Source organism: Cytophagia bacterium CHB2 (assembly GCA_030263535.1).
GTDB lineage: Bacteria > Zhuqueibacterota > Zhuqueibacteria > Zhuqueibacterales > Zhuqueibacteraceae > Coneutiohabitans.
This window is the reverse complement of the sequence record SZPB01000003.1, coordinates 1-57,671: the sequence shown is the minus strand read 5'-3', so window position 1 is coordinate 57,671 and position 57,671 is coordinate 1. Positions and strand designations below refer to the sequence as shown.

Annotated in this window: 52 protein-coding genes (1 of these 52 running past the window's edge); 33 read left to right on the top strand and 19 right to left on the bottom strand. The window is 53.1% G+C overall.

Features of this window, described 5'->3' with window-relative positions; translation table 11 throughout:
* The 4 genes in view from FBQ85_00985 to FBQ85_00970 are tightly spaced (at most 20 nt apart) and all read left to right on the top strand, a layout consistent with a single transcriptional unit that may run on beyond the window.
* On the top strand, positions 1-316 hold the final stretch of the coding sequence (locus FBQ85_00985) for a site-2 protease family protein (GenBank protein MDL1873739.1). 575 nt of this gene lie to the left of the window's left edge; the window shows 316 of its 891 coding nt (coding positions 576-891); its start codon lies beyond the left edge, outside the window; it ends in the stop codon at positions 314-316.
* A 20-nt stretch (positions 317-336) separates the two neighbouring features.
* Positions 337-1,269, top strand: a complete 933-nt coding sequence (locus FBQ85_00980) for a carbohydrate kinase (GenBank protein ID MDL1873738.1) — start codon at positions 337-339, stop codon at positions 1,267-1,269.
* An 8-nt stretch (positions 1,270-1,277) separates the two neighbouring features.
* The gene (locus FBQ85_00975; GenBank protein MDL1873737.1) at positions 1,278-1,964 is read left to right on the top strand and encodes a hypothetical protein; all 687 of its coding nucleotides are present in this window, start codon (positions 1,278-1,280) and stop codon (positions 1,962-1,964) included.
* Between the two features lie 19 nt (positions 1,965-1,983).
* On the top strand, positions 1,984-2,970 hold the full coding sequence (locus FBQ85_00970; protein ID MDL1873736.1) for a D-cysteine desulfhydrase family protein: 987 nt from the start codon (positions 1,984-1,986) through the stop codon (positions 2,968-2,970).
* A gap of 78 nt (positions 2,971-3,048) precedes the next feature.
* On the opposite strand, the gene FBQ85_00965 is transcribed toward FBQ85_00970, so the two are convergent.
* The 5 genes from FBQ85_00965 to FBQ85_00945 form a co-directional block, all read right to left on the bottom strand.
* Positions 3,049-3,507, bottom strand: a complete 459-nt coding sequence (locus tag FBQ85_00965) for a CBS domain-containing protein (GenBank protein ID MDL1873735.1) — start codon at positions 3,505-3,507, stop codon at positions 3,049-3,051.
* A gap of 68 nt (positions 3,508-3,575) precedes the next feature.
* On the bottom strand, positions 3,576-5,846 hold the full coding sequence (locus tag FBQ85_00960; GenBank protein MDL1873734.1) for an aconitate hydratase: 2,271 nt from the start codon (positions 5,844-5,846) through the stop codon (positions 3,576-3,578).
* A 21-nt stretch (positions 5,847-5,867) separates the two neighbouring features.
* The gene (locus FBQ85_00955) at positions 5,868-6,323 is read right to left on the bottom strand and encodes a hypothetical protein (protein ID MDL1873733.1); all 456 of its coding nucleotides are present in this window, start codon (positions 6,321-6,323) and stop codon (positions 5,868-5,870) included.
* The gene (locus tag FBQ85_00950) at positions 6,320-6,631 is read right to left on the bottom strand and encodes a nucleotidyltransferase domain-containing protein (GenBank protein MDL1873732.1); all 312 of its coding nucleotides are present in this window, start codon (positions 6,629-6,631) and stop codon (positions 6,320-6,322) included. Before FBQ85_00950 ends, FBQ85_00955 begins: the two co-directional genes overlap by 4 nt.
* Before the next feature lie 33 nt (positions 6,632-6,664).
* Positions 6,665-6,982: an MTH1187 family thiamine-binding protein gene (locus FBQ85_00945; GenBank protein ID MDL1873731.1), complete on the bottom strand. Its 318-nt coding sequence runs from the start codon at positions 6,980-6,982 to the stop codon at positions 6,665-6,667.
* A 250-nt stretch (positions 6,983-7,232) separates the two neighbouring features.
* On the opposite strand from FBQ85_00945, the gene FBQ85_00940 reads away from it, so the two are divergent.
* Positions 7,233-8,909: a phosphodiester glycosidase family protein gene (locus FBQ85_00940; GenBank protein ID MDL1873730.1), complete on the top strand. Its 1,677-nt coding sequence runs from the start codon at positions 7,233-7,235 to the stop codon at positions 8,907-8,909.
* A 17-nt stretch (positions 8,910-8,926) separates the two neighbouring features.
* Here FBQ85_00940 and FBQ85_00935 read toward each other — a convergent pair whose 3' ends face one another.
* A complete protein-coding gene (locus FBQ85_00935) occupies positions 8,927-9,943 on the bottom strand; it encodes an NAD-dependent isocitrate dehydrogenase (GenBank protein MDL1873729.1) in 1,017 nt (338 codons plus the stop codon).
* Between the two features lie 446 nt (positions 9,944-10,389).
* Between FBQ85_00935 and FBQ85_00930 the strand changes: the two genes are divergently transcribed.
* The 3 genes from FBQ85_00930 to FBQ85_00920 all read left to right on the top strand — a co-directional run bounded on the left by FBQ85_00930 (position 10,390) and on the right by FBQ85_00920 (position 14,274).
* Entirely contained in the window at positions 10,390-11,595 is a 1,206-nt protein-coding gene (locus tag FBQ85_00930) for an ATPase (GenBank protein ID MDL1873728.1), read from the top strand.
* 416 nt (positions 11,596-12,011) lie between these two features.
* A complete protein-coding gene (gene mgtE / locus FBQ85_00925; GenBank protein MDL1873727.1) occupies positions 12,012-13,391 on the top strand; it encodes a magnesium transporter in 1,380 nt (459 codons plus the stop codon).
* 1 nt (position 13,392) lies between these two features.
* Positions 13,393-14,274 (top strand): DMT family transporter, encoded by an 882-nt coding sequence (locus FBQ85_00920; GenBank protein MDL1873726.1) that lies wholly within the window; start codon positions 13,393-13,395, stop codon positions 14,272-14,274.
* 119 nt (positions 14,275-14,393) lie between these two features.
* Here FBQ85_00920 and FBQ85_00915 read toward each other — a convergent pair whose 3' ends face one another.
* The gene (locus FBQ85_00915) at positions 14,394-17,012 is read right to left on the bottom strand and encodes an alpha/beta fold hydrolase (GenBank protein MDL1873725.1); all 2,619 of its coding nucleotides are present in this window, start codon (positions 17,010-17,012) and stop codon (positions 14,394-14,396) included.
* A 144-nt stretch (positions 17,013-17,156) separates the two neighbouring features.
* Here FBQ85_00915 and FBQ85_00910 point away from each other — a divergent pair, with 144 nt between their 5' ends.
* Together FBQ85_00910 and FBQ85_00905 are read left to right on the top strand one after the other, a co-directional pair.
* A complete protein-coding gene (locus tag FBQ85_00910) occupies positions 17,157-17,945 on the top strand; it encodes a DUF4382 domain-containing protein (protein MDL1873724.1) in 789 nt (262 codons plus the stop codon).
* A 338-nt stretch (positions 17,946-18,283) separates the two neighbouring features.
* On the top strand, positions 18,284-18,826 hold the full coding sequence (locus FBQ85_00905) for a hypothetical protein (protein ID MDL1873723.1): 543 nt from the start codon (positions 18,284-18,286) through the stop codon (positions 18,824-18,826).
* 104 nt (positions 18,827-18,930) lie between these two features.
* On the opposite strand, the gene FBQ85_00900 is transcribed toward FBQ85_00905, so the two are convergent.
* The 3 genes from FBQ85_00900 to FBQ85_00890 all read right to left on the bottom strand — a co-directional run bounded on the left by FBQ85_00900 (position 18,931) and on the right by FBQ85_00890 (position 22,959).
* Positions 18,931-20,214 carry an NAD(P)/FAD-dependent oxidoreductase gene (locus tag FBQ85_00900; protein ID MDL1873722.1) on the bottom strand — a complete coding sequence of 428 codons (1,284 nt, stop codon included), beginning with the start codon at positions 20,212-20,214 and terminating at the stop codon, positions 18,931-18,933.
* 127 nt (positions 20,215-20,341) lie between these two features.
* Complete coding sequence (locus FBQ85_00895; protein ID MDL1873721.1) at positions 20,342-20,671, bottom strand: DUF1992 domain-containing protein; 330 nt, start codon at positions 20,669-20,671, stop codon at positions 20,342-20,344.
* A complete protein-coding gene (locus tag FBQ85_00890) occupies positions 20,671-22,959 on the bottom strand; it encodes a GAF domain-containing protein (protein ID MDL1873720.1) in 2,289 nt (762 codons plus the stop codon). The genes FBQ85_00895 and FBQ85_00890 overlap by 1 nt, the downstream gene beginning before the upstream one ends.
* Before the next feature lie 43 nt (positions 22,960-23,002).
* Between FBQ85_00890 and FBQ85_00885 the strand changes: the two genes are divergently transcribed.
* The 3 genes from FBQ85_00885 to FBQ85_00875 all read left to right on the top strand — a co-directional run bounded on the left by FBQ85_00885 (position 23,003) and on the right by FBQ85_00875 (position 26,308).
* The gene (locus FBQ85_00885; GenBank protein ID MDL1873719.1) at positions 23,003-23,599 is read left to right on the top strand and encodes a bifunctional (p)ppGpp synthetase/guanosine-3',5'-bis(diphosphate) 3'-pyrophosphohydrolase; all 597 of its coding nucleotides are present in this window, start codon (positions 23,003-23,005) and stop codon (positions 23,597-23,599) included.
* A gap of 87 nt (positions 23,600-23,686) precedes the next feature.
* Positions 23,687-24,133, top strand: coding sequence for a dUTP diphosphatase (locus FBQ85_00880; GenBank protein MDL1873718.1), 447 nt, complete (start codon positions 23,687-23,689; stop codon positions 24,131-24,133).
* Between the two features lie 30 nt (positions 24,134-24,163).
* Positions 24,164-26,308: a CoA-binding protein gene (locus tag FBQ85_00875; protein ID MDL1873717.1), complete on the top strand. Its 2,145-nt coding sequence runs from the start codon at positions 24,164-24,166 to the stop codon at positions 26,306-26,308.
* 368 nt (positions 26,309-26,676) lie between these two features.
* Here the strand turns inward: FBQ85_00875 and FBQ85_00870 are convergent, their stop codons facing one another.
* From FBQ85_00870 to FBQ85_00860, 3 genes are all read right to left on the bottom strand, one after another.
* Positions 26,677-28,485, bottom strand: a complete 1,809-nt coding sequence (locus tag FBQ85_00870; protein MDL1873716.1) for a T9SS type A sorting domain-containing protein — start codon at positions 28,483-28,485, stop codon at positions 26,677-26,679.
* A 335-nt stretch (positions 28,486-28,820) separates the two neighbouring features.
* A complete protein-coding gene (locus FBQ85_00865; GenBank protein MDL1873715.1) occupies positions 28,821-29,591 on the bottom strand; it encodes a response regulator transcription factor in 771 nt (256 codons plus the stop codon).
* A complete protein-coding gene (locus FBQ85_00860; GenBank protein ID MDL1873714.1) occupies positions 29,584-30,657 on the bottom strand; it encodes a signlal transduction histidine kinase, LytS in 1,074 nt (357 codons plus the stop codon). The genes FBQ85_00865 and FBQ85_00860 overlap by 8 nt, the downstream gene beginning before the upstream one ends.
* A 537-nt stretch (positions 30,658-31,194) precedes the next feature.
* On the opposite strand from FBQ85_00860, the gene FBQ85_00855 reads away from it, so the two are divergent.
* The 7 genes from FBQ85_00855 to FBQ85_00825 all read left to right on the top strand — a co-directional run bounded on the left by FBQ85_00855 (position 31,195) and on the right by FBQ85_00825 (position 38,346).
* The gene (locus FBQ85_00855) at positions 31,195-31,437 is read left to right on the top strand and encodes a hypothetical protein (GenBank protein ID MDL1873713.1); all 243 of its coding nucleotides are present in this window, start codon (positions 31,195-31,197) and stop codon (positions 31,435-31,437) included.
* 78 nt (positions 31,438-31,515) lie between these two features.
* On the top strand, positions 31,516-32,484 hold the full coding sequence (locus FBQ85_00850) for a hypothetical protein (GenBank protein MDL1873712.1): 969 nt from the start codon (positions 31,516-31,518) through the stop codon (positions 32,482-32,484).
* Positions 32,481-33,068 carry a cytochrome C gene (locus tag FBQ85_00845; protein MDL1873711.1) on the top strand — a complete coding sequence of 196 codons (588 nt, stop codon included), beginning with the start codon at positions 32,481-32,483 and terminating at the stop codon, positions 33,066-33,068. The genes FBQ85_00850 and FBQ85_00845 overlap by 4 nt, the downstream gene beginning before the upstream one ends.
* The gene (locus tag FBQ85_00840) at positions 33,004-35,241 is read left to right on the top strand and encodes a hypothetical protein (protein ID MDL1873710.1); all 2,238 of its coding nucleotides are present in this window, start codon (positions 33,004-33,006) and stop codon (positions 35,239-35,241) included. Before FBQ85_00845 ends, FBQ85_00840 begins: the two co-directional genes overlap by 65 nt.
* Before the next feature lie 5 nt (positions 35,242-35,246).
* Positions 35,247-36,020, top strand: a complete 774-nt coding sequence (locus FBQ85_00835) for a 4Fe-4S dicluster domain-containing protein (protein MDL1873709.1) — start codon at positions 35,247-35,249, stop codon at positions 36,018-36,020.
* On the top strand, positions 36,013-37,311 hold the full coding sequence (locus FBQ85_00830; GenBank protein MDL1873708.1) for a molybdopterin oxidoreductase: 1,299 nt from the start codon (positions 36,013-36,015) through the stop codon (positions 37,309-37,311). Before FBQ85_00835 ends, FBQ85_00830 begins: the two co-directional genes overlap by 8 nt.
* Before the next feature lie 192 nt (positions 37,312-37,503).
* Positions 37,504-38,346 carry a hypothetical protein gene (locus FBQ85_00825; protein MDL1873707.1) on the top strand — a complete coding sequence of 281 codons (843 nt, stop codon included), beginning with the start codon at positions 37,504-37,506 and terminating at the stop codon, positions 38,344-38,346.
* A gap of 264 nt (positions 38,347-38,610) precedes the next feature.
* Here FBQ85_00825 and FBQ85_00820 read toward each other — a convergent pair whose 3' ends face one another.
* The 5 genes from FBQ85_00820 to FBQ85_00800 form a co-directional block, all read right to left on the bottom strand.
* Positions 38,611-39,690, bottom strand: coding sequence for an aminotransferase class I/II-fold pyridoxal phosphate-dependent enzyme (locus FBQ85_00820; GenBank protein MDL1873706.1), 1,080 nt, complete (start codon positions 39,688-39,690; stop codon positions 38,611-38,613).
* A gap of 72 nt (positions 39,691-39,762) precedes the next feature.
* The gene (locus tag FBQ85_00815) at positions 39,763-41,043 is read right to left on the bottom strand and encodes an amino acid permease (protein MDL1873705.1); all 1,281 of its coding nucleotides are present in this window, start codon (positions 41,041-41,043) and stop codon (positions 39,763-39,765) included.
* An 86-nt stretch (positions 41,044-41,129) separates the two neighbouring features.
* Positions 41,130-41,363, bottom strand: coding sequence for a hypothetical protein (locus tag FBQ85_00810; GenBank protein MDL1873704.1), 234 nt, complete (start codon positions 41,361-41,363; stop codon positions 41,130-41,132).
* A 201-nt stretch (positions 41,364-41,564) separates the two neighbouring features.
* A complete protein-coding gene (locus tag FBQ85_00805) occupies positions 41,565-42,746 on the bottom strand; it encodes a metallophosphoesterase (protein MDL1873703.1) in 1,182 nt (393 codons plus the stop codon).
* A gap of 87 nt (positions 42,747-42,833) precedes the next feature.
* On the bottom strand, positions 42,834-43,814 hold the full coding sequence (locus FBQ85_00800; GenBank protein ID MDL1873702.1) for a class I mannose-6-phosphate isomerase: 981 nt from the start codon (positions 43,812-43,814) through the stop codon (positions 42,834-42,836).
* A 742-nt stretch (positions 43,815-44,556) separates the two neighbouring features.
* Between FBQ85_00800 and FBQ85_00795 the strand changes: the two genes are divergently transcribed.
* The 11 genes from FBQ85_00795 (at position 44,557) to FBQ85_00745 (ending at position 55,360) form a co-directional block, all read left to right on the top strand.
* Complete coding sequence (locus FBQ85_00795; GenBank protein MDL1873701.1) at positions 44,557-45,444, top strand: dihydrodipicolinate synthase family protein; 888 nt, start codon at positions 44,557-44,559, stop codon at positions 45,442-45,444.
* A 284-nt stretch (positions 45,445-45,728) separates the two neighbouring features.
* Positions 45,729-46,487 (top strand): hypothetical protein, encoded by a 759-nt coding sequence (locus tag FBQ85_00790; protein ID MDL1873700.1) that lies wholly within the window; start codon positions 45,729-45,731, stop codon positions 46,485-46,487.
* A gap of 152 nt (positions 46,488-46,639) precedes the next feature.
* Positions 46,640-47,791: a peptidase M4 family protein gene (locus FBQ85_00785; GenBank protein MDL1873699.1), complete on the top strand. Its 1,152-nt coding sequence runs from the start codon at positions 46,640-46,642 to the stop codon at positions 47,789-47,791.
* A gap of 130 nt (positions 47,792-47,921) precedes the next feature.
* Entirely contained in the window at positions 47,922-48,230 is a 309-nt protein-coding gene (locus FBQ85_00780) for a hypothetical protein (protein MDL1873698.1), read from the top strand.
* A 60-nt stretch (positions 48,231-48,290) separates the two neighbouring features.
* The gene (locus tag FBQ85_00775) at positions 48,291-49,517 is read left to right on the top strand and encodes an ABC transporter permease (GenBank protein ID MDL1873697.1); all 1,227 of its coding nucleotides are present in this window, start codon (positions 48,291-48,293) and stop codon (positions 49,515-49,517) included.
* Positions 49,518-49,586: 69 nt separating this feature from the next.
* The gene (locus FBQ85_00770; protein MDL1873696.1) at positions 49,587-50,390 is read left to right on the top strand and encodes an alpha/beta fold hydrolase; all 804 of its coding nucleotides are present in this window, start codon (positions 49,587-49,589) and stop codon (positions 50,388-50,390) included.
* Positions 50,391-50,587: 197 nt separating this feature from the next.
* Positions 50,588-51,172, top strand: coding sequence for an RNA polymerase sigma factor (locus FBQ85_00765; GenBank protein ID MDL1873695.1), 585 nt, complete (start codon positions 50,588-50,590; stop codon positions 51,170-51,172).
* Positions 51,173-51,187: 15 nt separating this feature from the next.
* Complete coding sequence (locus FBQ85_00760) at positions 51,188-51,994, top strand: hypothetical protein (GenBank protein MDL1873694.1); 807 nt, start codon at positions 51,188-51,190, stop codon at positions 51,992-51,994.
* A gap of 31 nt (positions 51,995-52,025) precedes the next feature.
* On the top strand, positions 52,026-53,651 hold the full coding sequence (gene bamD / locus FBQ85_00755) for an outer membrane protein assembly factor BamD (GenBank protein MDL1873693.1): 1,626 nt from the start codon (positions 52,026-52,028) through the stop codon (positions 53,649-53,651).
* The gene (locus FBQ85_00750; protein ID MDL1873692.1) at positions 53,648-54,448 is read left to right on the top strand and encodes a HEAT repeat domain-containing protein; all 801 of its coding nucleotides are present in this window, start codon (positions 53,648-53,650) and stop codon (positions 54,446-54,448) included. Before bamD ends, FBQ85_00750 begins: the two co-directional genes overlap by 4 nt.
* Positions 54,449-54,748: 300 nt before the next feature.
* Positions 54,749-55,360: a nucleoside monophosphate kinase gene (locus FBQ85_00745; GenBank protein ID MDL1873691.1), complete on the top strand. Its 612-nt coding sequence runs from the start codon at positions 54,749-54,751 to the stop codon at positions 55,358-55,360.
* A gap of 2 nt (positions 55,361-55,362) precedes the next feature.
* Here the strand turns inward: FBQ85_00745 and FBQ85_00740 are convergent, their stop codons facing one another.
* A complete protein-coding gene (locus FBQ85_00740) occupies positions 55,363-55,812 on the bottom strand; it encodes an NUDIX hydrolase (GenBank protein MDL1873690.1) in 450 nt (149 codons plus the stop codon).
* A gap of 382 nt (positions 55,813-56,194) precedes the next feature.
* Here FBQ85_00740 and FBQ85_00735 point away from each other — a divergent pair, with 382 nt between their 5' ends.
* Together FBQ85_00735 and FBQ85_00730 are read left to right on the top strand one after the other, a co-directional pair.
* A complete protein-coding gene (locus tag FBQ85_00735; protein ID MDL1873689.1) occupies positions 56,195-57,199 on the top strand; it encodes a M23 family metallopeptidase in 1,005 nt (334 codons plus the stop codon).
* A gap of 178 nt (positions 57,200-57,377) precedes the next feature.
* The coding region (locus FBQ85_00730; protein MDL1873688.1) for a CoA pyrophosphatase at positions 57,378-57,671 on the top strand (294 nt) is incomplete at its 3' end.

Here is a 57,671-nt window from a genome sequence, read left to right as displayed (position 1 = left end):
CTGGGCCGGTTTATTTGTTACCGCGCTCAACTTGTTGCCTATCGGCCAGCTCGACGGTGGGCATATTCTTTATGCTTTGCTCGGCGAGCGCAGCCAACAAATCTTTCCCGTCACCATGGCGTCTTTTGCCTTGATTTGTATTGTGGTTTATCCGTTTTGGGTTCTCATGATCCTCATGCTGTTGTGGTTTGGCTATCGCCATCCGCCCACCGAATATGACGCCGAACCGCTGGATTTCAAACGGCAAGTGGTCGCCTGTATGACGTTTCTGATTTTTGCGTTTTCGTTTACGCCCGTACCATTTCATTTTTATTAGAACACGGCACTCCCATCAAAATGCACGATAAAAAATTCAAGATCGTTGGCCTCGGTGAAGTCTTGTGGGATATTTATCAAGATCAACGGCATCTCGGCGGCGCGCCGGCCAACTTCGCCATTCACGTAAATCAACTGGGTGATGAAGGCCTGCTCGTTTCACGAGTCGGTGATGATGGCATGGGCAAAGGCCTGATTCACGCGCTGCGCGAACGCAAGCTTGCAACCGACCACATACAGCTCGACCGCAAAAAAGGCACGGGTACCGTGATGATCTCACTCGACATCAAGGGCGTGCCAACGTTTCAATGTTCGCAAGATGTGGCATTTGATTATCTCAAATTCACGCCGGCGCTCGAGAAAGTGGCGCAAAACTGTGATGCCGTCATGTTTGGAACGTTGGCGCAGCGTTCCACCGTTGCCCGCGAAAACATCTTGCAGTTTCTGCGCGCGGCTCATGGCGCGGTCAAAATTTTCGATATGAATACGCGCGCCAGCGAAGCGAGCTTGCTCAAAATTCTTCCGCCCTCGCTCGAATTGGCCGACATCTTAAAAATGAACGACAGTGAAACGGAGATCTTGCGGCGCGTGCTCCGGCGCGACGGCGATAGCACCGCGCACTTCGTTGAATATCTCATGCACGAATACGATTTATCGTTGATCGCCATTACCTATGGCAACAACGGCTGCGAATTGTTTAGCCGGCATGAGAGTTGCCGCCTGCCAGGCTTGTCGGTCAACGTTGTTGATACCACCGGCGCGGGCGATGCTTTTTCTGCAGGATTGATGCACAAATACCTGCGCCAGACGCCCTTGCCGGAGATTGCAACCTTCGCCAATCTGGCGGGCGCATTCGTTTGCACCAAGCCGGGCGCCACACCAGTCTTTACCATGCAGGAACTGCTGCACTGGCAACGCTCGCTTCCGTTGCCCGCGCATGAATCAGATGTTTGAATTGTCCTATGCTCAATCCTTCAACCCAATCTTCATCAAAGGCAACACCGCTGATCAGCCGCACGCGCGTTTTCTTCATGGCCATTCTGCTGGTACTCGTGGTTACTTTGATGATCAACCTGCAGCGCAAGGGCGCCGAGCTTGCTTCGCAGGCGTCTCAGCAAACTCCTGCAACGATTGATGATCTAACTTATCGTCATGCTGATTTTAGATTTTCAATTCAAGCGCCGAGCCGTGACTGGGTGATCACGGAAATAGCCCCGAGCAAGGCGCAAGCTTCGCCCGAGCTTGTGCGTGAGATCATCGCCAATACCACTAACGTTGTGCAACTCACCCGGCAATTGCAGGACACGGTTGTCGCGCGTTGCACGGTCGGCGTTTTCAATCTCAAAGAACTCTACTCCGCCTTTGCTGTGGCTGCAGAGAGTTTGCACGAAATCATGGATCAATATCAATCGCCGCAGGATACGGTCCAGGTGATCTGGCCGGTTACCAAACTCGAGACCAACGTTGCCGAGGGCGCGATTTTTATTGTCAAGATTCCGCAGGCGCTGATGCCGTTGGAAGTTTGGGTCGCGACTTATTTAATCAAGGATCGCGTGGCCTATACGATTTTTTGCCAAACCAGCGAAGCGGCTTACTCGACTTACCGCGATGACATTGAAAAAATTATCGGCAGTTTTCGTCTGTTGTAATCGCTAATCGGAGGTCAAAATGGCTATCACCATTCCTTCAAGAATCATTTTTGCACACCTCCCCACGCCGTTGGAAAAACTGCAGCGCTTCAGCGGGGAGTTAAACGGCCCGGATATTTATATCAAACGCGACGATTTGACCGGCATGGCTGAAACCGGCAACAAAATCAGAAAACTTGAATATCTGCTTGCCGAAGCGCGCCAACAAGGCGGCGAGGTTTTGATCACTTGCGGCGGTGCCCAATCGAATCATGCGCGCGCGACTGCGGTTTCCGCGGCAAAAATGGGGATCAAATGCCACCTGGTTTTGCGCAACTCCACCGGCAGCGATCCCGAAGGCAATTTGTTTTTGGATCGGCTCGTGGGCGCGGAAATCACGTTCATCACCGTGGCGGAATATGAACAAGTCGATGAGATCATGTCCAAGCTCGCGGATGAGTACGTCGCCAAAGGCATCAAGCCTTACGTCATTCCGGAAGGCGGCTCGAACGCGCTCGGCTCGTTGGGTTATGTCACCGCCATGGCAGAAGTTGCGGAACAAATGAAAACACAAAGCCTCGCCTTCGATCACATGATTTGCGCGGTAGGCTCCGGTGGAACATTGGCCGGCATGTTGCTGGGCAAACACGCGGTGGGCATAGCCGGTCAAATTCATGGCATTAATGTGTGCGATGACGCCAACTATTTTCAAAATCGCGTATCGAATATTTTGCGCAGCGCGCGCCGCAGATTCGGCTTTGACCTGAATTTGCAAAGCCAGGACATCAGCATCATCGATGGCTACGTCGGCAAGGGCTATGGTTTGAACAGTCAGGAAGAGATTGATTTGATCAAGCATGTCGCGCAATTGGAAGGCATCATTCTCGATCCAGTTTATACCGGCAAAGCGATGTTTGGCTTGGCGGATCAAATTCGCAAGGGGCGCTTCAAAAAAGGCGAGCGTATTTTGTTCTGGCATACCGGCGGGATTTTTGGCCTCTTTCCGAAGAAAGCGCTGTTTTTTTAACTCAGCCCCTCCCAAAATCAAAAAACCCCTGGCGTGAACGAGACACTCCAGGGGTTTTTCATTCTGTGCCGAGCTTTATCAGGCTGACGCCGGAGGAACGTAATGCAGGTAAGCATTCATCATTTGTATCTCGGCGGATTTTTGTTGGATATCAATCGACATCAGGTCCCGTAGAGAAATAACGCCCACAACACGATCTCCGGAAGCAATGACCAAATGTCGGATGCCGTGATTCTGCATGCGCACTAAACAGGTTTCATAGCTTTCTTCCGGCGAGGCCGTGACGAGATTGCGCGTCATGACATCACGCACCAGGGTCTGGCGCGGCTGCAATTCCGCACCGACGACCCGTTTCATCAAATCGCGCTCGGAGAAAATTCCGGCGACGCGATCGCCGTCCAGCACCGCCACCGCACCGATATTCATTGCGACCATGAATTGCGCAACTTCGTAAACCGATTGACTGGCCTGCACGGTGTAAACCTCCCGCCCCGCAACGAGATCACCGACCGTGTTCATGGGAAGTCTCCTTTGCATGAAAAGTGTTTAGCGCACGACACGAATTCGTATGCAACTGCTGGTAAAGCTTCGCCGACAAATGGCCGTTATACTTTCCCGATCAAATTTAACGCGCTCCCCGCCCTGAACCAGGCAATCGCGGTTTCGTTGAACGAATGATTCAACTCGCACTCATGTTGCGCGCCGTCGGCGTGTTTGATGATCATCTGCAGCGGCTTGCCGGGCGCAAACGAAGCAAGTCCGATGATCGACACGCGATCATCTTCGCGAATCAAATCGTAGTCCGCAGGATTTTTGAACGTCAACGGCAGCATGCCTTGTTTCTTCAAATTTGTTTCATGAATACGCGCAAAGCTGCGGGTGATCACCACGCGGCCGCCGAGCCAGCGCGGTTCCATTGCCGCGTGTTCGCGGGAGGAGCCTTCGCCGTAGTTCTCGTCGCCAACGGCAATCCAGCCAGGGAGTTTTCCGTTTGCCATCATCGCTTTGTAATCGCGCGCGACTTCGGCAAATGTTTTAACTTCACCGGTGAAAATGTTTTTGCCTTTTCCAGCTTCACCACTGAAAGCGTTGATCGCGCCACTAAAGAGATTGTTCGAGATGTTGTCAAGATGGCCGCGGTATTTGAGCCATTTGCCCGCGGGAGAAATGTGGTCCGTCGTACACTTGCCTTTGGCTTTTACCAGCACCGGCATGTCCAGCAAATCTTTGCCCTCCCAAGCTGGAAACGGCGAAAGCGCCTGCAAGCGATCGCTCTTCGCATCAATCGCAACTTGCACTTTTGCGCCGTCCTTTGCCGGTTCGATATAGCCGGAATCGCCAGGATCAAAACCGCGCGCCGGCAACTCCACGCCGGTGGGTGGCTCGAGCTTGACTTGCTCGCCTTTGTCATTCGTCAGCGTGTCGGTGAGCGGATTGAAACTCAACCGTCCGGCCAGTGCATACGCGGTTACAACTTCCGGGCTGGCGACAAACGCGAGCGTGTTGGGATTGTCGTCATTGCGCTTGGCAAAATTGCGATTGTACGAATTGATGATGGTATTGCGCTCGCCGTGCTTGATATCATCGCGGCTCCACATGCCGATGCACGGGCCGCAGGCATTCGCCAGCACCTTGCCGCCGATCTCCGTCAGCGTTTGCAACTGGCCGTCGCGCGCGATCGTGGCGCGAATCTGCTCCGAGCCGGGCGTGATGGTGAACTTCGATTTCACCTTTAGGCCTTTGGCCAGCGCTTGCTTGGCAACGCTCGCGGCACGCTCGATATCTTCATAAGAAGAGTTGGTGCAACTGCCGATGAGCGCGACTTTGATCTCGTCAGGATATTCGTTCTTCTTCGCATCCGCCGCGAGCTGCGACACCGGCCGCGCCAAATCCGGCGTCAACGGGCCGTTCACATACGGCTCCAGCGTCGAGAGATCGATCTCAATGATTTGATCATAAAACTTTTCAGGCGATTTCAACACTTCCGGATCGGGAACGAGGCTTTCGGCCACGGCTTTTGCGGCTTTGGCAACTTCAGCGCGGCCGGTGGCGATCAAGTACGTTTCCATGCGATCATCAAATGGGAAAATCGACGTCGTCGCGCCAATCTCTGCGCCCATGTTGGTGATCGTCCCTTTACCGGTGGCGCTGATCGCGCGCGCGCCTTCGCCGAAATATTCGACAATATTATTGGTGCCGCCTTTCACTGTCAGAATACCGGCAACGCGCAGGATCACATCTTTCGCGGCGGTCCAGCCGTTCATTTTGCCTTTGAGATGCACGCCGACAATGCCCGGCCATTTCAATTCCCACGGAATGCCGGCCATCACGTCCACCGCATCGGCGCCGCCGACGCCAATGGCGATCATGCCGAGCCCGCCGGCGTTGGGCGTATGTGAGTCGGTGCCGATCAGCATGCCTCCGGGGAAGGCGTAATTTTCCAACACGACCTGGGGGATGATGCCGGCGCCGGGCTTCCAAAAGCCGATGCCGTATTTATTGGAAACGCTGGCGAGAAAATCATAAACTTCTTTGTTCTCATCACGCGCGCGCGCCAAATCCGCATGCGCGCCAAGCTTGGCTTGAATCAAGTGATCGCAATGCACCGTAGATGGCACCGCGGTTTTGGGGATGCCGGCGGTCATGAATTGCAGCAGCGCCATTTGCGCCGTTGCATCCTGCATCGCCACGCGATCGGGCGAGAGATTGACGTAAGTTTTTTTGCGCACCGGCGGTTCTTTCGGCAACTCCGCAAAATGCGCACAAAGAATTTTCTCAGTTAACGTTAGCGGCCGGCCATAAAGCTTGCGACCGGCTTCCACTTTGGGCTTCATCCCAGCATAAACCCGCTGGATCATATCGAAATCGAAAATCATGATGGAACTTTGTCTCCTGTTTTATGTTGAACCGGTTTCAACCTTCCGTATGATCGTTTGGAATAAATCGACGAAAGCCGTATGTTTTATTTGGATGGTTGCAATCACTTCGGCAAGTTTGTCATCATTAATCAGAAAGCCATATATTTTTGTTGCCACATGGCGAAAACCCAACAAACGCTTAAACATGCTAAAGTCAAAAAAAGCGATGCCTAACCTGACCAAAGCATTCTGAAATTCGGCGAGAATCATTTGATGCGAAGCAGCGCCAGCGGGCAAAGTAATTTCGAGAAACTTGAGCGTTCGAACCATCAGATGCTCAAGCGCGTCATAGTAGCCCATGCCGGCGTAAGCCAATGCGGAATTGCGCATTGGAGCGGCGGCCATACCAGCGTGAAATGAGTCGATGTCGTTTTTCACGCGGTTTAAATTCTCAAGCCCAAACAGGACTTCTTTCTGGAATTCCTGCAACATCATAGATTACCAAGCCCTCCGTCAGAATCCGCTCGCGAAAATATCCTCGGGCATCTTTCAGGTCTACCATACTCAACGGCCTGGTTACCGCCATCAGGCATTCTCCCAACGCTAAAAAAATCGCTGCTGGAAAGCCCTTCGACACACAAATCAAAATCCGAATCTTCACGAAAATCGCCCCGGGCAAATGAGCCGTAAAGAATGACTTTACGAACATTATACTTCTCGAGTATTTGCAACACCCGCCGCAGCTCGGCTCTAATAGAAACGGGCAGGTAATCGCGGCTCGTTTTATTTTGACTCGCGTGCATTTCTGGGTTCAGTGTGATGACAGGATTTCAATTTCACGTCAACCCGCCGGTCTGCAAACTCTTTCCCAACACATACTCCACCTCCAACACACTTCCCTTCAACCGGTTCTTCACGTCTTTGCGATCGTCGATGACAATCTCTGTGACGACGCGCTCGGCGAATTGCTTGATTTCATCATGGCACTTTTTGATCACAAACGTGATTTCTTCCCATTCACCTTCCAGCAGTGTGCCCATCGCGGTCAATTGATAATCCAATTCACTTTTCTCGACAATCGCCAGCGTTTTGGCCACAAGTTCTTTGGTTTCTTCTCCGGTACCAACGGGAATAATACGAAACTCGACCAGCATAAAATCCCTTTCGGCAATATGTTCGCAACTGTTTCCAGGCAATCCTGCGGGCAGGCGCGCAAAAAAATTTTAGGCGCTATTCACTTGTCTGATTCAACCCGGGTCGCGCTGCAAAAACATGCTGTAATGTATGAAAATCTCCCTCTCTGTCAAGCTCAATTTCAGCCCCTTCGGAAGTTTAAAATTGACTTTCGCACGGTACATGCCTATTTTGCCGGCGATTTGATCAGGATTTGTTTCACGAACAGGAATGATAAGCGTGCGATCACTCAGATATGCTTTCCCCTGCCTTGTACTGTTCTCTTCTTCTCTCCTTGCACAAGTCACCGGCGGCCCGAGCGCAAGCCGGGAGGTTGGGCCAGCGGCAAAACATCACAAATTCTATCGTGAGACCGGGCCGTGGGCGATTGAGGTTTTGGAATTCGATTACAAGCATCTCTATCTCCAACTCGAAACCGTGCGCGCCCAACAACCGAATGGCCTGGAATTAACCAGCCGTTTGTCAGCGCGGGAAGATCGCGAGGGCGCGCGCGTCGTCGCCGCCATTAATGGCGATTTTTTTGACAAGCAGGGCTTCCCCCTCAATCTTCAAATTCGCCAGGGCGAAATTGTACACGGTGTTTATCCGCGCTCGGTTTTTGTAATGAATGCCGACAAACAGCCGGGTATTGCCGTGCCCGAGCTTACCGGGCTTGTGATTTCCCGGCGCGGCGCGCTTCACGCCATCGCCGGCATCAATCGCGCGCGTCGTGAAGACGAAATGATTGCCTATAATCGTTTTAATGGCGCCAACACGAATACCAATCGCTACGGCGCCGAAACGGCATTGCGCCTGCTCGGCCGTTCTTGCGTGAATGACACCATCACGGCCGTGGTGTTGACTCAAATGCGGCAAAGCGGCAACAGCGCGCTGCATGACAGTCTTTATATACTTTCAGCGCATGGCCGCGCCGCCAATTGGGCGGCACAACATCTCGTCGAGGGCGACACCGTCAAACTCCTTTGGCAAATTCCGCAAGCGCCGGCATGCCTCACGGCTGCCATCGGCGGTACGCCGCGTTTGATTCGTGACGGTAAGATCTCGATTGAAAGTGAGGTCGAACAAAATCACCCGGATTTTGCCCCAACTAGGCACCCGCGCACGGCCATTGGATTTAACGAGCGGAATACGCGCATGTATTTTGTTGTGGTCGATGGCCGGCAACCGGGTTACAGCGTGGGCATGAGTCTGCAAGAATTGGCGGAGTTTCTGCTCGAACTCGGTTGTACTCAGGCAATCAACCTCGACGGCGGCGGTTCGAGCACCATGGTCGTGCGCGGCGACGTTGTAAACCGGCCAAGTGATTTGGCGGGCGAGCGCCCGGTGGCGAATGCGTTGCTGCTCATCTCCTCTGCGCCGCAAGGACCGGCGGCCTTTTTGAGTCTATGGCCCAAACGCATCGAGATACTTACCGGAGAAGAATTTAAATTTTCAGCATCGCAAACCGACAGTTTTTATAACCCAATTCTCACGCAAGCGGAAGAGGTGCAATGGCGCACAACAGCTTTGACGGGCAGGCTTGCCAATCAAGGAATATTCACAGCGGGCAGCCAACCGGATTCCGGCTACGTCTTTGCCGCCACCGGCATTGCGCGTGATTCCGCGAAGGTTATTGTGCATCACCCGATGGCGCTTGAAATCGTGCCAGCTGAAGTCAATCTCAAACTCGGAACAACCCAGCGCTTCAGCGCAAGAATAATAACCTCGACCGGAAAACACATCACGCTTGCGGCCGCCCAAATGCACTGGTCAATAGATTTTCCCGGTGTCACACTGGCGCCCGATGGCACCTTTGTGGCCTCGCGACCCGGGCGTTATACGCTAATCGCCATCTACGAATCGCCCGTTTCCAAATTAAAAGCAGAAGCAACAATTGAGGTGGACTAACCTGTTGCCGGCCGCCGTCATTGCAACTGCCGGACTATCGCCTCGGCCATTTCACGCGTGCCGACATGCGCCTGCCTGTTCAAATCCGCAGTCACAAATTTGCCTGCACGAATCACCTCGCGCACCGCGGTTTCGACGCGGCGGCCCGCCTGGTATTCACCAAGATAGTCGAGCAGCATCACGCTGGCCATGATCAGAGCCGTGGGATTGGCGAGATTCTTTCCCGCAATGTCGGGCGCGCTGCCATGTACGGCCTCGAAAATTGCGGCGTTTCTACCCAAATTCGCGCCCGCAGTCAACCCCAGGCCGCCCACCAGCCCGGCAGCCAAATCCGAAAGAATATCTCCGAACAAATTCGTGGTGACAATGACATCAAAAGCGCCGGGATTCATCACCATCTGCATGGCACAGGCATCGATGATTTTGTCGGCAAACTCGATTTCAGGATACATGCGGCTAATCGCCCGCCCAATTTCTAGGAACATGCCGGTGGTACATTTCAGAATATTGGCTTTGTGAACCAGCGTTACTTTTTTGCGTTTGTTATTCCGGGCATATTCGAAGGCGTAGCGAATGATTTTTTCCGAGCCGCTGCGCGTGATCAGCGCCGTGCTTTCCGCCGCAATGTTGACGCCGTCCGCCGTAATGAAATGCTCGATACCGGAATAAAGGCCCTCCGTATTTTCTCGAATCATGACGATGTTCACGTCTTTGTACAACGCATTCGTGCCTTCAAACGAAATCGCCGGCCGCACATTCGCATAAAGATCAAATTCCTGCCGCAGCGCGACATTGACGCTGCGATAGCCGCCGCCCACCGGCGTGGTCAACGGGCCTTTGAGCGCAACACGATTTTGCCGCAACGATTCCAGCGTTTCCTCGGGGATGGGCGTGCCAAACTTTTCCACCGCCGCCATGCCTGCCAGTTGATGATCCCAATCGATCTTGACCCCTGAGGCTGCGAGAACGTTCACGGCGGCCTCGGTAATCGAAGGCCCGATACCATCCCCTGGAATTAAAGTGACTTTGTGCACCTCGCGCATCCTTTCCTGATTGAAATTTTCACGATGTCAATGCTCGGTTAGCTTTTTCACTGCCGGAGCAGAATTATAAAACTATTCTGTTCATTATCAAATGAAAAAGTCTTGTGCTTGACAATGCGCATAAAATCTGGTATAATGCGCCCATTGCAAAAAAGCACGTAGCCGCGCCTGTTCCCAAATTTGGCTGAAATCAAAAGCGCTTCCCCCGAACGGCATCATGAGCCGCAACCCGGCTAGCGGATTCGTCGAATTGAGCCGATAAAGCCCAAAAAGCATGCGCTTATTCATTTGGTTCATAGAAACGTTTTTGTTTCGACCGCAGAGATTGATTTCACGCAGACAGCTTCTTACCGCTGAGACGGCGCTATCAAACATCGACAAAAATTCCTGCGTCAACGTGTTGGCAAGCAACCCGTGAACCAAGGAGCCGATAAACCATGGCCGAATCACCTCGCAAAACCGTGTTGTGTGTCTCGAGCTATGTAAAAGGGCAAGAATTCATCCGCGAGTGCAGGCGGCAGGGATGCCGTGTTTATTTGCTGACGCTGAAAGACTTGGAAAACGCCGACTGGCCGCGCGAGAGCATTGATGAGATGTTCTACATGCCAGACTTGTACAATCGCGAGGATGTTATCAAGGGCGTCAGCTACATGATGCGCACACACAAGGTCGATCGCATCGTGGCGCTCGATGCTTACGACGTGGAAATGGTGGCAACACTGCGCGAGCATTTGCGCATTCCCGGCATGGGCGACACCACGGCGCGCTACTTTCGTGACAAGCTGGCAATGCGCACGCGCGCGGCCGAGCGCGGCGTGCTGGTGCCGGATTTCATTCATGCGCTCAATCTCGACCGCCTGCGCGACTTTTTGGAGCGCGTGCCGCCGCCCTGGGTGCTGAAACCGCGCTCGGAAGCCTCGTCTGTTGGCATCAAAAAAGTCAACGCCGCCTACGAAATTTGGCCCCTGCTGGAGTCGCTGGGCGATCGCCAGTCTTTTTATCTTTTGGAACGTTATGTTCCCGGCGAGGTGTATCATGTCGACACCATCATCTCCGGGCGCAAAGCTGTTTTTGCCGAAGCGCACGAGTACGGCCTGCCGCCCATGAGCGTGGCGCATGAAGGCGGCGTGTTCTCCACCCGCACGGTTTTGCGCGGCTCTCTCATTGAACAAACATTGCTGGCTGAAAATGCGCGCGTGATCGAGGCGCTCGGGCTGGTGCGCGGCGTCACGCACGTCGAATTCATCAAGGGCAAAGACGACGGCCGTTTTTATTTTCTCGAAGCCGCGGCGCGCGTCGGCGGGGCCAACATCGTTGAAATGGTGGAAGCGGCCACCGGCGTCAATCTTTGGGCAGAATGGGCAAAGATCGAAATCGCGCAGGATGACGCGGAATATCTGCTGCCGAGCCCACGCCAAGATTATGGCGGTGTTATTATCTCCCTGGCCTCGCAGGAATGGCCGGACATATCTGCTTATCAAGACCCTGAGATTTTCCATCGCTTGCAGAAAAAGAATCATGTTGGCTTTGTGCTGGGATCAAATGATCGCGAGCGCATCAAAACCTTGCTGGAAGAATACAGCCGGCGCATTTATGCCGATTTTTTCGCGATGCTGCCGCCCTCGGATAAGCCCACCAGTTAAAACGGGCACAGCAACGAAAAGCGTGTTGCACAGCCATCCGCCTGAAGCGGTACATTGAAAATTTGATAAAAGCTGAAAACCCATCAATAAATCGCCGGGGCAAGGGGGAAATTTCCGCAAAGCTTCATAACCAATGGTAGTTTTTCCAGACTTATTGGACTTCGCGGTTTACTTCGCCAAAAATTGGCGCACTGTCTCCGTATTACTCGTCAAGTGAATTAACGGACATCAACGAAAGACCATCGCCCGGCGTGTGGGCGGCATAAATTTCATTACGTTCACATTTCGCGCTGTGCTCAAGTTACAGGTGTTGCGATGAGCTTCTGAAATCGAAGTCACTCGCCTTGACTTTCTTGCGGAAGCTGTTAAGGTTCACGTCATTTATAACCTTTCTTAGGATCGTTACGAGGTGAGTTATGCTGAAAGAACTACTCGGCCCCGATATTCAGGAGCTTATTCGTGAAAAAGCATATTCCGGAGTAAAAGACGGCGTTGCAGATTGGGAGGCGCCGGAAATCGCGGATTTGCTCTTAAGCCTGCCGCAAGAAGATCAACCCATTCTCTTCCGTTTATTGTCCCGCCAAACGGCTGCCGAGGTTTTTGCCTATTTGCCTTCCGAAGAGCAGGAACGCTTGTTACAAAGCCTCAACGCTGAAAGCACACGCGCCTTGTTGCATGAACTCGCGCCCGATGATCGCACCGAACTTTTCGGCGAATTGCCGGCGCAGGTCACGCAGCAACTGCTCAACTTACTCCCGCCGGAAGATCTCAAAGAAGCGCGCCAACTGCTGGGTTATCCTGAGGAAAGTGTCGGCCGTTTGATGACGCCCGAATACGTTGCCATCAAGCCGGAATGGACGATTGGCAAGGCGCTGGAGCATTTGCGCCAACACGGGAAAGATGCTGAAACCATCAACACTGTTTATGTGGTCGACGATAAAGGCAAGCTCATCGATGATATTCGTTTGCGCAGATTGATCTTGGCGGATCCTTCGGAGGCGGTTGCCAGCGTGATGGATCGCCATTTCATCTCGCTCTCGGCCTATGATGATCGCGAGTATGCCGCAAAGCAGATGCAAAAATATGATCGCGTTGCGCTGCCGGTCACGGATTCCGAGGGTGTGCTGCTCGGCATCGTAACGGTTGACGATATGCTCGATGTCGTCGAGGAAGAGGCGACCGAGGATATTCAAAAAATGGCCGCCGTCGAGTCGCTCGACGAGCCCTACATTCAAACCGGTTTCTTCAGCATGCTCAAAAAACGCGGGGGCTGGTTGTCGCTGCTTTTCCTCGGCGAGATGTTGACCGCTGCCGCAATGAAATATTTTGAAGGTGAGATTGCACGCGCCGTCGTTCTGGCACTATTCATCCCGCTGATCATCAGCAGCGGCGGCAATTCCGGCTCGCAAGCCGCCTCGCTGGTGATCCGCGCGATGGCGCTTGAAGAAATTCGATTGCGCGATTGGTGGCGCGTCATGCGCCGCGAGTTGGCGGCCGGGTTGGGCTTGGGATTGATTTTGGGAACGATTGCCATCCTGCAAATCACGCTTATTCCGAATAACGAAACCATCTACGGCGAGCATTACATGCGCGTCGGTTTAACCGTGGCGTTTAGCCTTGTCGGCGTCGTCATGTGGGGCACGCTCACCGGCTCGATGTTGCCCTTCATTTTGCGCAAGCTAGGTTTTGACCCGGCAGTGTCCTCTGCGCCGTTTGTTGCAACCTTAGTCGATGTTACCGGTTTGGTGATTTATTTCAGCGTTGCCACGATGATTTTGAGCGGAACATTGCTGTAGTATGTCTTGGTTGATTTTTGCCTTTGCTTCCGCTTTGATGAGTGCGGTGAGCGATACGCTTTGCAAAAAAGCAAGTCAACATACAGATAGCTGGACGGTGACCTGGGTACGTTTCGGCTATTCCTCTTTATTTCTTTTGCCGCTGCTCGCGTTCGTCGAAATTCCGAATTTGGACCAAGTTTTCTGGCTTGCAACTGCCGCGCTTCTGCCGCTGGAGTTGACTGCGGCTTCCTTGAGCATGCGCGCCCTGCAGATATCGCCTCTTTCGCTCACCATTCCTTATCTCGCGTTCACACCGCTTTTTCTGCTGCTCGTGCCGGCGCTGATTTTGGGTGAAAGGCTCAGCATGCACGGCGTGCTCGGCGTGATTTGTATTGTTGCCGGCGCTTATTTGCTCAATTTGCAGACGAATAATCATTTGAACAGCAACGGGCCGCGCTGGCTGGCGCCGCTGCGGGCTATCGCGCGTGAAAACGGCTCGCGCTTGATGCTTATGGCGGCGGCGCTGTACAGCCTCACCTCAACCTTGGGTAAAGTAGCCGTCAAGCATTCAAGCCCGCTCTTTTTTGCATCCTTTTATTACCCCCTGGCCGGCTTGTGTCTATTTCCAATTGCAGCCATGAAATCAGGCCACCGCTTGCGTTTTGCCGCAGCCCAAGTAAGGCTTTTTTTATTGATCGGAATGGCCGTCGCCCTGACGGTGATTTGTCATTTTATGGCGCTCAATCAAGCCGAAGTGGCGTACATGATTTCTATCAAACGCACGAGCATGATTTTCGCAACGATCCTGGGCTGGCTGTTCTTTCGCGAGAAAAATCTCCGGCAGCGTTTGCTCGGCTGCGGCGTTATGCTGGCCGGCGTCATTCTGATTTCGTCAACCTAAAAATTTTGCGCCAAGCCCGGCACAATCGTGCATGTCTGTGAATCGGTTTCGCTGAAAACCTTACCGGCACGGAATCAGAACTCCCGATCTCAATCTCCCGATCACAATGAGGAAATTCTTCATTTTTCTTGAGCCTTCGCCAGGCCGTATGAATTTCTTACCACTCTTATCAGCTCGCGCAATGGCACTGGCCGAATACCCCGTGCACGATTCAGCGCGCCGATCTCGAAAGCGATGCGCCATTGCTTCATCAACACGCGATAAGCCTTGAACAAGCTGTTCCCCGGATCATAAATACTTGTCGCTTCCGAGGTCACGCCGTTTAGTTCAATCACCTTGAAATTTTTTCCCTGCTTGAAATCTTCCGGCGAAGGCGTACGGATGTCGTACCTTCCGAAATAAAATCCCTCAAAATGGCGGCTAACCGCGTCTATCGAAGCTTCAAGCTCGGGCGTCTTGATTTTTTCGCCGTCAAAAAAAATCGCGCCGCGGCAATGCGTGCCCAATTCCACTAATGGTATGACTTCACCAGCAGCCGGCACCTCGAACAAACGCGCGTGATGCTGGTTGAGCAGGAAACGCGCCATGCAAACCGCCCGGCTATCATTAAGAATCAATTCTTCGAGCGTGCTCTGGCCATCGCCCTTTACGACGGGGAATCTTTTGTCAGTAATCGCAAAAATACTTCCCTGAGCTTGATCGGGATGGCGGTAATAAAATACACCATACTCATAACCCGGCGCGTATTCCTGCACAATCGTATCGCCCTCACTCTTTCCGAAATAATCGCGCATCTCTTGTTCGGATCGAACGACGCTCACACCCGCGCCGCGTTGGCCAACATCCGGTTTGAACACGATTGGAAATGAAAGAGAAAACTCGTGCATAAAACTTTTCACCGCTTGCACACGCTGCTCTTCGTTACCCGAGACACAAATTAAGCGATGGCGTGCGATATAGCCATCCGCGCCGGCAAGCCGATTGAGAATGTCTGATTTCGATTCCCCCAGAAAACCGCCCGTGAAAATGGCAGGATTCGCCGCAGTAAACACGGTGAGTGAGCGATGCTTGAGACCAAGATATAAAACATAAAAAATCACTGGCGGATAAAACGCCCACAGCGGCCAGAATTCCCAATGCGTGAGCCGGCGCCATTTTGAAACCAACAATCGTCGACCGCGAAAGCTGAACAATGGCACGACGAGCTTTGCCATAAACCAAAGCACGACTGCTAGGCCGATTAGAATGCGCCACGAATACTGTTCATAAAGCGAAAGGTATTCCATCACTTTACCGCCGAGCAAAGTGGAAACCGCGACCAACGCAGGCGTCCACAAAGCCGCTGCCAGCACGAAATAGCCACAAAATTTCCAGAAACTCATTCGGAGCAAACCCGCGGCAACATAAGTCGGCAACCGGCTGCCGGGCATGAAGCGGCTCAATACAATGACTTTTGCGCCTTCACGCTCGAACCACCGGCGACCGCGCGTAATGGCATCTTCATTGAAAAACCATTTCATGGGCGCGCGGCGCAACGCCGGCCCGCCTAAATATTTTCCAGCGAAAAACAGCAAAAAATCGCCAAACACAATGCCGAGAAAACAGCCGAGCGTTGCGGAGAAATATCCCATTGTGCCGCGCGCCACCAACAAGCCGGCACTGATGCAGGTCAAATCTTCGCTTACAAGCGTGGCCAGCGCAAGCAGGAACACCAGCGTGACCAGGGCGATGCCCTGTGCTTGAGGAATTTGCGATGGATCAAATGGCTGTTGCGCAAGCGCGAAGCGCTCGGACGAGGCTTGCGAGCGTGTCAGGCGCCTCCCCTGTTCCGCCTGTTGGATAAAAGCCTCAATTTGTTTGGCAATCATGTGAGGCTTGCTGAAGATCAACTCGTGTCCGCCTTCAAAAAGCTGCAATTCACTTTGCGGCACGAGGCGATAATGTTCTTGCGCGGCTGCCAGCGGCACAAGCGGATCATGCCTGCCGTGAACAATCAGCATCGGATTTTGATAGTGTGTGAGAATAGCGCGCAACGGCCGTTGATCCGAATCAAAAAAATTCCGCGCATACGGCACATTCAGAAAGACGTCGTCCAAATAGCCAAAATGCGGCACACCTTCTTGCACCAACCACAAAAAAGCAAGCTGCAATCCATGCACGGCATGGTTGAGATGGTAATCGCCCAGCAGTTCCAACTCTTGCACGCCGAGTGCCGATACCATCGTTATCGATTGAATGCGCTCGGGCGCGCGTTCGGCAAGATGAAGGGCAACACCGCCGCTCATGCTATAAGCGACGAGGTGAACGCGCGAGAGACGAAGAGAATCCAACATCTGTAAAACATACGTCGCGTGGCTGCGAATCGAATAGTCTGGAATGCGCAACGTTGAGTGGCCAAAACCGGGGAGATCGGGAACCAACACCCGGCAGCTTTGCGCGAGCTCGGGCGCAAATTTTCTAAATGTGATCGAGGCCACCGGACTGCCGTGCAGCAACAAAACAACAGGAGGGCTGATTACGTTATCGGGCTGTAGATCATTGTAAGCTACCTTCACATGCTGCGGCAGTATGCGATCATGCGCGAGGGCATTGAGAGTCAATACGTTCTGATCGGGGCGCGCCGCTGTTTCTGGCGGAGAAAAGAAACGGACGGCATGCGAACACGCCAACAGGGCAAGATAGATGATCGCAAAAAATTTCCAGCCAGAGAAAGAGGAACGGCCCGATAAAATCAGCATAGAATTTGGTGGAAGGTATTTCGAGTTTTGTTGCCGACTTACCAAAACGAAAGATTAGCATCCGCCTCCCATTGCCCCGGCGGGGATAGCTCAATCGTTAAGAGAGCGCAAATTATTCAATATGCGATGACTCACGTTTAGGGCTTGCGTAAAATTGCAACTGGCTCAAGAATTGCAAAAGGGCGAATGAACTTTTTCCATGAGGATACCATCATGAAATACCTTCATTCGACCGCCACTGTGATCGGGGTTGTGTTGAGCTTCATTCTTGCCGGCTGTGAAAAAGATCCGATGTCCGGCACCAGCGGCAACTTAAAATTGAGCATAAAAGCCATGTCTGGCGCGCTGGCCAAGGAAACTGATGCGCAAGCCCAGCAAGTCACCATTACTTCCGCTCAAGTCGTAATTAGTGAAATCGAGATTGAGAGTGCATCGGAAGACAGCTTGGATTTTGTGTCAGAGATCCCGCTAATCGTCAATCTCAATCTTGCTGGAACGATGACGCAAATCAGCACCATTTCGGTTCCTTACGGAACGTATGATGAGATTGAGGTCGAAATCTGTAAGCTGGACACCAGCGACGGCCAAGGTTACACAACTAATCCCAACCTGCAGAATCGCACGATCTTCGTCAGCGGCTACGTCGAGGGCGACAGCAATGCTGTTTTCACATTTACCAGCGCCATCAAGCTGGAACAAGAGCAAGAATTTAATCCGCCGCTGGTGATCGACGCAAGCTCGCCGAATACCAATGTCGTTCTAACCATTGACACCACAACCTGGTTCAGCGATGGCGCCGGCGGCTATCTTGATCCGCGACTTCCCCTGAATCAGAAGGCAATCGAGCGAAACATCAAGGCTTCCATTAAAGCCTTCGAAGATGACGATGATGATGGTAAAGATGATGACCACGATGACGACGGTGATGACTAACAATACCTAGTGTAACCGGGCTTGGACGCGATGCTACCATGACCTTGCCAACTATTTGCGTCCAAGTCCGATTCACGTATCTGCCTTTCCATCATTCCAACTTTCGAACCGCTCTCACAGATCAAATTATTCCCACATCTTGCAGTGTTCAGATTCTCTTTGACGTTCATCGTTGCTGTCAAGGATATGAATAACCACATCAGCGCTTGCCTCCAAGCAAGGCCGGCACGCCATACGACGGTAAAGGCTCATAAAAAATCATGCAAAAAATCTTTGCTTTTTGAATTGGAAATTGCTACGCTTACGCCACTTAAAAAACCAACAACGGGGAAAATCTTATGCCAGCCAAGTCTCAGACCCTCTCCAAAAAGGTCAATCAGATTCATAAGGGACTCAAAAGCCTTACTCGGCGCTTTGAGACAAGCCATAACTCTTTAAAAAGAGGAAACCAAAACTTAAACAGAGGATTGCAAGGCCTTAAAAAAAGACAACAAGGCTTTGACAAGAGACAACAAAGGTTCGAGAAGAGACAACAAGGCTTTGAAAAAAAGTTAGAGCATTTGATTGAAAGGCAAAACGACTATGAAAACGATTTCAAAGCGTTCTGGGAAAAAATGCTGGCTTTGCATAATCAAGAAGCTAGAAAAGCCGAACAGGACAGACTAAAGAGTCAAAAAGTTATTGACCAAATCTACACCATTGCCGATCGGATCACCAAGTACTTTGATGACTTTAACGTGGAAAAACTCGCGCTCGGCGCCAGAGATGATCGCATCGAAAACAGAGTTGAATCCTTGGAAGAATCCGATCTCAAACAAAATCACACGATCGAAAAGCTTGACACGCGGTTGACATATCTCGAAGCCCGGCAACCAGACTAAATCCCATTCGCTGGCAACAATTGGCGCGCATCCTCTTTTGACGCACTGTTCGAGCGCCTAATCCTCTCCTCTCAAAAGTAGCATCCTCGCCTCCAAAACTTGCATCACACCCGCCGTAACTCGCGTTTGAGTTGCCGAATATATGGAAAATAATCTACCTGCATGGTGTGTCGCGCAGACGTGACGTAGCGCCGGCGCATTTGTTCGCGTTCGCGCTCAACTTCGCGCTGCATCGTGGAAAAATCCGGCAGCTTGCATGCGCCGGCGAGCAGTCCAGCAACCCATTGTGATTGCCATTCAGCCAGCGGCATAATCGCGCCCAACGGCTGCAGCAAACCGATAAAAAAGAGATTGGGGTGTTGCAACGAGACGACGCGGCGATAAAGCGGCAACTCATTATCCGGCACGGTTAGAACCTCCGGCTTAAAAAACGGAAACGTTACGTTGTATCCTGTGGCGTAGAGAATGAGATCAATCTTTTCCCGGCTGCCGTCTTCGAATTCAACTGCTTCCCCGGCGAGGTTTTTGACATTGGGTTTGATCTTGATTTGTCCGTGCCCGATCAAATTCAACAGATCCGAGGAAATCGTGGGATGCGCTTGATGGATTTTGTGCTGCGGCTCCCTGATGCCAAAACGCTTTTGCGGGCCGCGCGCCAGCCAGAGCAACAGCTTGAAGCTTAACGTTTGAATCGCCAGCGGCAAACGCGACGACAACGGCGTGGTGTAGTGATCAACGGGCTTGCCCAGGATGTACTTGGGTATGATGTGCGCGCTGCGCCGTGTAGAAAGAAAGGTTTGCGCCGCCACGCGTGCGCTTTCACAAGCAATATCAACGCCGGAATTGCCAATGCCGATCACCAAAACGTTCTTCCCGGCAAACACCTCAGGTGTTTTGTAATGATGCGAGTGCATCTGCACACCTGCAAAGGTGCCCGGGAATTGCGCCCATTGGGGATCCCAATGATGGCCGTTCGCTACGAGCACAGCGCGATAACGGTTCTTCCTCCCTCCTGCCAGTGTTACGTCCCAACGGTTTGCGGGAGCCGGAGCAACGTCCGTGACTTCGGCGCAAAAGGTAATTTTGTTGCGAAAGCCGAAGTGGTCGACGTAATCGTCAAAATATTTTGCGATATGGGTGTGATGAGGATAATCAGGATAATCTTCAGGCAGGGGAAAATCGGAGTAGGCCATCCGCTCTTTCGAGGTATTGATGTGCAACGAAGCATAGGCCGAGGACAAACCGTTGTCATTTTGATAGCGCCAAACGCCGCCAATGCTCGAACCTTTCTCAAAACAGTCGAACGGGACGCCCTTTTCATGAAGAACTTTAGCTGCAGCAATGCCGGAAGCGCCGGCGCCGATAATGCAGACTTTCGCTTCACTCATACGTTAAGAGGGGTTGGAAAGCGACATGCCGATGTGGATGGTGTTAATCACAAGAGTGATAGTTTGGCATCTCACGAGATAATTTCGAAAACAAAAAAGTGTGAATGCGTCAGAGCGCGTGTTTGGATTATTGGGTTAGCTGCCGGCGATGGCGTTCCATCAATATATTAAAACGTGTTTCACAATCGCGGATTTGGCGGCGAAGATGGCGTTGCTCTAATTCATCCTGCGCGGCGGCAAGCTGTTGTTGTAAAAGGTGAATGTCTTTTCGAAGTTGCACTTCTTCCGGTAAAATATTGGCATTCTTCAAAATTTTGAAACTCATGCGCAGATGCCGTGGAACGTCCGGCTCATCGTCCAGCATCAGCGGCTTGCCCTTGCCGGGAAGGTTATCGAATTCTCCGTTCGCAATCGCCTCGCGGATTTTTTCCAGCGCGATTTTTTCGAAAGCATTCATCAAGAGAGCTCTGCCATTTCTTGCACTGCGCCAAACGCCCTCTCGGCTGCACGAGTTTTGTGGCGTTGTTGTTCGGTGACTCCCACCACCACGACGGTAAAATCATCATGCGGATTCGCCAGGCCAACGTGATCGTACACACTCAATAAAATACGATCTTTCAAGGCGCTGGCGGTTTTGTAATCGCGTTGTTGCACCAGCGCGAGCAACGATCGTTCCTGATACTCTTCTTCCTGCATGTTGCGCGCCTCCACTACGCCGTCGGTGTAAAACACAAAAAAATCGCCGGGCGCCAGCGGCAATGTTAATTGCTCCAAAGCCGACTCAAACACCGCACCGTTTTCCAAGCCGATGGCCATGCCGTAGGGTTGCAGGAATGAAACTTCACCCTCTTTCGGTGAACACAACAGGGGGTTGTGCCCGGCGCGACTAAACGTCATCGTCATGGTGCCAGGGTCAAAGATCGCATAGAGAAGCGTGATGAATAAATTCTTCTCCAAACTGCGGCAGAGAATACGGTTGGCTTGAATGAGAACGTCGCGCGGCGATTCATACAGCCGGCCAATGGCCTCGATAACGCCCTTCACCTGCGCCATGTAAAATGCTGCGGCCGCGCCCTTGCCGGAAACATCTCCCACCACAACAACGAGTTTATTCCCGATCGCAAACACGTCATAGTAATCGCCGCCCACTTCTTTTGCCGCCACGCTCACGCCGGCCACATCAAGTCCGGCAATCTCCGGCATGACTTTCGGCAGCAGCTTTTCTTGCGCCTTGTGCGCCACGCGCAGTTCTTGCGCCAGCCGCTCTTTTTCAATCGACTCTTCCAACAAATGCGCATTGTGAAAAGCAATCGCAGCTTGATCGGCAAACGATTGCAGCATGTCCTGATCGAATTGATCGTAGCCAAAATAATCCTGCTTTGCCGAGAACAGGACGCCCAAAATCTTGCTGCGCGAGATCAATGGCACGGCGAGAATTGCGCCGATGTCTTTTTTCCACGGCTGCACCTGGAGGGCGCGGGCGTCCTCGGTAACATCGTTGATCAACAGGCTCTTTTGATTTTGGATTACCCAGCCGCTGATGCCGGCGGCACGATGCAACGGCATGCGCTGTTTCTCATCTTCCGAAAGATTGACCGCCGAACTGAGCATCAAATCGTTATTCTCGCCTTCCAGCAATTCCAGCCAGGCAAAATCAGATTTGGTGACTTGCAGCGCACGTTGCGTGATCATCGCCATCAACTGCTCGCGTTCCATAAAATGGCTGATGGATTGGCTCACCTCCTGCAGCGTTTTGATGGCATTGATTTTTTCATCAAAACTGCCGGCGGTGGGCAGGTGCAGCAGCAAAGCAACCGCGGTGAAACCCGCATAAACACTGAAGCAAAGCGCGATCGCGCCGCACACCGCCGCATAGGCGACGCTATGGTCGGCCACGAAGCTGTCGATCACCCGCTGCGTGAGCATGACGCCCATGCCGCAGGCAAGCCCGGAAATCAGAAATACCACCCACTTTTGCCGGCGGTTGAGAAAATCGATCCAGCGATGGCGAAAGGAGTTGACCGCGATCAACAAGAGCAACAAGACAAATGGAATTTCGCCCAGCCAATTTTCTTCGAATGAAAAAAAGAAATTCACCCGCCCGCGCGCCGAAGAGGTGGCCGCAACCAGCAAAATCGCAAACACCAGCAGGCGAAAATTGCGCGGCGTCGAGCTTTTGCTCTTGTAGAAAATGAGATTGGCGATCAAACCGGAGAGCAGGAGATGCAGCAGAATCAGCACAAAGGAAGCAACGGTGCCGATCAAAAAAAAGCGCGGGGAAACGAACAGGCGCGAGGGCCGCAAATGATCGCCCGGCGACGCGATCAAGTACTGATCGACAACGATCAACACCAATAAACAAGCCAGCACCGTAAAAAAAATGTAGCGCAACGTGTGAAAAATGCGGCGTTCCGTGAACAGCTTAATTTGATGGCGTAACGGCAGCAACAATACGATCGCAGCAAGCAAAACTCCGTCGCGCAGCAGCCGCACGATTTCGGGAATGCGCTCGATCATAAACCAGGCGGTGTCGATGAGCGTCACGCCAATAAACGTCAAGAACGGAACGGAGATGATGGTGTTTTTTAAAATGCGGCGCATGCGGATGCTTGGTCGTATATCAAATGTCGTGTATATATGTGTGCCGAATTCTCCAGCGCGATCAGCAAAGTAGACAACACATGAAGGAAAGTCAAGCCTGAACTCTTCTACATGCGCTGGAATTTGGCCTTGATACTGAAACATGGTATTTCGTATTTTGACCCAAGATCAAAAGCAAAGGTTTCACATGACGCCACGGGTCAACCCACAATTTTTCGAGGCGCGCGATTGGGCGCTGCTCGATCGCGCCCTTGAAACAGCCGCCGTCGCGCACCGGGCGCAGACGCGCAAAGCAACAGGCGTTCCCTATCTCGTGCACCCCTATGCGGTCGGCATGTTGTTGCTCGAAGCACGCTGCCCAACGGAAGTTGTTATCGCAGGTATCCTGCACGATGTGATCGAGGATACGCCGGTAACACTCGCCCAATTACGCCAGCAATTCGGCGATGAGATCGCCGAGATCGTCGCGCAATGCTCGGAGCCGGATAAATCCTGGCCCTGGGAAAAACGCAAACAGCACACAATTGATTTCTTGCCCACCGCCCCGCTGACGGTTAAGCTGGTCATGGCAGCTGACAAACTGCATAACGTGCGCAGCATCGTGGAAGAGTATCTCAAAATCGGTAAAGCCGTGTGGGAACGCTTCAACCGCGGGCGCGAGCAACAAGCCTGGTATTACCGCAGCGTGGCCAATAGTTTGATAGAAAACTTGCCGAACGATTTCGACAAATCGCTGTTCGTGCAGCTTCGCGAGGAAGTGGAATTTTTATTTAGTCTCGAATAACGCCGAGGCCGCCCAATCAAAAAATTGTGATGATCTTGTTGAATGTGACGAACCCCTTCATACAATTTTCATCGAGGAACAAAACGCGTGAATCTTCGACTCAAACTCAAAAAACTTCACCCGCATGCAAAGTTACCAGAATATAAAACTGCTCTTGCCGCCGGCATGGATTTATGCGCGTGCCTGGAAGCGCCCAAAGTTTTGGGGCCGGGAGAGTCCGCTTTAATTCCAACCGGTATTGCCCTCGAGTTGCCGCCCGGTTATGAAGCGCAAGTGCGGCCGCGCAGCGGCCTGGCGCTCAAGCATGCCATCACGCTGTTGAATTCACCGGGCACGGTTGACGCTGATTATCGCGGCGAGTTGAGTGTGATCATGATCAATCATCATCGCCATGAACCTTTTACCATCAATCCGCACGATCGCATCGCGCAACTGGTGATCACCGCAGTCGCGCATGCCGAAATCGTCGAAGTCGAAGAACTTAATGAAACCTCACGCGCCGGCGGAGGCTTTGGCAGCACCGGGCGAAGATGATGCTCTTGCATACTTTACTCACAGATCTCCATGTCGAAATCACTTGATAAGATTTTTCGGCCCACCTCCGTTGCTGTGATTGGCGCCTCGACCCGGCCGGGTTCGATTGGCCGCGCGCTGTTTGATAAACTGCTGCGTGCCGATTTCAACGGCCCGGTATATCCGATTCACCCGCAGGCGGAATTTGTCGGAGCGGTGAAAGCTTATCGCTCGATTTTGGAAACGCCCGGGCCTGTGGATTTGGCGGTTATCGTTGTGCCGCGGCCGCAAGTTTTGGAAGCGGCGCTTGCTTGTGCGCAAAAAGGCGTGAAAGGTTTGATCGTCATCACCGCAGGCTTCAAAGAAGTTGGAGAAGAGGGCGCACAGCAAGAACGGCAGTTGGTGGAAATCACACGCACGCACGGCATGCGCATGATCGGCCCGAATTGCATGGGCGTGATCTGTACCGATCCCGCGGTTCGCCTGGATGCCACTTTTGCCGGCTCATATCCCATGCGCGGAGAAGTGGCCTTTGCTTCGCAAAGCGGCGCGTTGGGCGTGACCATTCTCGACTATGCCGCCAGTTTAAATTTGGGTGTATCGATGTTTGCTTCGATTGGCAACAAAGCGGAGGTAAGCGGCAACGATTTGCTCGAATATTGGAAAGATGATGATTCGGTCAACGTGATTCTGATGTATCTGGAAAGCTTTGGCAATCCCCAAAAGTTTGTGCAGCTCGCGCGCGAGGTCACACAGACAAAACCCATCATCGTCGTCAAAGCCGGACGCTCGGAGGGCGGCGCGCGCGCCGTTAGTTCGCATACCGGCGCGGTCGCCGGTTCTGATGAGGCTTTTGATGCTCTGTTTGCGCAATGCCGCGTGCTGCGCGCCAATAGCATCGAAGAAATGTTCGATTTTGCCATGGGGTTGGCGAATCAACCGTTGCCGCGTGGCAATCGCGTGGCCGTCATCACCAACGCCGGCGGACCGGCAATCATGGCAACAGATGCCTGCGAAAATCTTGGATTATCTCTCGCCCAACTTTCTGACGAAACCCAACAACGTTTACGCGAGCGCCTGCTGCCCGAAGCGAGTGTGCGCAACCCGGTCGATCTGCTGCCGGCAGCCACAGCAGATGAATTCCAATTTGCACTCCAGCAAACATTGCGCGACGCCGCGGTTGATGCGGCGATTGTAATTTTCGTGCCGCCGCTTGCCACTGGCGTCGTGGAAGTGACACGCGCGATTTCTGCGGTCGCGGCAGATTTTGACAAACCGGTAATGGGTTGTTTGATGGGAATGCGCGGCATTGCCACCGGCTTTGCAGAATTGCAGCGCCATCGCATACCGGCCTTTCCTTTTCCGGAGTCCGCTGCGCGCAGCCTGGCGGCGATGGTGCGTTATGCCAAATGGCGGCAAACTCCAAGAACTCTGCCGGCACGCTTCGACGTCGATCAAAAGCGCGTCCGGGAATTGCTGGCGCAAGCGCTTGCCGGCGGGCAACAATTTTTGAGTGATGCCGCTGCATTCGCTGTGCTCGAGGCTTATGGCATTCCGGCGGTTTCACATCGTCTTTGCCGGGATTGGTCCGAAGTTCAAACCTGTGCCGTGGCGTTAGGTTTTCCGGTGGTGTTGAAAATTTCGAGTGCAGCTCTATTGCACAAAACCGAAGCGCAGGGCGTACGCCTGAATTTGCGCAATCGCGACGAGCTGGCTTCCGCTTATCTTGATTTGGAAACGCGGCTGCGCGCCTTGCAGATACCCATCTCACAAACCCAATTCATGCTGCAAAAAATGATCAGCGGCGGGCGGGAAACCTTGATCGGCATTCATGCCGTTCCGCAATTCGGGTCGGTCGTCGCGTTTGGTTTGGGAGGAATTTATGTGGAGGCGTTAAAAGATGTTGCGTTGCGCGTTGTGCCGCTCTGCTGGGAAGACGCGGAGATGCTGGTGCAATCTCTGCGCGGCCAGGCGATTTTGCACGGCGTGCGCGGCGAAGCGCCCGTGGCATTCGAGAAGCTCTATGAGATTTTGTTGCGCGTTTCTCAGCTTGCCCAAGATTTCCCCGAAATTATCGAGATGGATATGAATCCCTTTCTATTGTTTCACGAACCGGGAAAGTGCATGGCTGTCGATGTGCGGATGCGCATAAAATCTGCGGAAATGGTGGAGCACAGCTTAAAACAGATCGACTAAGAATTGACAGCACGAGAGTGACATCTTGCGCAAACGCAAAAATCACCAATTGTGCCGTTTCATTGCTCGAGGGAGAAATTAAGAACGCCGCTTGTTCACAACCACTGAACAAGCGGCGTTTTTGTTTGTGATACACAACACACGTGATTATTCTTGCATAACAGCCTACCCCAATTTTCAGACAAGCTGAAAATCGAAGCTCTTCGAGCAGCTTTGAAAACTTCGTCCACAGCAGTAGAACTGCCACAGAAAGAAAAAAGCCTTTTCGGTGGGATTTCAGTAGGCGAAACACTTTCAGTCCCGCCGCTGCGGGATTATTCTAACTTTGAGCGCCTTACGGCGTAAGGATCATGCTTTGCTGTTAGCGGTTATTTGAGCAATGCCAGCTTTCGGGTTTCACGAAAAAGTCCCGCTTTGATGGTATAGAGATAAATGCCGGCGCTCAATTCCGGAGGCGCTGCGAAAATAACGGTGTGACTGCCCGCCGCTTGATGTTTATCAACCAACAACGCCACTTGCCTTCCCAGTGTATCATGAATCGTCAACTGTACTGCTTGCGGTGCTGCAAGCGTGTAACGAATCGTGGTGGAAGGGTTAAAGGGATTCGGATAATTCTGCGCGAGTTCAAATTCATCCGGCTGGGCGTGAGAGCGACCCTCTTGCACCTCGGTGATCTTGGATTCACGGATGGTAAGCGAGGTATCAACCGGAACATGACTCAGAACATCAACCTGGCCTGAGGGCCATTCGATTTTGATGGAGTCGATGGTGGCCGCATCGCCCAGGCCAAAATGCGCTTGCAAATTTTGGCTGCAATAGCCGTTTTGCCCCTCGATCACGCGCATCTGCCAAACGGCCTTGCCGGCAATCGCGGCTTTCACTCTCACCTTGGCGCCGATGCCGGAACGATTCGATTTTTCACCGAAGCAATAAACCTTGAGCCAATGATTGCCGTTGCCGTCATTGCGATAAAACGCATTATTCTCGGCTTCATTGAGCGTCTTGGCGACAAAGATGTCGAGATCGCCGTCATTGTCATAGTCGCCCCAACTGAAGCCATAGGAATGGCCGGTATCATTAACAAGGCTGCCCTCCGTGATTTTTTCGAAAATGACGATGCTGGTTTCCATCAACAAATTTTTGTAAAGATGGTTGCGTGAAGCCGTTGCGCCGTAGGCTGTCGTCAAGAACAGATCGAGATCGCCGTCATTATCAACATCCCCCCAGCCGCTGCAGGCAAAATTGCCCGGCTCCGCCACCACGGCTTCGTTGACAATTTTTTCGAAATTTCCTGCGCCATGATTGATATAAAGCGCGTTGTTTTGATTGCCCCAATTCGCCACGATCAAATCTTGATCGCCGTCATTATCAACATCACCCCAACTGCCGCTCCATGACGAGGCGCGATCGGTGACCAACGCGCCGGCGGTGATCTTGTTGAAAGTCGCGCTGCCGGTTTCGTGAAGCTGGTTTTGATACAAATTGTTGGTTTGATTTTCTTCATTGGCGACGAACATATCAAGGTCGCCGTCATCGTCATAATCAACCCAATTAATGCCGCGCGAGTAGAACAAATCCGTGACCATGGCGCCGCTGGTAATTTTTGCGAACGTCTTATCGCCGTTGTTGCGATAGAGAAAATTTGGCCGCGGTCCGGTTTGATTGACGTCGCCGCTGTTGGAGACATAGAGATCGAGAAAGCCGTCATTATCATAATCGCCCCAACTGCACGTTTCAGAAAGCCCGCCGTCATTGACAAAAACGCCGGTGGTAATGCGCGCAAACGTGCCGTCACCGTTATTCTCGAAAAACATGTTATTGTCATTATACCAATTCACCACGAAGACATCGGCATCGCCGTCGTTATCGTAGTCGCCCCAACTGCTGCCATCGGATTTCCCGCGATCGCTGACGATCGGCGCTCCGGTAATGCGCGTGAACGAAAAATCCGGTAACCCGTCGTTGTGATATAAAAAATTATCCTGCCCGGCGCGCAAACCGTTGCTCACAAACAAATCGAGAAAGCCATCATTGTCGTAGTCGACCCAATTCACGCTGCGCGAAGCGCCGCCGTTGGTCACGACTGCGCCGCCGGTAATTTTGGTGAAACTTTGACTAAGCAAGGAAGAGACAAAGCCGAACCAAGCCAATGCAACGCAACTCAAAATGCGAATCATGCTGTCCTCCGTATTTAAACATGACCAAAGGCCCAACCGTGCAAACAACTAGACGTGAAGATTTTGCTAAATGCCTGACGTTAAAATCACACACGCTTGGCGCATGTTAGCGAGAAAAAGAGAAGTGATGCAATCGCTTTGCGATGAGACGAAGGCGGGAAAGATGAAACGTGGTAAAACTGCGGTGAAGCGGTGAGCGCTCAGGATTGTCGATTAAATAACTTGCCCAAATCTTAAACTGCGAATGCACGCCAATAAACGCGAATTTTAATATTAGCGAATATTCGCGTTTATTAGCGGTTCCCCAAATGAGTAAGTTATTTAAATGGCGTTCCTTAGAGGGGGTGTTGCAGGATCGCAAAAGCTTTTTCGCGGTAGGTTCGGCTCAAAGTGAGTTGTGCGCCGCTTGTCAGAATCACGGCGTAATCGCCGTTGGTGCGCGGCTGCATGGCATGAATGCGATCGATATTGACGATGGCCGAGCGATGAATGCGCAAGAATTTTTGGGGATTCAACCGCGCCTCCAAACCGTTCATGCGCTCGCGCAGCAAGTATTTTTTGCCGCTTTTGTGAATACGGACGTAATCGCCCTCGGCTTCGAACCAATCGATCTCATGCACCGGCAGGAGTTGCATGCCTCCGGCCGTTCGAACCATCAGCCGCTCGACATAACGTTTGCTGCCGGGCAGATGCTGCAGCAGCGCCTCAAGCTTTTGTTCGAATGCGCGGGTTTGCTGAAACTGCAAAACCGCGCGCACGCGGTCGAGCGCGACTTTGAACAAATGTGGTTTGACCGGTTTGAGCAGATAGTCAAGCGCATGCGCTTGAAAAGCGTGCAAGGCAAACTCATCATACGCTGTGATGAAAATCACCAGCGGCGGCCGCCCGCCGGTGAGCGCCTGCAAAACAGCAAACCCATCCATTTCCGGCATTTGAACATCCAGCAGAATCAAATCCGGCGTCTGTGCGGTTATCTCCTCCACGGCCTGCAGGCCATCGCCGCATTCGCCGAGAATCTCGATATCCGGCTCGCTTTTGAGCAGATGGCGCACGCCGCGCCGCGCGAGCGGCTCGTCGTCAATCACTAGTGTTCGAATCTTATTCATGAAAGGGAATGATAAGAGTTGCCACGGCGCCGGTGGGCTGCACCGGCTTCAATTCGAAATGGGCACGATCGCCGTAAAGCGTTTGCAAGCGGCGGCGCGTGTTCTCCAAACCGATGCCGCCGTTCGACTCCTGCTTCTGTTCCGGCGTATAACTGCCGCCATTATCATGAACATGCAGTTGCAACTCGCCGTTTTTCCGTTGCGCTTGAATCTCAATAACGCCGGGGCCGCGGCGTTTGGCAATGCCATGGCGCAGCGCGTTCTCAACCAAAGGCTGCAGAATTAAATTTGGTACATACGCTTCAAGCGTATCCGTATCAATGTTCAGGCGCACTGTCAAGCGGTCGCCGAAGCGGGTTTGCTCGATTTCCAAATAATGCCGCAGAAACTCGATCTCTTCGCGCAAAGGAATTTCTTGTTTGCCGGCGTTGGCTAGCGTTTGGCGCAGGAGATCGCTCAATAAATCCAGCAGGCGCGCCGCGGTTTCAGGCTCTTCACGAATCAGGACGGCAATGCTGTTGAGGGTGTTAAAGAGAAAATGCGGATGCAGTTGCATCTTGAGCGCTTGCAGTTGCGCAGCCGCCAGTTCCGCTTGCAACTGCGCCGCCTTCAATTGCTCGGAATGAAATCGGCGATAATAATCCAACGCGTGACTGACCAGCAAAACGACAAAGTAGACCAGCATGCTGTAATCGACGTTGGCGAGCACGGATTGACTCAAGCGTTCCCACAAAAACGGCCGCTCAGGCGTTGCGCGCGCCCACATGATCACGCCATTATATCCAGCTTGCTGAATGATGCCGAGCACAAACGCAAAAACCAAATGCACGCCCACGCGCGACAACCAATGTTTCCGTTCGATGCGAAAACGTTCCGCAAGCCACAAAATCAGCGGCGTCAACAGCGACCACAGCAGAATAAAGCTCAATGCCGAGGGCAGAATGCCACTCAACGAAGCATCTTGACCGAACTTCGTGCGATAATACCACGACTGCAAGCTGTACAGCGTCCCGGCAATGAGCCAGACACCGAAAATGTTGCGCCATTTTTTAAATTGCTGTCGCATCTCTTCCTGCTCTGATTACGCATGATTGAATAGCATTAGCGAATATTTACGCGATTTCTTTCGCCAACAAGATAAAAAAAGCCATGAAAAGCACAAACGGCAAAATCACAAATTAAAGAGGTTGCCGTGCGATTGTAAGTTCGCTGGCCTCCTCTTCCGCGTTTAAAAACGTCTTAGCCTCCCATCCGAATCCCACCATTCCTGACTCAAATCGTCATTTGCTCCCTTTGTTCTTCGTGTTGGAAAGAACGACGCGCCTGTCGGAAATTTCTACGCAGGCGCACATCCTCATATTCTTGGCATTCACTCTATCTCATAGCAAATCAAGCGCTTCGCACAAGACTCGTAACCAACAAAAACGCGGCATATCATTTGTTGATGCACTTCACTGTAATGAATAGGCAATGTAGCATCTCGTCATTTGATGTTTCGCTAGGATGCTCCATTTTGCCAATCTGCAAGCATTGCTCTGAGGCAGCGATTGGTATGTAATCGCTGCAAACAATTCAACAAATCAAAGTCGTATGGAGGCATCCCATGTTTGACTGGAGTAATCCGGAGACATTCTGGCTGAATGTCACCAATATCGCGCTGGGCGTGGCGACGCTCATCTGCTGTGTGGTGTTGGCCGCCGGCGTGTTGCAGGAAGTCGTTGTGCGTCTGCGCAGGCGCGCCGAAGTCCCTGCAAAATTGGATGATCATGCTTTTGCGTTGCCGAAACTCGGCCTCACCATGGCGGACGGCGGCGAGAAACAAGATGAGAACGGTAAAGATGAGTAAGGCGTATGGCGATCAGATATCGCTGAGACTCCCGAACCTTCGAACGTGTTTAACCTTGCCGTGGCAGCGAGGTGAGTTATGATCTGTCCATTTCTCAAAGAAGCGCGCGTGCGTTATTGCCGCGCCTCCTCGTTTAAAAAAATGATTCCGCGCATTTTGGAACACACGGAACTGGAGCGCTGCTCTTCGGCAGCCTGGCAACAGTGCCCGGTGGCGCAGCAACAGCACGAGGCCGCTGCCGAAGCATCGGAATGTCCTTTCATCGCGGAATCATTGGTGCAATACTGCTCGGCCTCGCCGGCAACCAAGTTCATTCCGTACAGCGAATCATTGCTCTCACGCTGCGGCACGGACGGCCATCGCTATTGCGAGCTTTATGTCGCCATGGCGCACGAGCCGGAAGCGCGCGCCGCAGAATCGACCTCACCCGCCGACGGCGCTCTCGCAGACAACGAAATGCATGAAGTCGAGGGCATTCCCATGCCCGCAGGCTTGTTTTATTCTGCGAATCACATGTGGCTCAATGTCAGCGCGGAAGGCTATTGCCACGTGGGCGTGGACGCGTTTCTGGCAAAGGTGTTGGGTCACACTGAAGCTGTCAGTTTTGTCGAAGGCCGGGGCATCAAGCGGCCAACCGTAGTGTTGACGGTCAACAATGTGGATCTGCACATGGTATTTCCCAATCGCATGATGCTCAATGGCCGCAACACTTATCTGCGCGTCTGCCCGGAAAAAGTCACGGCCGATCCCTATCGCCTCGGCTGGTTGTTCGAAGGCTTCGAGCCTAAACACTGCGCTTCAGAAGAATCGTTGTGTTCCGGCTTGGTGCAGGGCGAAGCCGCGCGCGCCTGGATGCACGATGAAACGCAACGCCTTTCTGAGTTTGTGCACGAACGAATCTTTCAAACGCAGCCGCAAGAACGGAAATTCATGATGGACGGTGGAAGATTTGACGGCGGCTTGGTGCAGCATTTGAATCGCGAGGAGACATTGCATTTGTTCAACGATTTCTTCTCGCCCTATGCCAGTTGGAGGAAACAGGAATGAAGAATCGCGGCGCGATGATGTTTCTCATCGGATTGTTTAGCGCGCTGGCCGTGGGCTGGCTGGGATTCCCGGCCTTGCTGTATCGCAACATTGAACAGCCCTTGCAATTCAGCCACAACGTCCACACCGGCGAAAATGTGGGCATGGCTTGCGCGGATTGCCATACCTCGAGTGAAGACGGGCATTTTACCGGAATTCCCGCGGTGGCGAAATGCGCGGAATGCCATTCTGCGGTTTTGGGTGAAACTGAAAACGAAAAGCAGCTCGTGGAAGAGTATATCACGCCCAATCGCGAAATTCCCTGGCTGGTTTATGCGCGGCAACCGGAGAATGTTCATTTCTCGCACGCACCGCATGTGCAGCTTGCTGAGTTGACTTGTGAACGCTGCCACGGCCCGCACGGCGGCTCCGAAAGCTTGCGGCCGTTGCAGCGCAATCGCATCAGCGGCTATAGCCGCGACATTTGGGGCCCGTCGATGACGCGCCTCGGCAATGCGCCGTGGCAAGGCATGAAGATGGATGATTGCTCACGCTGTCATCATGAGCGCAACGTGCAAGAAAGTTGTTTGGATTGTCACAAGTAGAGAAGGAATTATGGCAACGCAGATCACACGTCGCGATTGGCTGAAGCTGGCCGGCGGTTCGGTGTTGGGATTGATGCTCTCACCCGTGCCGTGGAAGCTGGTTGATGATAGCGCGATTTGGACGCAAAATTGGCCGTGGGTGCCCACGCCGCTCAAAGGAAAAATTCAAAACAAATTCAGCGCATGCACCCTTTGCCCGGCGGGATGCGCCGTGCGCGCGCGTTGCGTCGGCGAGCAGCCGGTGAGCCTTTGGGGTGTGAACGAGCATCCGTTGAGCCGCGGCGCATTGTGCCCGGTGGGCTTTGCGGCGCATCATTTCGCCTATCATCCTTTGCGTATCTTGCAACCGTGCCGGCGCATGCATGCAACCGTTTCGCCTGTTTCGTTGGATGAAGCAATCACGGCGATTGCGAATGTCATGACCGAGATGCAAACCAGCGGCGCAATGGAATTCGTGGCGGTACTCGATGCGCAACCCGAGCGCACGATGTCATTGCTCTACCGGCAATTTTTAACCGCGTTGCCGCATGGGCTTTATCTGACTTCGCCGGCGCAGGAAGGCGCGACATTGCGCGCGTTGCGTGAGATGTGCGAACAGCCGCAAGATACATTCGGTTATGATTTCGAAAACTCGCGCACGATTCTCAGTTTCGGCGCTCCACTTTTGGATGGCTGGGGCACTCCCGGCCGCATGGCGCAACTCAATAAAAATCGTCAACAAACTGATTTAAAAATCATTCAAGTTGAAACACGGCAATCGCACACGGCATTGCAGGCTGATGAATGGCTGCCAATTAAACCTGGAACAGAAGCGGCATTGGCCCTGGGACTCGCGCATGTCGTCATTCATGAACATCTTTATGATGAAGCCGCGTTGCGACGCTCTGCGCTTGATTTTGACAATTACTTGCAAGCACTCAAACCATTCACAACGGAGCAGGTTGCGGAGGTTTGTGGCACCAGTTCAAATAAGATTTTTCAGCTTGCGAGCATGCTTGCCAATCGCAAACCGTGCGTCGTAATCGGTGATGGCGATCCGGCTGCGCCATTGAGCCGCGAAACCGAACGCGCCATTGCCGGATTAAATTTGTTGCTCGGCAGTGTAAACTGCAAAGGCGGCATCGTCACGCATCGCGCGCTTCCGCTTGCGCAAGAATTTCAGCAACAACCATTGGCGCCGGCAACCGAACTTGAACACCTGCCGGATCATTCGATTCGCGTTTTGATTTTAGATGCAGCGGTCGCCAGCGGCGCGCTGCCGTGGGCGTTGCTCGAAAAGAAACTCGCGCCGCAGAAAAGTCTCATCGTGAGCCTTGCACCCAATCTTGGCGCATACGCGGAGCACGTGGATTACTTCATTCCCGCGCCCGCGATTTTCGAATCGTGGCAAGATGTGCCCACTCCTTTTGATGCGAGTACGGCCTCGTTGAATTTGTCGTGTCCGCTGTTGACTCCTCCGGCTGGCGCAATTGGGCCGTCAAGCTTTTTGCATCGTCTCGCAAACGCTGCGGGAATTCAATTCAATGCAAGCGGCGAGCAGCCTGTGCTTGATTTGATCCAGCAGCGCGTTGCTGCCATTCACGAAACACAACGCGGCAAAGTTTTCAACGTGCAAACCCGCGAATATGTCGACAATGCTGCGCTCAGTTCCTCTGACGAACTGTGGCAATTGCTCGCTGAAGGCGGTTGTTGGCTCGATGACGTGTTTGAGAGCAATACTTTGCCGCGTTCTTCTCTTTTGAAAAAAAATCAAGCTGATCTGTCAATAACCGCGAATAAAGAATCAGCGACAGAGTTTCCTCTCGTCCTTATGCCCTTCGGTTGGCGCGGCGCTCTGGCCAATCACCAAATTTCTCCGGTGATGACCAAAGTCTTCCAAGAATCCGAGTTGCGGCCGGGTGGGCAGCAGGCGCGCATCAATCCTCAAACAGGAAAAAGCCTCAACCTCGTTGACCGTGGCTTCGCGAAGATCACCACAGCCGCAGGCGTTGCAGAGGTGCGAGTGCAATTCGATGAAAGCGTCATGCCCGGCGTGATTCACGTTGCGCTCGGGCCCGCGCCGTCTGGCTTTGAAAAAGATGAAGTGTTGAACGTGGAAAATATTTTGAACATTTGCGCAATCGCAGATGATGCAACCTGGAGAGTAACTCCCGCGAACGTGCAGAGAGTGTGACGACTATGACGAAGAAGCAAGAGGGAAAATCGCGCTACGGCATGGTGATCGATTTGGATCGCTGCAACGGTTGCGGCGCATGCATGATCGCCTGTGCGGTGGAAAACAACGTGCCGCCCGCGCATGCCAAAACCAATGACCGCAACGGCCTCACATGGATGCGCGTCACGGAATACTCGAACGGCAAATCCTTTCCGGAAAGCCGGCGCGTGTTCGTGCCCATGATGTGCCAGCAATGCGAAAACGAACCGCCCTGCGTGAGCGTATGTCCGCAAAACGCCGTGCAAGTCGATCCGAAGAGCGGCATAGTTGCGCAGATTCCGGTGCGCTGTTTGGGTTGCCGTTATTGCATGACAGCCTGCCCGTATCACGCGCGCTACTTCAATTGGTGGGATGCGGAATGGCCGCAAGGCATGGAGAAAACGCTGAACCCCGAAGTCGCGCCGCGCATGCGCGGCGTGGTTGAAAAGTGCAATCTTTGTCACGGCCGATTGCAAGCAGCGCGCGCCAAAGCCGCAGCCGAGGGTCGCCGCGAATTGGCAGAAGGAGAATACGTGCCCGCTTGTGTGGAAGCATGTCCCCAAGGCGCGATTGTGTTCGGTGATCTCGCCGATGAAAACAGCGAAGTCGCAAAACTCGCGCGGGCCAAGGGTTCGTTCCGCTTTTTGGAAAGCCTGGGCACGGAATCGAAAGTTTATTACCGCTCGGAACAACCCTGGGTGAAAAAAATGGCGGAGCAAACCATGGCGCGTTCGAAAAAGGAGACAGCACATGGATAAGCAACTGCTCGCGCGCGGCGTCTCACGCAGCCCGCTGTGGAAATTTTCATTATGGCTTTTGCCGTGGATCGCGCTCTTCGGTTTGGGATTATATGCCATATACCTCTGCCTGGCCGAAGGTCTCAATCAAACCAACATGGACAATCGTTTTGCTTTTGGTTTGTGGATTTATCTCGATCTCACCATCATTGCGCTCGGTGCGGGCGCGTTTTTTACGGGATTTCTGCTTTATATTCTCAAACGGCACGAATTGAAGGCCGTCATCAACAGCACGGTGGTGCTCGGATTCATTTGCTACAGCGGCGCAATAGCTGTGTTGATGGTTGACGTCGGCCAACCGTTGCGCGCCTGGTTTACGTTCTGGCATCCCAACGTGCACTCGATGTTGACCGAAGTGACGTTCTGCATCACCTGCTATCTCTGCGTGTTGATTTTGGAATACGCGCCCATCGTGCTCAAGAATCGCAAGCTGCGCCAGATTCCTTCGTTTTTGGTTTTTGAATTCGAATTGCACAAACTTGTGCCCGTGCTGGCGGGCGTTGGCACATTTCTGTCGTTCTTTCATCAAGGCTCGCTCGGCGGATTATACGGCGTGTTGAGCGGCCGGCCCTTTGCGTTTCGCGAGGGCATCGGCATTTGGCCTTCAACTTTCTTTTTGTTCGTGCTTTCGGCAATTGCCGTGGGCCCGAGTTTCGTACTGCTCACCACGTGGCTTGCTTCGAAACTTTCGAAGAAAACATTGGTGCGCAAAGAAACGCTGGGATTATTGGGCCGCATTTCCGGCATCCTGCTGCTCGTGTATGTGCTTTTCAAAGCCATTGACACGATGATTTGGATCAACCAAACCTCGCCGGCGGTAGGATTCTCAGCTTATGAATTCTACGCGCAGCCCTCGTTCGGCACATGGATTTTGTTCACGGAGATCATCGTGCTCGGATTGATTCCGGCATTGATTCTGTTGAGTGAAAAGAAACGCCGTGACCTGCGCTGGTTGATCACGGCAGCAGTGATGGTTTGCGCCGGCGTGGCATTGAATCGTTTCGTGATGACGATTCAAACGCTTGCCCTGCCCACGCTGCCTTTTGATGAGTTTCTCTCGTATGTTCCAAGCTGGCAGGAAGTGGCGACGTTCCTGGGTGTGATTGCCTACGGCGTGCTGATCTATTCGCTTTCGTTCCGCTATTTGTCGCTCTTTCCGCAAGAGCGGGAACTGCGGCATGCGGCACAAAATGGCAAAGCCGCGCATGCGCCGTTACCACGACGGCGCGAGGTGGCTCAACCAGTGATCTAATTGCATAATGTATATTCAGCAGTACATTGTTGCATTTATCATCGTAGTCCCGCCCCCCTTGTGGGTCGCTGTTCGAGAGAGCTGCCCACAAGGGGCAGGGACTACAAAATTCATGGGCACTGCATATCAGGAGTAATAAGTCGCGGTTCTATTCGCCTTGTGTGTAATGCAAATCATCAATGGAGACCCGTCATGTTGCCGGGAGTTTATGGATTCACGTGGAATATTGGCCATCTCATTTTTCTGGGCATATTCTATACAGTCGTCGTGGTTATCGCAACGACGCTTGTGGTATGCTCGCTGCGCGCGCGCAAGGATTTGAAGGCGCGCCAAGACGAACTCATCCGCTGGCATTTGGATTTTGAGGATCTGCCGGAAGCCGCGCGTCATTGCCGCCATGAGTTGGCCGGTGAAGTGGATTATCGCCTCTGCCCGAATGAATTCGATTGCCGGAAATGCGCGCAGCACCGTGAATTCGAGGCGCGAAAATCCGCTCTCGCCGCCGCATCAAAAAAAGCGCACGAAGAAGAAAACACTCTCGGCTTCGATATGCCGCCGGATCGCATGTATCATCGCGGCCACACCTGGGTGAAGCCGGAAGCCGATGACACGGTCACCATCGGATTGGATGATTTTGGCAAGCGCCTGCTCGGCAAGCCGGATCACGTCACCTTGCCGGAAGTTGGAAGCAAACTGCAAGTCAATGGCACGGCGTGGGAGATCAAAAAACAAAACACGACGCTGCGCATTCTCGCGCCCATTGATGGTGAAGTCATTGCAACCGGCGGACCGGAGCAAGAGTGGTATTTGAAAGTGAAACCCTACGGCAACGGCGCGAATACGACACATCTATTGCGCAACGGAGAAATTCAACCGTGGCTGCTGCGCGAAATGGAGCGGTTGCAATTGGCGCTGGCGCAAGAAGGCGTGGGTGAGAGTTTGGCTGATGGCGGTGTGTTGGTTGATGATCCTGCGCAGCAACAACCGGAAGTGAATTGGGACGCGGTGTGGGGCGAGATGTTCTTGGAGCCGTGAAGAATGTCCCAAGCGCGAATGCGCGCGAATCAACAGAAAACGCAAAATTTTTATTACCCGGAAACTTTATCTTCGTTTTCAGGCAAGTTAATATCTGAAGCTTTTAAATGGCTTCAAAAGCCTCGCCCACTAAATTGGAAATCCCACAGAATCAAAAATTTTCTTGTGGGATTTCATTTTTGCGGGCGAAATTTTCAGCTCCGCCCAAACGGGACTATTTTGCTTTTGAAGGATCGCGGGCGAGATTTACTAGCCTTCGTCAGTTCATCTGCCTTCATCGAGCGCATGCCCTAATCTTTCTAAACCCGCGCGCAATGTCTCCGTCGGACCGCCAATAGCAAGGCGAAAATGCTGCGACATATCGAAAAACCGGCCGGGCACAACGGTGGTTTCATAGTTCTCGCGCAAACGTCGGCACAGGCTTGCAACGTCGCCGCGCAGCAGTTTTGGAAATGAGATCATGCCGAACTCGGATTTGACGGCCTGTAAATCATCTCGCGCGTCGAAAAACATATGCAGCAAGTTGCGATTCACCTGCAAGATCGCGCGCGCGCGTTGCGCGATACGATCGAGTTGCGCCAGCGCAATGACGCTCAAACGCTCGGTGGCATGCGGAGGAATGACGCCAAAGAGATCATTCAAACGCCACATTTTTTCCGCCAAATCTGGCCCAGCCAAAATCCAGCCGCAGCGCAAGCCGCTCAAACCGTATACTTTTGTCAGACTGTTCGTAACAATGAACTCCTCGCCCAAATGAAAAGCTGACGGCGGCATGGCTTCAAACATGGCTTCACGATAAACTTCATCCACCAATACTCTCGCCCCTACTCCACGCGCCAGCTCGCCAATTTGTTTGAGCGTGTCATTATCCGTGAACACACCGCTGGGATTGTGCATATTCGAAACGACGATGAGCTTGGTGTGGGGCGTGAGGGCGCGTTCGACTTCTGCCGGATCGACGCGGAAACCCTCTGCAAAATTTCGCTTGAAATATCTTATTTGCGCGCCGAGAAACTGCGCTGTCGAAGTCAACAATTCATAAGTGGGATGTTCGAACAAAACCTCTTCCCCGGGCGCGAATGCGACTGCCATCGCTAGATGATTCGCCATTGATGCGCCATTGGCTGCCACGACACAAGCAGGATCAACCTGGCATTTTTTTGCAAGCGCCTGTTGCAGCGGCTCATAGCCATAGAAACTCGGGCCGCTCAACTCCAAATCTTCTAATTGCACCGAAAGCTCGGCAAGGGGATAATGCGTTAGTCCACTTGAAGCGAGATTATATTTACTGCCAGAGTGCAGCTTTGCCCATTGCATGTAGGGCGAATCCATCACACGGGTCATATCGCATTTGCCTTCATTGTAAAAATATGCTCGCACAAGCCACGCAGCATTTCATAAATCAACAAGAGATGATCACCGTCTCCTCCGCCACAAAAAATAAACCGGAATACCTGCCAACAAGATCCCCAAGCCAATCAACGTATTTTGTGGGTAAGCAACAAACGTATTGATCACGATAAGCCAGCATGCCGCGACAAAGAATAACGTCGTCCAGGGATGGCCGGGCATGCGATAACTTTTCGCATGATTTTGATTGGGAGCCATGGCCTTTTCCCGGCGGCGAAAAACCAAAAGACACGTTGCCGTCAAACCGAAGAAAATGAAATCCACGGACACCACGTAGTTGAGAATTTGTTCGTAGCGGCCGGAGATTGCGATGATGATTGCCGTGACTCCCTGCATGGCAATGGCAACGATCGGCACATGTGTGCGCGGATGCAAGCGCGCCACGCTTTTGAAAAACACACCGTCTTCCGCCATGGCAAAATACACGCGCGGCGCGGTGAGAATGCCCTGGCTCAGAAAACCGAGTGTGGAAATGGTGATGCCGACCGCGATCAACGCCGCGCCTTTTTCACCGAGCACGGCGCGCATGACTTGCGAAGCGGGCGTGGTCGTGTTTGCCAGGCCCTCTGCGCCCAACACATGCACACACACAACGTTCACCGCAAGATAGAGAATCACCACACCCATCACGCCGAGCAGCAAACCGCGCGGCAAATCTCTGGCGGGATTGCGCATTTCGCCGGCCACAAAGCTCGACGTCTGCCAGCCGCCATAGGCAAACAACACGGGAATCATCGCCGCGGCAAAGGCGGTGAGCAGATTGAAATCCGCAGAACGATCAAACACAGGCGTCAGACTCATGCGCGATTCATCCGCCAGCAACAAGCCGCATAACACCAGGCCAACGATCGCCGCGATTTTCAATACCATTAAGATGCTCTGCACCGTGCTGCCAGCGCGTACGCCCAGGCAATTGATGATGGTCAGCGCTGCCAGTGCAATGGCGGCGATCATCCAATCTGCCATAGCCAAACCGGTTAGTTCGAGGAAGTAACGGCCAAAGGTTACTGCCACCGCGGCCATACCGCCGGTTTGCATGACGAGCAGGAGACACCAACCGTAGATGAACGCCACTGCGGGATGATACGCCTCGCGGATGTAGGCATATTGCCCGCCGACTTGCGGCATGCGGACGGCCAATTCCGCATAGATAAACGCGCCGAGCAACGCGATTACCCCGCCAAACAGCCACGCGCCGAGAATAAGAAATGGCGTGTGAACCTGCTGCGCCACGACATACGGATTCATAAATATGCCGGAGCCGATGATGCCGCCCATGACCAGCATGGTGGCGTCAAACAGGCCAAGCCGGCGGGAGAGTTGGGGGGAGGCGATGGCCGCGGGAGAAATTGCAGGTGAATCGTGCGATGGTTTCAAGGGTTTTCTCTTGGGTTGGAATCGAAGTTTATTTCGCCCCGTTGGGGGCCGTTTGAGATTCTATTGACTAACGATTCAGGGCGTTGCCCTTCGCTGTCATATTCGTCCCCGTTGGGGACGCGATCATGGTGAAACTGTGGTTTTTTCATCCGTTTTTCTGTTGGATGAGTTGAAAACTCTTGCTGAGTCAGCATCGAAACAAAGGGGCGTAATAAGATCTCTTGTAGCATCACCAATCCCAAACGTAACGTTTGTCAGAATTCAATCCCGCCCCGTTCGGGGCTATTTGTCTCTGCAATAGAAGTCGACTTAACGTTGTAGTAACAGGGTGTGCATGGTTTGCAGGATGTTTATGCAGGCAGAAAATAGAATTTTTCCCCAGGAATGCCACAGGATTTTTGTAAGCAACTTCTCAACCATCACCAAGCAATTCAAGCTTTCATCAACTTGATCACCGTCACTTCCGCCGGCGCACCCAGGCGAATCGGAGGGCCCCAATAGCCGGTGCCATTACTGACGTAGATCCAGGTGTTGCCGTGTTTGTGCAGGCCGGACACATAAGGTTGTTGCAAGGGCACGAGAAAATTCCACGGAAAGAGCTGGCCGCCGTGCGTGTGGCCGGAGAGTTGGAGATCGAAGCCGGCCTCGGCGGCGGCAAAGATGCTGCGCGGCTGATGCGCGAGCAGAATCTTGACGTCAGCATTTGGCGCATTGGCAATAGCCAGTGCGGGATTAGAATCATGATGCGGAATGAACGGCCCGGCGCCGAAATCCGGCACACCCGCGATGAGAATGTGGCTGTTGCCGTGTTGCAAAATGCGATGTTCATTCAGCAACACCGTAAAGCCCAGGCGTTGCGCTTCAGCCAACCACGGTTCCGCGCCGGAATAGTATTCGTGATTGCCGGTGATATAGAATTTGCCATAACGCGCCGAAAGATTCGCCAGCGGCGCAACCTCGTCACGAAGATTTGACACCAGGCCATCGGCGAGGTCACCGGTAAAAGCAATCATGTCCGGCGCAAGCTGTTGCACTTGCGCGACCACGCTTTCGACGAATTTGCGTTTGATGGTTTCGCCCACGTGCAAGTCGCTGATCTGCACGATGCGCAAGCCGTGCAACTCCTCCGGCAGGTGTTGCAACGGAATCGTCACGTCAACAACTCTGGGCTTGCGCCGCGCTTGATAAACGCCATAACCCAACAGCAAACCGGCCAGGCCTAACACGACGAGATTGGTCGTCTGCAAAAACTCGGCTGCACGATTGCCGTGCAAGATGGTTGCAGCAAGACTCGGCGAGCCATTGACCAACGCAAAGGCTTTCTGCGCGCCGGCAAAGACGAGCCATGTGACATCGCGAAACAGCAGCAGGAAAAACAAAAAATTCAAGCCTCCCATGCTCAGGTAAGTCACCCACACGAGCACAGGCCGCCACGCCGGGCGTTCGCGCCGGCGTGAGGAAGCAAATGTGAACGGCGGCAGTATCATAAAAATCAAAATGCCTGCCCACGCCAGGGTCTGCATGAAGGCGTTCAACCCGGAGGGAGAAATCAAACGCCAGCCAACATAGCCATAAGCAAAAGCATAGATGCTAAACGCGATGAGGAAAAACATTATCCCACCTTATAGAGCAAAAAGCAAAAAGAAAGAAGCAAGAAAGACAAAGAGCCAATATGTTTGACTGGGGAACGAAAACGTCATTCAAACCATCTGCGTTTCGATGAAATGCAATTCCCCTTCGCAAACAGCCTCGGGCAGATCCGCCGGCAGCAGGAATGAATTGCCGCGCATGATTTCCTGCTGAAAACTTTCCGTGCGCAACACGCCCGTGCCCTGCAGGATCGTTACGATCCGAAAGCTCTGCAGCGCTGGCGGGAAAAGATGGCGCTGCGCAATGGTCCGTTCGGTCATGATGAAATATTCATTTCGGGTCAAGTAGCGAAACCGGTTTTGCTGTTCCTGTTGCCACTCACCCGGCGGAGGCGGCGTGTGCACGTTATAGTCGATGACTTCCAAAGCCTTTTCGACATGCAACGGCCGGCCTTTGCCCTGGTTATCGACGCGATTCCAATCGAAGATGCGATACGTTGTGTTGGAGTTCTGCTGCACTTCATAAATCAACATGCCGCCCAGACTCGCATGCACGGTGCCGGCTCGCAAGAAGAAGAAGTCGCCAGTCTTTGCCGGCAGGCGCTGCAACACACCTTCAGTATCCTTGCGCGCAGCCGCTGCGAACTGTTCGCGTGTAACGCCCGGCCGCAAGCCATAGATCAACTCGGCATTCTCCTCCGCATGCAAAACATACCAGCCCTCGGTTTTGCCAAAGCGTTCGTTTTCCAAACGCTGCGCCGCAGCGTCATCAGGATGCACTTGCACGCTGAGGGGCTGACTCACATCCAAAAACTTCACCAGCAGCGGAAATTGTGCGCCGTATTTTTGTACGACATTTTCGCCGAGCAACGCGTGCGGATATGCGGCCACGAGCTCCGTAAGCGTTTTGCCGGCAAATGCGCCGTTGCGGATCTTGCTCTCTCCTTCCCGCCGTGTTGAAATCTCCCAGGATTCCGCATAAATGCCGGAGGCCGGCAACCTTTTTCCGAGCATCGTTTCCAATCTTCGTCCACCCCAAATATAAGGCATATAGCTCTCTTCAAAAAAAAGCGGATACTTCACAACTGCCATGATATGACTCCTGTTTTCAAACAAGCTGAAAATCGAAACTCTTGAGCAGCTTTGAGGACTTCGCCTACAGTAAGTAGAACAGCCACAGAAAGAAAATTTTTCTGTGGGATTTTATTTCAGTGGGCGAAACACTTTCAGAATTTTATTCTGACTTTGAAAATCTAATCGTTTAGCGGTTAAATCGCAGGCGAGTATAGCAACTGGTTCGGCAAAACTCAAGCGCTATCTGCCATTACAAGCTTACACAAAATGTAATTGGGAATTCAGTTTGTATCATTTGGTTTCAGTGAAGGCCTGTGAGACAGATTCACCTTGTGCAGTCTGGTTGACAACCAGCGCGAATATTGGAGAATATCCAGGTTTTGCTCGCGACATACACGCGGCACAGAAACACGTATCGTGCGGCACGAAGCTTGCTAAAGAAAAAGGCAAATGACTTATGATCGCTGACAGGAAGTCGGCAAAACAAGCGCGTCCGGCATGACGATGAGCCGGCTTCTGGTAACGGAGAATTGACATTAGGACGACCTGAGCAGGAAGCTCAACACTCTTTGCTGCTCTCGCAATGTCGGACGCACTCGCCAACTACGTTTCACCATAAAGTTGTGGCTCCCCCTCACAGCCAAGAGGTCCGGGTCGAAAGGCTCGGGCCTTTTTTTATTTTCATCGCATTTGTGGGTTGAATTTTTATATTCCCTTTCGGTTCGCGAGCAAGTATCTTATCCAACTGAAAGAGGTTTTTATGCCGCTAAACCTGCAAGGCATTTTCCCACCGGTACCCACCCCCTTTGAAAACAGCCATTTTGCGCCCCACCGCTTGGTGGAAAATCTCAGCCGCCTAAATGAAACGGGATTATCCGGTTACGTTATACTCGGCTCGAACGGTGAAGCGCCGCTGTTGAGTCGCACAGAAAAATTGGAAATCGTGCGCGTCGCGCGCCGCACCATCCCAACCGAGAAACGCATGATTGTCGGCGCCGGCATGGAATCCACCGAGACAACGGCTGTCTTTACCATGCAGGTGGCGGACTTGGGCGCGGAAGCAGCGTTGGTATTAACGCCTTTTTTCTATCGTGAGAGCATGTCGCACGAGGCTCTACGCCGGCATTTTGAGAAAATTGCAGAGGCCTCGCCCATTCCCATTCTGATTTACAATGTGCCAAAATTTACCAATCTAAATGTTTCTGTAAGCCTGGTTGCACAGCTTGCGCAACATGAGAACATCATTGGAATGAAAGATAGTGCAGGCAATCTCAGTCAATTGCTCGAATTTCGGGAGAAGACGCCCGAGGGTTTTCAAATTCTGCTCGGCTCAGATGCGATTTTTTTCGCAGCGCTCGCGCATAATTTTCGCAGCGCGATTCTCGCGCTGGCCAACGTCGCCCCTCGCGAACTGGTCGAGTTGCGGCGCTTGGTGGATAACAACCAATGGGAAGCGGCGCAAGGCCTGGCTAACAAACTCGCGCCGGTGGGCAGGTTGATCATAAGCCGTCTCGGCGTACCGGGATTGAAAGCAGCGCTGGATGAATTGGGTTATTTCGGCGGCACGCCGCGGCCGCCGCTGCTGGCTTTGGAAGAGCCGGCCCGGCTGGAGATTCGTGAAGTTCTGCGCCAGGCGGGTCTGCTGTGAGTAGGTGCTTCAAAATAGCCCTTTCATTGAGCCGCGAAATTATGTCACCACTTCGTGGTTTCATGAAAAAAAAACGCCAACTGACTATAATCATGTCATCCCTTTTGAATTTTCCGCACCGAGAATCCCGAAGGGATGACATGATTGCAGAAAGATAGTCAAAAAAAACAGGTTAAAACCCTGTGAGGGCGACATATTTACTGCACCAACTTTTGGGAATTGCACCCATTGAAAATCGTTCCGGCCATGAGAGCGCCGGCGATTGATCCTTTTCAGAGGCACACATGTCGAAAGCCACAAAACAAAAGCTTTGTTTTATAATCATGCCTTTCCATCCGGATTTGATGCCGGTTTTCACCGATGCCATCAAGCCGGCCTGCCAACAAACCGGATTTAAGGCCGTGCGTGTGGATGAATTGGAGGGCGTGTATAATATCAATCGCGAAATTATCGAGCACATTTTTATTAGCGACGCGATTATTGCCGACCTGACCAACTGGCGGCCCAACGTGTTTTATGAATTGGGCGTGGCGCACGCCATCAGCAACAAGGCGATTATGATCATCAACAAGAAAGATGAAATTCCTTTTGACATCAAAATGTACAGTTGCATTTTATATGAACAAAACAAGGCCGGCTTGACCAAACTTGCGGCCAATCTGGTCAAGTCGCTCAAGAGCTTGGAGGTATGGCGCAAAGAGCCGGCGAATCCGGTGCAAGATCACAATCCGACCATCTGCATTCCCAAACGGGAGTTGGATGATATCCGCGGCAAATTGCGCGAGAAAGATGATTTGCTGCGCCGGCACGATACCGCAATCGATACCCTGCAAAAAACGCTTACCGAAAAGAATAATCTATTGCAGAGCAACAATGCGGCATTGACTAAAATGCGCAACAAACTGATGGCGAAGGAAAAATTGCTGCGCGCAGCGCCGACCAATGCGGACATAAAAGCGTTGCAGAAGCAGTTAAAACAAAAAGAGCATGAAATCGCGGCATTACAAAAAGAGGCAAACAAATTACGCGCGCTGCTAAAGTAAAGACGGTGCGTCGCAGAGGCCTCGCTCGCGCGAGGGCGAACTTTGCATTTGACTTTTTGAGGTTTTGTTTTATGTTGATTCCGGCAGAGGCGAACGAATATGCGCCCCGCATCCGCGCTGAGTTATTCACTCTCTTTCCCCAAAGGCATCGTATGCACACCCACATCAACAAAATGCAATGCGTCGTACCTCCACACATGCTGAAACGAATCGCTGAAAATGGCACGCCGGCGCAGCAGGAGTGGGCGAAGCGCACGCTGGAATCCTCCGAAAAATTTCGCGGGCAGCGGCAGACCTACACCGAGCATGCCACCCTCGCGCGCGCGGCGCAGTCCGATCGCCTGGAACGCATCGTCTACGACGCTAAAAACGGGAAATCATTACCCGGCCAGAAAGCGCGCAGCGAAGGCGCGCCGCCCACCGGCGATGCCGCGGTTGATGAAGCTTACGACGGCGCGGGCGCAACCTACCAACTGTTCAAAGAAGTCTATGAACGCAACTCCATCGACGGCAACGGCCTGCGCCTGGATTCCACGGTGCATTATGACAAGGGCTATGACAATGCGTTTTGGAACGGCGAGCAAATGGTTTATGGCGACGGCGATGAAGATCTGCCGATTGCCGAGCGTTTGTTCAATCGCTTTACGATTGCGCTCGACATCATCGGCCATGAGTTGGCGCACGGCGTCACGCAGCATGAGGCGCGTTTGGTTTATTGGGATCAATCGGGCGCATTGAATGAATCGTTCTCGGATGTGTTCGGCGCGCTGGTCAAGCAGCGCCAGCTCAATCAAACCGCCGGCCAGGCGGACTGGCTCATCGGCCAGGGCTTGCTGACGGCCAACGTCAACGGCGCAGCGCTGCGTTCGATGAAAGCGCCGGGCACGGCATATGATGATCCGATTTTGGGCAAGGATCCGCAGCCGGGTCATATGAGCGCATATCAAAATGTCGATTATGACAACGGCGGTGTACATATCAATTCCGGCATTCCGAATCATGCGTTTCATGTGGTCGCGCGTGAAATCGGCGGGTATGCGTGGGAAAAAGCCGGGCGCATTTGGTATCTCACCTTGCGCGACAAACTTTCGACGCGCTCGAATTTTCAGGAGGCCGCCAATCTCACGCATCAAGTTGCGGGCGAGCTTTTTGGCGCTAATAGTTTGGAACAGCAGGCGGTGCGCAAGGGCTGGGCGGAAGTGGGCATTACCATTGCCACGGGGGGCGGAGGCGATACCGGCGGCGGCAACAAGGGCTGCCTGCTCATGCCGGTGGGTGCGCTGGCAGCGCTGCTGCGAAGATGAATGCAGATTTAAGCGTAAGCCAGACAACAGGGCATGCGAAGAAACGCAACCATCAAAACGTAACGTTTCCCGCGAGAAATTTTCTGCTAGGCATTTTTGACACTACGTGTTGACTGGAAAGGAGAGCAAAATGCTAATCCAATTTGAACGGTTTGGCGGCTTCATGGGACGGCGCATGGCGACGACCATTGATACAAGCTCACTGTCGCCGGAAGAAGCGCAAGAGTGGCAAGAGTTGGTGACCGCGGCAAACTTTTTTGAGCTGCCGGATCATCTCGCCGCGCCCACCCGAGGCGCTGATCGCTTTTATTACAAACTCAGCATCGAAAACGAGCTGCAACAGCACACCGTTGAAGCCAGCGAATCTGCGCTGCCGCCGGATTTGGAGCCGCTGCTGCAACGCTTGAGCGCGCAGATGCGCCGGCCTTCCAGCATGTGATTTGATTTGTTAGATTAAATCTAATGACGCTGCTTGTGCAAGCGTTATGTCTAGCAGCGTTTGCCTCTCCGTCATTTTGTAGGCTCGCCCTGGATCGCGGTGATTTATGGCTTTGACTTACCTGCTTATCCCACTCTTGGGTCGAAAATTCATCTCAGCGCGCCGTTAGCCGGCTACCATCGTATGCAACGCATTCTCTATCTCATCCAAAAAGAATTTCGCCAGGTCTTTCGCGACCGCGCCATGCTGGTCATCATGTTTTTCGCGCCAGTCGTGCAAATGCTGGTGATCGGCTCAGCTATTACGACTGACGTCAAGAACGTGACGTGCATTCTCTATGATGCCGACAACAGCACCGCCAGCCGCGAATTGTGCCGGCGTTTTGCCCATAACCCCTATTTCAATGTGATTGGATATGCTGAAAGTCCCGGCGGCATTCGCAGCGCTTTGGATAATTGGCAGGCGCAACTCGGCATTTTTATCGAAGCAGACTTTGGGCGCAATCTTGAGCGCGGCTTGCGGCCGAACGTGCAAATCATCGCTGACGGGCTGGACGCGAACACCGCCGGCATCGCCCTTGGTTATGCCCAGGGCATTCTCACTTCCTATGCGCAAGAATTCTCACAGCCGCAACCAGGGCGTCTGCCTGTGCTCAGTGAAACGCGCATGTGGTACAATCTCAATCTCGAAAGCAAGCATTACATGATTCCCGGCCTGATCGGGCTGCTGATCACGCTTGTGACAATGTTCCTAACCTCGATGGGACTCGTGCGTGAAAAAGAAATCGGTACGCTCGAACAGTTGATGGTGACCCCCATTCGCTCCGTCGAGTTGATCATCGGCAAAGTCCTGCCGTTTCTCCTCATCGGCCTGGTGGAAATCAACGTGATGCTGGCGGTCGCATTTATTTTTTTCAAACTACAGCTTGCCGGCAACTATTTTTTGCTGCTCGGCGTCTCGCTGCTGTATTTCATGACCAGTCTCGGGTTGGGTATTTTCATTTCGACGCTTGCCGACACCCAGCAGCAAGCCATGTTCATTTCATGGTTTTTCATGATTTTTCTTTTGTTGATGTCCGGCTTTCTCACGCCCATTGCCAATATGCCGGAAAACTGGCAGCAGGCGACATATTTAAATCCCATGCGTTATTATATCAATTTGTTGCGCGAGATCTTTCTGAAGGCCACGCCGCTCAAATTTTTGTGGAATGAAATCATTCCGCTTGCGCTGTTCGGATTGTTGATCATCACGGCGAGCGCGTTGAAATTCAAAAAGCGGGTGAGTTGAGGGCGCGGCCTTGATCGTGATTCGGCAACAGCCTGCATAAATTGACTCGTTAGTTGGAGAATTACTGCAATGGAAGCATTCATCAATGGCATCAATCTTCATTATGAAGATCACGGCCACGGTTTGCCCGTAATTCTGCTGCACGGTTTTCCGCTGACTCATGAAATCTGGCAGCCGCAGATCGAGGCTCTGCAAAACGAATGTCGCGTCATCACGCCGGATTTGCGCGGTCACGGCAAAAGCGAGGCGCCGGGCGAAGTTTATACGATGGCCGGGCTGGCAGACGATATCGCCGGGCTGATCAAGCATCTCAACTGCGGGCCGGCCATCATCGCCGGACATTCGATGGGCGGCTACGTTGCCTTTGCGTTTTATCGCCGGTATGCGGATTTGGTTAAAGGCCTGGTGTTGGTCAGCACACGCGCCGCAGCAGACACGCCCGAGGGCAAAGCGAATCGTGAGGCGATGGCGCAGCGCGCGGAGCGGGAACGCAGCAGCGCGGTTGCGGTGGAAAAGATGCTGCCGAACATGATGTCTCCCGCCTCCCATGCCGCGGATCCTTCACTCAAAACCAACATTGACGCGATGCTGGCAGCCACTTCGTTTCATGGCATCGCGGGCGCGCAACGGGGCATGGCGAGCCGCAACGACAGCAGTGATCTGCTGCCAACCATTTCGGTTCCCACCTTGATCATTGCCGGAACTGCCGACGCGTTGATTCCACCGGTCGAATCGCAAAACATGGCGCAAGCAATTCACGGCGCGGAGTTGCAACTGCTCGACGGCGCCGGCCATCTTCCCAGCCTGGAAAAGCCGCATGAATTCACCGCCGCACTGCAACATTGGCTGCGCCGGCAATTTGCGCAACCTTGAGAACCAGTCGGGTATCAAGAAATTCAAAAAAACCGGAACGATTGCCATCCCACAATCCCGGTTTCCAGCCTGCAATTTTATCACCAAAAAATTGTGCCATCGTTGTCAACCTCATGGCGTATTCCCCTGTCCTAACTTGTGCAAGACAAATAGGAAATGACAGGGCACGCCCGGCAGACGTCTGAAAAGGTTCACGCATGATGGAAGACGAAGTTCATTTGATTCGGCGACTCCAGTCGGGCGAATCCTCGGCATTTCGCGAGTTGGTGGAAAACCACAAACGGCGCGTGGTGGCGCTTGCCTTTGATTTGATGGGCAATCTCCAGGACGCCGAAGATGTGTCTCAGGAAGCCCTCATGAAAGTCTATCACGGCATTCGCGATTTTCGCGGCGAGGCGCAGCTCAGCTCGTGGATGTATCGCATTGTGGTGAACATTTGCATCAATCGCCGCCGCAAAAAGGCGGTTTCGGCAATGGAATTACGTGAAACATTCGAGGGCAACGAAAAGCATGCAGCGCATGCCAGTGAGACGGCGGAGGCGAATCCCGAATTAACTGCCGAGGCCGGCATGATTCGTGAGCATTTGCGCGCCGCGCTCGATCACCTCTCACCGCAACAGCGCAGCATTTTCATCATGCGCCATGATCAGGACATGCCCTTGCAACAAATCAGCGAGATTTTGAAAATCTCCGAGGGCACCGTGAAAAGCCAGCTCTTCCGCGCCTTGCGCAAACTGCAAAAGCAGCTCGCGTTTTATCGCGCCGATTTGGGAATCAGTTAACAAGGTTGAAGCGCCATGACAAATTGCCAAAAATATGAAACCCTGCTGATTGACAAGCTTTTCGGCGATATTGATACGCGGCAGGAGAAACAACTCGAGGCGCATCTGGCGTCGTGTCCGGCGTGCCGGGCCATGCTCGCGGAGTTTCGCGAGGTGCGCGAATCACTGGGAAAGCCGCAGCGCCCGGATGTGCCCGCGCACTTTTGGGAGGGTTACTGGGAGCGTCTGATCAAACGGATGGATCATGAGCCGCCGCCCTCGCCCTCGCTGTGGGAACGTCTGCTTTCGTTTATGCCTGCAAGAGGGACGCCCATCCTGCAAATCGCCTCTGCTGCAGCCGTACTCGTGCTCGGCATCTTCATCGGGCGAACTTTTTTCCAGGACTCGCCGCAAGTGACGGCGACGGACGCCACGCCGCCGGACGCTGCTGAGGTTCAACAAGTCGCTGCGCGCAGCGAGCAACTGCTTGAGCGATCGAAGATCCTGTTGATCGGCATTGTAAATGAAGATCTCTCGGCAGCCAGCGCGCAAGATCTTAAACATCAGCAGCAGACTTCGCGCACGCTGCTCACGGAAGCGCGCGATTTGCGCGCAACATTGCAGCAGTCTCCCGATCGCCGGCTGGTGCAACTGCTCGATCAACTGGAAGTCGTATTGTTGCAGATCGCCAATCTCGAGGCCGCGCATGATCTAGCTTCGATCGAGTTGGTGCGCAACGGCATCAATCGCGAGGGCTTGTTGCTCAAAATCAATCTTGAAGAGTTGGCGCGGCAATCGCAAGCGCCGCCCGCGCCGCGGGATCACCAGAAAAAGATGTTGTAATCATCTCATCGCAAGGAAACGAGGTTTTCACATGAGACGCTTAATTTGGTCGATGGTATTGATGTTATGTGTTGCGGGCAAAATGGCCGCCGAAGTGGAACAACGCAAAGCGCCGCATCCCTGGGCCGGAGTGTTTGCGTTGTTGCAAACGCCGAAGGGCGAAGCGCAAGACGACGCTTATCAAGCGTATAAATCCGCGCAGAATTTCGTTTATGAGCAACGCTGGGCCGAAGCCATCACGCAATTGCAGGCGTTCTTGAGCAAATATGCCGGCAGCAAATATGCCGCAGATGCGAATTTTTGGATTTGCTACAGCCAGGAAAAACGCGGCGATGATGCGGAAAAAGTTTATAACGCCTACAAAACCTTCATCAAAAACTATCCACGCAGCGGCTACGTTGACGAAGCTAAGGCGAATATGATTTTGCTGGCCGCCGCGCTTGCCAAAGCCGGTAAAACAGGCTATCAAGCTGAGGTGCAGGCCATGCGCCAGGACGCGGATGAAGAGCTGCGCTTGCAGGCGCTTTACGCCCTGGGGCAGCACGATGACGAAGAGACGGTTAACACGCTCAAAAGCCTGCTGGCCTCGGAAAAAAGCCCGAATGTTCGCAGAAAAATCGTGTATGTTTTCGGGAATATCGATTCGCCGGAAGCCGTGAAAACATTGAGCGAAATTGCGACGAATGATCCTGATGCGGGCGTGCGCAAAAGCGCCGTGATGACGATTGGCAACAGCGACTGGGAGGGCGCCGTCGCGTTTCTCACGCGCATCGCGAAAAGCGATCCGGAGCCTGAAATTTCCAAAGCCGCGGTTTATGCAATTGCAAATCAATCCTCTCGCGAAGCCGTCAATGCTTTGAGCGACATTCTCGGCAACGCCACCTCACTGGAAATTCGCAAAGCCGCGCTTTACTCGCTGGGCAACACCGGTGAAGAGACGGCTTTGCCGGCGCTCGAAAAAACCGCGCTGCAAGGCGGCGATCCCAAACTGCAGGAGGCGGCAGTATACGCTATCGGCAATATGGGTTCTGCTGAGGCGCTGCAATCCCTGCAAAGCATCTTTGCCAAGAGCACAACGGCAAGCGTGCGCCGCGCCACGGCTTATGCCATTGCGAATACCGGTGAACCCGCAGCCGCCACGTTTCTGGCAAATAGCGCGATGACTGAACCCGATGACAAAATCGCGGAAGCATTGGTGTATGCCATCGGCAACCTGGGCTCGGAAAACGCCGTAGAAAAGCTCCAACCGTTGGTGGACGGCGCGCGCGCCCCCGGGGCGCGCAAAGCCGCGCTGTATGCCATCGGCAATACCGGCGGCGAAAAAGCCGTGCAGGCGCTGGCGAAAATCGCGATGACACAAAAAGATGAAGCGCTACAAAAAGCCGCGGTTTATGCGATCGGCAATGCCGGCGACCGGGTCGCGGTCAGCACGCTTTCCGAACTGATCAATAATCTCACTTCGCCGGAGGCGCAGATTGCCGCAATTCACGCGCTGGGCAACACGAATGATGATGAGGCTGTGCCGGCGCTCTACAAACTCGCGTCGCAATCGTCCAATCAAAAAGTTCGCAGTACGGCCGTGAATGCGCTGGGGCAAATTGATTCGCCTAAAGCCAAAGAAGCCTTGCTCAAAATTATTCGAGGAGAAAAGCCATGAAACGCCGAATGCAACAACTCGCCTGTTTATGTTTGATGTTGCTCGTTGTCGCGCCGCTGCGGTTGCGCGCGCAGGACAAACCGGAGGCCAGACCCCAAAACGCGCGCCGGGCGGATGAATTAGATTCGCTCAAGCAGGGCAAGCTTGCCCGGCAGCATGAAAAACTGGCGCGGGAGATGGAGGAGATGGGAGAACGGCTGCGCTTTGAGCTCGTCCCCGAGCTGGAAGAATTGCGAGATGCGCTTCCCGATCTGCATGAAGAACTGGCCCCCGCGTTGGCAGCATTGGAATTGCCTGACCTCGAAGCAGAACTTGCCCAACTGCGAGAGTTGCCATTTGAATTGCACATGGCTTTGCCGGAATTGGCAGGTTTTCCGGAGATGCTGCCTATTCCCGAAATTCCGCCGATGCCGGAGATTCCGCCGATGCCCGTACTAGCACCGCACGCACCGCTCCTCGACTATGGCTTTCATCGTTCCGGCATTTCCTCGCGCTATAAAAAATATTTGAGCGCCGATGAGTCGGTGCAAGCTGAGGCGTTGCGCTCGTTGTTGCATCAGGATGAAAATTTGGCGCTTCCGGAATTGCAGAAGATGAGGTCGCATCAAAATTGGGCGATGCGCGCTGCCGTCGCTGACATGCTGGGTGAAATGGAAGACAAAGAGGCGGTGACAATCTTGCGGGAAATTTTGAAGAACGACGTCGATCAACGCGTACGCCGTGCGGCTGTGCGGGCGCTGTCGCGGCGTTCGGAGCCGGAAGCACGCGCAGCGTTGCGGGAATTGTGGCAAAAGTAAACCCGGAGGTTCGGTCACCGCTGGCCGCGATTTTAAAATTTTCGTTTTGATGAGTACAGTTTGTTGCGACCGGTTCTAACAAACTCACACGAGACGATCATTTTGTGAAAACGTTTTGTCGGTGTTGAATCAAAACAAATACGGCCGCAATTTCTCCTATAGCATCTTTCCTCATTTTTATTTAAATACATCCTCGAATAATTGACCGGCCGGTTTCATTGCGCGTCACTCGTGCGGAGCCGGCTGGTCGATTTCTGAAACCAGACTTTCATCCACGATTCCCCCCAAACGAGGACGCAAATGACATCGCCCACTTTGTATAACACCGTTTTGCTGTTCGGCCCTCCGGGCGCCGGCAAGGGCACCTGGGGAAAAATTTTGGGTATGATGCCGGGTTTCTATCATCTCTCGACCGGAGAGATGTTTCGCAAGATGGATACAGAAAGCGAGCTTGGCATCAAGGTGATGGAATTCATGCGGCGGGGCGAGCTGGTGCCGGACAATATCGTGTTCAATTTGTGGACGCAGCACATGCAGACCGCCGTTTTGATTGGGTCCTTCAAACCGCAGCGGGACATTCTGATTCTCGACGGCTTTCCGCGCACGCCGCATCAAGCTCAGACCTTGAAAAATGTCGCATCAGTGAAGGCAATATTGCTGTTGCATTGCCCGGATCTCGAAATTTTGATCAGACGCCTGCATCGTCGCGCGGTTTTGGAGAATCGCCATGACGACGCCAGCGAACCGCTGATTCGCCAGCGCCTGGTCGTCTTCGAACGCGAAATGCACAAAACCCTCGCGGCGCTTCCGCAAGAATTGATCGAAACCATCGACGTTTCGCAAGCGCCGGTACACATTCTCGCGGCGATCAGCGCCGTGCTCAAACAACGCTTGCCGGTCGCGCCCGCATAACATTACACCAGAGCCTCGAGGATCTTCAAATAATCGAATGCTACACGCTCGCGCACTTCGTCCAACCTAACCCAGACACAGCGCCCTTCGCGCGAATCGCGCAATGCGCCGCCGCCGACCCGGCCTTCATAAACGATATCGACGGTGCGCACCCACGTTCCCGGCCGTTTTCCCGAAAGCGTGCCAAGAATGCCTGTGATTTTGAGTTGCAAACCGGTTTCTTCCTTGACCTCCCGCTCCGCCGCATGCTCTGCCGTTTCATTTAAATTGATATGCCCGCCCGGCAAACCATATCCCTTGCCATCACGCCGTATGATCATCAAAAATTTGTCTTGCTCTTTCACCACCACCGCCACGCTGACAAACGGCGGAAGCTGGCCTGCCGTCAAGACGTAAAGCAGGCGTTGCAACAGAGCCAGCAACAGTCGCATCGTTAAAAAAATGATTTTCACAAAATTTTCCTCCAGCTCACTTGCGTCCAAAACCTGGCTGTCAGTCTCAGTTGACAACGTCTAAAAGTCATGCGTAAGGAATAACGTTCACGTGCTCGTCAATTTCAAGACGATTTTGCAACACCGCCAAGTAAAGTTTCGGAATTGTTCCGTACTCTGCCCCAGCGCGCGTATAGTTTATAATATCTGAAAGAGTTTTGCGGAGCGCCAACGCCAGAAAAAATAAAGCCAGCCGCAGTCTACAATTCCGCATGAAATCTGGCGCCTGCGCTTTTGGGCAGGGATGAATTTGCCGCGAGGGTGCAACCCGCGGCAAGCCAATTATTGATACGGCGTGGCAAGGGAACCGTCACGGGTATAAAAGTCAATCAAACAAAGATGAATGGAGAAAACCTCCGTGGATAAGAAAAGAATCCGTTTGGTGCTCTTTTCCACATGGGGGAGCGACTACAAGCAAGCCGAGTTTAGCGTCTCGACTTTTGCCGGCATTCTAGCCGGCGGGTTGATCGCGCTTTTTTTGCTCGGCGGCGGCTTGTTATTCAGCTCGAAACTCATCTTTGAAAATTTCTATTACAAAATTCAAGAACGCCGGCAGGCGAAGCTGATGGAACGCTTCGCCGAGTGGAAAAATCGTGTGGAAGATCTGGCGCATCGTTTTGATAAAACCCTGGGCTCGACGCGTTCGCTTGCCCTGACGATGCGCGAACCGGGCGAGCAAAAAAACGCAGCCGAGCAGCTCGACGGCCGCGGCGGCGCGTTCATCGACGAAGACGACAATATCCTGCCGACGCTGACCGGCGGCCGCGGCACGCCCGACGCCAATCTTTACCGCGACGAACCGGAGGTGAAAGAAAAAGCCGCTCCGCACGAACACAACCCCACGGATCTCATTTCCGAGCTGGAATCGCGCTTGAGCGACACCCGTGAGGCGCATCAAATCATCTTTGAAAAATTTGAAGAACGCCGCAAACAGCTTGAGCATATCCCCTCCATCAAACCGATTTTTAATGGCCGCATTACGGACTTTTTTGGCAAGCGCGTCGATCCTTTCGTGCGCAAAATCCGGCATCACCGCGGCCTCGATGTGGCGGCGCCGTACAACTCACCAGTTTATGCTCCGGCAGCCGGCACCGTCGAATTCGTGAAGACCCGCTACGTGCCCAAGCGAGGTTACGGTCGCGTCGTGATTTTGAATCACGGTTATGGCATCAAAACGTTGTACGGCCATCTTGCTCAAGTCAATGTGAAGCTCGGCCAGAGAATTGAGCGCTGGGACGTCATTGGCCTGGTGGGCGCCACCGGCCGCGCCACCGGCCCGCATTTGCATTATGAAGTTTGGGTTGATGGTAAAGCCCGCGATCCGGGAGAATTCATTATCAATGAGTAAACACGCCAGCGCCACGAATCTGCACCGCATGCGTTAACGATAATCTCTGTGCCCGTAAAGGCGATGAACGAAAGGTCATCGCCTTTCTTTTTTGCCGAGAAAAAACTTGAGTCTCGGCCTAAAATTCGCTAGGTTGCGCGGCAAATCCAGCCGTATAAATTTCTGCAACCCGTCGATTATGTTCTCGCCCAGCGCGCTTAAACAACTCTTGCAAACGGCAAAAGCCCGTGTTGCGCCTTTGCCTGGCCTGAAACATTCTGCCGTGCTCATGATTTTGTTTGAAGCCGGAACGCCGGCGCAAACTCATGCCGTCTTCATTATGAAAACGGCTGACGGTTCGCGCCATGGCGGGCAAATCGCCTTCCCGGGCGGCCGCGTCGAGCCGGAAGACTCCTCGACACTGGCGACCGCGCTGCGCGAAACACGCGAAGAAATTGGCATCGCGCCCGAACAACTTGAGGTGATGGGAAGT

Bases quoted from the DNA above. Each gene is read 5' to 3' on its own strand.
- FBQ85_00980 (MDL1873738.1), top strand. From the start codon at position 337: ATGCACGATAAAAAATTCAAGATCGTTGGCCTCGGTGAAGTCTTGTGG.
- FBQ85_00975 (MDL1873737.1), top strand. From the start codon at position 1,278: ATGCTCAATCCTTCAACCCAATCTTCATCAAAGGCAACACCGCTGATC.
- FBQ85_00970 (MDL1873736.1), top strand. From the start codon at position 1,984: ATGGCTATCACCATTCCTTCAAGAATCATTTTTGCACACCTCCCCACG.
- FBQ85_00965 (MDL1873735.1), bottom strand. From the start codon at position 3,507: ATGCAAAGGAGACTTCCCATGAACACGGTCGGTGATCTCGTTGCGGGG.
- FBQ85_00960 (MDL1873734.1), bottom strand. From the start codon at position 5,846: ATGATTTTCGATTTCGATATGATCCAGCGGGTTTATGCTGGGATGAAG.
- FBQ85_00955 (MDL1873733.1), bottom strand. From the start codon at position 6,323: ATGATGTTGCAGGAATTCCAGAAAGAAGTCCTGTTTGGGCTTGAGAAT.
- FBQ85_00950 (MDL1873732.1), bottom strand. From the start codon at position 6,631: ATGCACGCGAGTCAAAATAAAACGAGCCGCGATTACCTGCCCGTTTCT.
- FBQ85_00945 (MDL1873731.1), bottom strand. From the start codon at position 6,982: ATGCTGGTCGAGTTTCGTATTATTCCCGTTGGTACCGGAGAAGAAACC.
- FBQ85_00940 (MDL1873730.1), top strand. From the start codon at position 7,233: ATGATAAGCGTGCGATCACTCAGATATGCTTTCCCCTGCCTTGTACTG.
- FBQ85_00930 (MDL1873728.1), top strand. From the start codon at position 10,390: ATGGCCGAATCACCTCGCAAAACCGTGTTGTGTGTCTCGAGCTATGTA.
- mgtE (MDL1873727.1), top strand. From the start codon at position 12,012: ATGCTGAAAGAACTACTCGGCCCCGATATTCAGGAGCTTATTCGTGAA.
- FBQ85_00920 (MDL1873726.1), top strand. From the start codon at position 13,393: ATGTCTTGGTTGATTTTTGCCTTTGCTTCCGCTTTGATGAGTGCGGTG.
- FBQ85_00915 (MDL1873725.1), bottom strand. From the start codon at position 17,012: ATGCTGATTTTATCGGGCCGTTCCTCTTTCTCTGGCTGGAAATTTTTT.
- FBQ85_00905 (MDL1873723.1), top strand. From the start codon at position 18,284: ATGCCAGCCAAGTCTCAGACCCTCTCCAAAAAGGTCAATCAGATTCAT.
- FBQ85_00900 (MDL1873722.1), bottom strand. From the start codon at position 20,214: ATGAGTGAAGCGAAAGTCTGCATTATCGGCGCCGGCGCTTCCGGCATT.
- FBQ85_00895 (MDL1873721.1), bottom strand. From the start codon at position 20,671: ATGAATGCTTTCGAAAAAATCGCGCTGGAAAAAATCCGCGAGGCGATT.
- FBQ85_00890 (MDL1873720.1), bottom strand. From the start codon at position 22,959: ATGTTTCAGTATCAAGGCCAAATTCCAGCGCATGTAGAAGAGTTCAGG.
- FBQ85_00885 (MDL1873719.1), top strand. From the start codon at position 23,003: ATGACGCCACGGGTCAACCCACAATTTTTCGAGGCGCGCGATTGGGCG.
- FBQ85_00875 (MDL1873717.1), top strand. From the start codon at position 24,164: ATGTCGAAATCACTTGATAAGATTTTTCGGCCCACCTCCGTTGCTGTG.
- FBQ85_00870 (MDL1873716.1), bottom strand. From the start codon at position 28,485: ATGATTCGCATTTTGAGTTGCGTTGCATTGGCTTGGTTCGGCTTTGTC.
- FBQ85_00865 (MDL1873715.1), bottom strand. From the start codon at position 29,591: ATGAATAAGATTCGAACACTAGTGATTGACGACGAGCCGCTCGCGCGG.
- FBQ85_00860 (MDL1873714.1), bottom strand. From the start codon at position 30,657: ATGCGACAGCAATTTAAAAAATGGCGCAACATTTTCGGTGTCTGGCTC.
- FBQ85_00855 (MDL1873713.1), top strand. From the start codon at position 31,195: ATGTTTGACTGGAGTAATCCGGAGACATTCTGGCTGAATGTCACCAAT.
- FBQ85_00850 (MDL1873712.1), top strand. From the start codon at position 31,516: ATGATCTGTCCATTTCTCAAAGAAGCGCGCGTGCGTTATTGCCGCGCC.
- FBQ85_00845 (MDL1873711.1), top strand. From the start codon at position 32,481: ATGAAGAATCGCGGCGCGATGATGTTTCTCATCGGATTGTTTAGCGCG.
- FBQ85_00840 (MDL1873710.1), top strand. From the start codon at position 33,004: ATGATTGCTCACGCTGTCATCATGAGCGCAACGTGCAAGAAAGTTGTT.
- FBQ85_00835 (MDL1873709.1), top strand. From the start codon at position 35,247: ATGACGAAGAAGCAAGAGGGAAAATCGCGCTACGGCATGGTGATCGAT.
- FBQ85_00830 (MDL1873708.1), top strand. From the start codon at position 36,013: ATGGATAAGCAACTGCTCGCGCGCGGCGTCTCACGCAGCCCGCTGTGG.
- FBQ85_00825 (MDL1873707.1), top strand. From the start codon at position 37,504: ATGTTGCCGGGAGTTTATGGATTCACGTGGAATATTGGCCATCTCATT.
- FBQ85_00820 (MDL1873706.1), bottom strand. From the start codon at position 39,690: ATGACCCGTGTGATGGATTCGCCCTACATGCAATGGGCAAAGCTGCAC.
- FBQ85_00815 (MDL1873705.1), bottom strand. From the start codon at position 41,043: ATGCTGGTCATGGGCGGCATCATCGGCTCCGGCATATTTATGAATCCG.
- FBQ85_00810 (MDL1873704.1), bottom strand. From the start codon at position 41,363: ATGCTACAAGAGATCTTATTACGCCCCTTTGTTTCGATGCTGACTCAG.
- FBQ85_00805 (MDL1873703.1), bottom strand. From the start codon at position 42,746: ATGTTTTTCCTCATCGCGTTTAGCATCTATGCTTTTGCTTATGGCTAT.
- FBQ85_00800 (MDL1873702.1), bottom strand. From the start codon at position 43,814: ATGGCAGTTGTGAAGTATCCGCTTTTTTTTGAAGAGAGCTATATGCCT.
- FBQ85_00795 (MDL1873701.1), top strand. From the start codon at position 44,557: ATGCCGCTAAACCTGCAAGGCATTTTCCCACCGGTACCCACCCCCTTT.
- FBQ85_00790 (MDL1873700.1), top strand. From the start codon at position 45,729: ATGTCGAAAGCCACAAAACAAAAGCTTTGTTTTATAATCATGCCTTTC.
- FBQ85_00785 (MDL1873699.1), top strand. From the start codon at position 46,640: ATGCACACCCACATCAACAAAATGCAATGCGTCGTACCTCCACACATG.
- FBQ85_00780 (MDL1873698.1), top strand. From the start codon at position 47,922: ATGCTAATCCAATTTGAACGGTTTGGCGGCTTCATGGGACGGCGCATG.
- FBQ85_00770 (MDL1873696.1), top strand. From the start codon at position 49,587: ATGGAAGCATTCATCAATGGCATCAATCTTCATTATGAAGATCACGGC.
- FBQ85_00765 (MDL1873695.1), top strand. From the start codon at position 50,588: ATGATGGAAGACGAAGTTCATTTGATTCGGCGACTCCAGTCGGGCGAA.
- FBQ85_00760 (MDL1873694.1), top strand. From the start codon at position 51,188: ATGACAAATTGCCAAAAATATGAAACCCTGCTGATTGACAAGCTTTTC.
- bamD (MDL1873693.1), top strand. From the start codon at position 52,026: ATGAGACGCTTAATTTGGTCGATGGTATTGATGTTATGTGTTGCGGGC.
- FBQ85_00750 (MDL1873692.1), top strand. From the start codon at position 53,648: ATGAAACGCCGAATGCAACAACTCGCCTGTTTATGTTTGATGTTGCTC.
- FBQ85_00745 (MDL1873691.1), top strand. From the start codon at position 54,749: ATGACATCGCCCACTTTGTATAACACCGTTTTGCTGTTCGGCCCTCCG.
- FBQ85_00735 (MDL1873689.1), top strand. From the start codon at position 56,195: ATGGAGAAAACCTCCGTGGATAAGAAAAGAATCCGTTTGGTGCTCTTT.